We start from the raw sequence: 57,671 nt of genomic DNA, 5'->3' as shown, positions 1-57,671 counted from the left end.
ACGATTTTCTGCACATGCGCCTCAACTGTCGGCTTGTCAGAACCGCCGTCCGGCTCGCCCCAAATCAAGCTCAGCTCTTGCCCTTCGATCGCAAGCTCCGCTGGGATCGAGCCCAGCGAGATGCAGGACCGGTCAGCTTCGGAATAGATCGGGGCAAAGGAGACACCCACGTCCTTGCCATCCAGCTGCACACGATCACAAGGCGCGGTCGCATAGCTGCCGACTGGCATTTCGATTTTCTTGTATTTATCGCCTGATTTCAAAGCGCTGGCGTAGATATCGACAACGTCGTCGCTATTCCAGATCAGCCGGACCTTCTTGAGCCGCTTTTCGGGTGCCAACTTCTCCAAGGCTTCGCGGCCCACAAACTCATGGTCGAACTTTGCCATAAAACCATACCCAAGATCATAGGGTGTTCGGTAGTAGTCCTCGACATTCTTCGACATGCCCACCGATCCGCCAATGGAATGCCGCGCCTCGAACCCGCCGGCGGGCAACCATTCGCGGTAAGCGCGCATGTCGTCACCGGTGAAGACGGCAGGCAGAATCGAGCCGACCCAGCCCGACACCGCCGCAGTGACCGGATAGGTGCGCCCGCCGATCGGGGTGAGGTCGTATTTCTTACCGGCTTCAAGGATCAGATCGCGCACCTCTACAGCCACGTCTGACGGCCCCCAGAACTCATACCCCGGAGCGCCTGACATACGGTGGTTCAGCGCCAAAACCTCATGGGGGCCGATGTTGAACTTGCCCATCTTGAAGAAGGGAATGTCGGGCAGCGGCCCGCCGTTCAGCTCTTCCAACAGCTTGTCGGCATTGGGCCCCTGCACCTGATACCGAAACCGCACCCGGTCGCTAAGGTTGGGCGACGGCGGGTCGATCTTGGTGACCGTGACATCATAATCGCCGATTTCCGCTTGATAGCGCAGCCAGTTGGCCGCACCGGGCTTGCCGACGACACTGACCTTGTTTTCCTCTTCGCAGAACAGAACCGCGTCACCAATGATATAGCCATCGGCATTGCACGCCACATACTGCTTTGCCTGCATCGCCCCAAACCCGGCGAAAGAGTTGATCCCGAAATCAGAGAGCAGCCGCACCACATCCGGCCCTTCAAAGAAAACATCGGTCATATGATGGGACATGTTTTGAAAGATGCACGCATTGCGCCATGCAATCTGCTCGTCTACCCAGTTCGAAAACTCGGGCTGGACGGGAAACTGGAACTTGTGCTCTTGCGCGTTATAGAGCATCGCCCAGACGTCGCCGGCCTTGTCGATCTTGTCCTGAAGGGTTTTGGTGCTGGTCGTCATGTTGGTCCTCCCACTGAATGAGAGCACCTTATTTGCCCGTCACACGTCGATATGTAGGCCGAACGGATGACGTTTGCTCATGCCCGCGGCTGTGACCGAATGAACAGGGCCATCAACTCGGTCGCCGAGGTGACGTTCAATTTGCGATAGGCACGGGCGCGCAGGGTTTTGACCGTGGCTTCGGACACCGAAAGATCCAGCGCGGTGGCGGCAACCGACTTGCCCTCGATCAGCGAATCGCAGACCGCCGCCTCGCGCCGTGACAGGTCAGCGAATGCCGGCACATTGAAGTTGCGCAGTCGCGTCACCTCCCCGTCAAAGCGCATTTGATGCCGCTCGGCCCCCACGACTTTTTGCCGAAGCCCGATCAACCCATGCACAATGGGCAGGATTTCACAGATCCCGGTAAACTCTGCGTCACTCAACCAGCCATCTTTGATACTGCGCAGAAAGAACGAGCGCAGGCCCGAGCGCCCCTCACGCGACGACAGTGCAACCCGCTCGACGATCCCGTTTCGAAGATAAATGTCGTTGCGCGCATCGCCCGCCTCGGGATGCCATCTTTCGATGTTCACACCACGGTCGGGGGCCTCGTTCACTTGCCTCAGGATGACCAGCTGCGCCTCGCGGGTGGCCAGAATCAGGTCGGCATCATGTTGAAACCAGTAGTCGCTGATCCGGCCAGACCAAAAAGACAGGGTCGGCTTGGGCCGCGCAAGATCAGGGATGTAATAGGCACCGAAATTCTCGAACCGCGCGACCGATGACAAGAAATGCAATGCTGCACTGCCGAAGTTGGCCGATGCCGTCTGTGTGATCAGCGATGCGACGGTGTTCGTCGCCATAAGCTCCTGCTGACGGTCGTTTCCCATTGGTCCACCTCGACCTTCCTGATCACTGGCATCATCGGTCTCTTGGTGCTTGGCACCTATCTGGATCAGCTTGTTTTCGATGTCACAATTCAGCAAGTCAAGTGCTCCCAACGCGGCAATGGCAAAGGGAAAACGGCAACAGATCGCGGCCTGATACCCGAACGCCACCGCGCGAGAGCCTCTATTGCAGCATGTGTTGCGCCGAACTGGCGGCATCGCCAAGGCATCTTATTCGGGACCAGGGCGCATGGCACTCGCAACAATATAGTTGACAACGCATCATTCAATATTCTAGCCAAGCGAGATCACGCATGCCAGCCACTGCCTTCGGACCCGAGCGCAGTTGACGCGATCTGCTGGCATTCGCCCGCCAGCCCAGCCTGTCGCACGCCGGTGTGATTGGGACGCGAAACCTACACAAAAATGTCCCGTGCCGGACGATAGGAACGACAATGACCGAGAGATTTTTCCTGACCTTCACCTGTCCCGCGCAGCCCGGGATCGTTGCGCTCATCTCCACAACGCTCGCCGAAAATGGCTGCAACATCGCCGACAGCTCGCAGTATGAAGACCTTGAAACCGGACGTTTCTTCATGAGAATTAGCTTCTCGGTCGAGGCAAACGGCAATCGCGACAAGCTAAAGAAAGAATTCGCCGCCGCGGTCAAAAAGCTCGATGCCACTTATGCGATTCATAACCAGTCAAAAAAGATGAAACTTGTGGTGATGGTGTCGCGGTTTGGCCATTGCTTGAACGACCTGCTGTATCGCGCCCGCATTGGTGCGCTTCCGGTTGAAATCGTCGCCGTTATTTCAAACCACATGACCTATCAGAAGGTCGTCGTGAACCAAGATATTCCGTTCCACCACATCCCGGAGACAAAAGAAAACAAGCCCCATGCCGAAGCCCAGATCATGCAGATCGTCAACGACACCGGCGCCGATCTGATTGTTCTGGCACGCTATATGCAGATTCTCTCGGATGAGATGTGCCAGAAGATGTCGGGCAGAATTATCAACATCCATCATTCATTCCTGCCCAGTTTCAAAGGTGCCAACCCTTACAAACAGGCCCATCTGCGCGGTGTAAAACTCATCGGCGCGACGTCGCATTACGTCACCGCTGATCTTGATGAAGGGCCGATCATTGAGCAAGATATCGTCCGTGTGACGCATGCCCAATCACCCTCAGATTACGTGGCCTTGGGGCGAGATGTTGAGGCTATCGTGCTTGCACGCGCCATCCACGCGCATGCCCATCACCGGAGTTTCATCAATGGCAGCAAAACAGTGGTATTCCCCGCCTCTCCCGGCAGCTTCTCCTCTGAACTCATGGGCTAAGCGGACGCAAGCTGGCTGATGTTGCGAACGCCCCCGCAAATACACAGCCGCTGGCCAAGAGCAACGACGCCCAACCCCACTGAACAGAAAGCGCAACCATGACGGCCCGTGCCAGGCCCTTTCCGGGCCCCTTTGCCAAGGCCATCACCGCTGCCCCGTCACGTCCCCGATCGTTCTAGCGCCCATCTGTATCATGTTGGTTTCGAGATCCTGCTTCAGGACCGAATAGGCATGGTTGCCACCCTCCGCCCCGAGCGCGGCCACCGCATATAGAAACCCTCGGCCCAGCAGGCAGAAATCCGCGCCGCGCGACAACGCCCGCAGGATGTCCAGCCCCCAGAGCACACCACTATCAAACAACACCGGCACGCGCCCGGCCACTTTCTCCGCCACCGCAGGCAATGCGTCGATTGACGCAGGCGCGGCATCGAACTGCCGTCCGCCATGATTGGACACAACCACCGCATCCGCCCCGCAATCAATGGCTTGCTCGGCTTCATCTGCACTCAATATGCCCTTGATCACCAGATTGCCCTGCCATTGCTGCCGCAGCCGGGTGACGGTCGCCCAATCGGGGCGCCCATCGACAATGGTGCCGACCATCTTGGCGCTGTCCGCCATCGCCGAAGACGGGAAATAGGTCTCCAGCGTTCGAAACCTCGGCTGACCGTGTCGCAGGGTGGCCAGAGCCCAATGTGGTCGTTGCGCCACGCGCCACAGGGTCAATGGCGTAATCTTGGGCGGCACCGTCAGGCCCGCCGCCAGTTGGCGCTCTCGGCGGCTTCCCACCGGCACATCCAGCGTGACCACCAGCGTGCGAATTCCGGCGGCGGCGGCACGGCCCAGCAGATCGTCTTCGATCTCGCGTTCTTTGAGCGGATAAAGCTGGAACCAGGCGTTTTTGCCACCGGTTTCGGCAACCGCTTCGGGCGTTTCATTGGCCACCATACTGAGTGTATAGGGAAAGCCGTTCGCGCGCGCGGCCTTGGCAAGGATCAACTCGGCACCGGGCCAGATCAGACCCGACATGCCAACGGGTCCTGCGCCGAAGGGCACGCTGAAGCTCTGGCCAAACAGGCGGGTGCTGGTGTCCGGCTGAAACCGCCCCTGCGCCACTTTCGGGGCCAGCGAAATCCGGTCAAGCGCCGCGCGGTTGTCACCGATCAGGCGTTCCGCACCCGTGCCACTGGCCAGATATTCCCAGGCAAAATACGGCACGCGGCGTCGGGCGCGGTCGATCATATAGGCCAGCGCGGGATAGTGCGTTTCGGGACCTGCCATTCAACCCTGCTCCAATAGCTTGCCGGAATTGAGCTTCGCCGCCGCATCTGCCCCCGCTCGCACATCTGGCGCGCCGATACCGTCGCAAAGCTGGCCTGTCGGGACTGTCATCCTGGCCCCACTGCTGTTCTATTGGGTCCGATGTCATTCGCACGCGCGTGCAAATAGGCGGTCAGCGCCTCCTGCATGTCTGCGTGATCAGGATGGTCAAACAGGTTCGTCATCTCGTGCGGGTCGGCAGCCAGATCATACATCTCCCCCGCACCGGAACGCAGTTCGACGGTCAGTTTGGCGTCCTTGGTGCGCACTGTGCGCAACGACAGGGCCACGCCGACACGGTTGGGCAAAAGCTCCCACTCCATCATCGCAAAATCGCGCGCCGCATCGCTTTCAAACTGCGGGCGCAGGGACTGACCGTGCTGCGGTAGGCCGGGCGTGACCCCGGCATAGTCGTAAAGCGTCGCTGCAATATCGAGTGTTGATACCGGCTCGCCCACCACCGCGCCCGCACGGACACCGGGCCCCTTGGCCAGAAACGGCACACGCAACAGCCCCTCATAGGGCATCGGGCCTTTGAGTATATGCCCGTGATCGCCAAGCCAGTCGCCGTGATCCGAGGTATAGATGACGATGGTATTCTCGGCCAATCCGGCCTCGTCCAGCAAGGTCAGGATGCGGCCCACTTGTTCGTCGATAAAGGCGATCTGGCCATAGGTATTGGCGATGATCTCACGCAGCTGGTCGTCGGTCTGTGGCTCGATCCGTGAGTAATTGGACCTGACCGCAACCTCGGCGGCATCGCCCTTAGGAGAGTTCTCAATTGCGGCGCGGTGCCACCACGGACGCTTGTCGAGATCTCGGGTCCGGTGTGCGGGCAAATCGACCTCGGCCGGGTCGTGCAATCGCGACCAAGGTTCGGGGCAGTCGAAAGGGTGATGTGGATCAACGAAACTGACCCAAGCGCAGAACGGGCGGTCAGTGTCGCGGGCTTGGCGCAGCCAGTCCATCGCCCGATCGGCCGTCCATGGCGTATAATGCCAGTTTGTCGGCAGTTGCGAATGCCATGTCTGGGCCGCATTTTTGGTATCACCGCGGCCCTCGTGATACAGCCGCGTTTTCTCGGCGCCATGGCCGTCGGCATAAAAGAAATGCTCGTAATGCAACCCCTGAGGCGGCGCCAGCGGGGGATGGTTGGTCGGGCCCGAGAGCATGAGTTCAACATGGCCAAACCCCATATAGGGACCTGTCCATTCCGGGCCAAAATCTACCGATGACAGAACCGACTCGGGCCGCCCGGTAGGGTCGCGCGCATCATAGCTGGAGAAATGCGCCTTGCCGAAAAACCCGGTGTCATATCCGGCGCGGGCCAAGGTTCCGGCAAACCCCATATCGCCGGTATCCGCGTCAAGGTCGATGCCGTTGTCATGGACACCGTGGGTCCGGCACAGCTGACCGGTCAGGATCGAGGCCCGCGCTGGCTGACAGACCGGCGACGGGCAGATCGCCGCCGTAAAGCGGGTCCCGTCCCGCGCCAAGCGGTCGAGATTGGGCGTGCGGACCTTGCGACCTTCGACACCGAGACAATCGCCGCGATGCTGGTCGGCACTAATGATCAGGAAATTGGGCCGGGTCATCGGGGCCTCCTCAGTAGGAAATCATCACGGGAATGGTGGCATTGGCGAGCACATGGCGGGTTGCACCGCCCAGCAGTTCCTCGCGGAAAATACCTTGGTCATATACGCCCATGAACAGCACGCCGGCATCGACCTTGTCGCAATAGGCCAGCAGTTCTTCGCCGAAATGGCGGCTACCGCCCGGAAGACGAATCCGGTCGGCCTTGACGCCGTGACGTGCCAAGAGATCGACCGCGCTGATGCTATTGGCGGGTTTGTACATCTTGTCACCGGCGCTGACGATATCCACCTGCGACTTGGTCTCGAGGTAGAGCATCGCATCGTGGATCACCCGCGACGCCGCCTTGCGTCCGTCAAAACCGACAACCGCGCGCTTGTTCAGGCTGGCAGGATCGAAGGGCGTCGGCACCACAAGGATCGGGCGGCCACTTTTGAGCGCCACGCGTTCGGGATGCAGGTCAATGGCCGGATGCGACTTGCGGGCATTCGGCCCCATCACCGCCACATCATACATCACCACGTATTTTGCTAGCGTATCATCCGGCTCACCGCTCAGCGCCAACCAGTGCAGTTTCTCCGCAGGCACGCGATCCTCGGCAGCGGCCCGAAAGTCTCGTTCGACCACCGCTTCCTTCTGCCGGATGCCGTCGCTCATGATCATGCGCACGTTGTCTGGCACCCAGTTCTCTTCGGTAAACCGGTCGCGATGCCCGTAGTGCACGAGAATCCCGGTCAGATGCGCGTCATATTTGGCCTGCATCTGGATCGCCGCCTCAACCGCGCTGCGCGAGCCCGTGCTGCCGTTTACCGCCACGAGTATGTTCTTGATCGCCATCACAGATCCCTTTCTGTTGCGGCGCGTCTGCCGGCCTCAGGGGTTTTCGAGCGGGAGAAGAAAATCACCACCGCCGCCGACAAAAGCAGGAAGACCAGCGACAGCGGGCTCTTGAACAGGAACCACGGATCGCCGCCCGAGACTGCGAAAGCCTGCCGGAACGAATGCTCAAGGTTTCCGGCCAGAATGAAAGCAATCACGAACGGCAGCGTCGGTATTCTCAGCTTACGCAGAAGATACCCGAGCACCGCGAAGGCCAAGGCAAAGTAGATTGCGGTGAAACTGGTTTCCTGCGCATAGATCGCCGTCAGGGTCAGCAACAACACCATCGGCAGCAGCACATGGCTGGGTATTTTCGACATGATACCGCAGGCGGCCATGATCCGGCCGCCGATCACCCAGTTGAAGATATTGGCAATCATCATCGCGGTAAACAGGCCGAAGGCGATCACCAGCTCTGGGTTCACCTCGGATGCGGTGAACCGAAACACGGTCGGTCCCGGGTTGAAGCCGCCGATGGATTCGGCTGCCAGGATGATGAACACCGCGCCCACATTGCCCGGAATGCCGAGCGACAGCACCGGTATCAGATTGGAGCCGGAGACCGCGCTATTGGCGGCTTCGGTTGCGGCGATGCCTTCGGGCGTGCCCTGACCGAATTTCACCGGCCCCTTGTGCATTTTGTCACCCGTGGCATAGCCAAGTGTCGCCGCCAAAGTCGATCCGATGCCCGGCAAGGCGCCAATGATCGTGCCGACGACAGCCGAGATGCCGATGAAGGGCATCAAAGCCTTTCGCTCTGTCCAGGACAGGCGATTGTCACCGGACTGCGCCGGTTCTTTGACCACAGCATTGCTGCGCCGCTGGCGCCACATGTTCTCAAATGCGACCAGCACTTCTCCGAGTATCAAAACGCCCATAACGGCAGTGATCATCGGCACGCCATCTGCCAGAGCATCGGTGCCGAAAGAGAGGCGCGCGTAAAAATCCTCGCCCGTGCCAATGGAGGCGATCAACAGCCCGAGAAAGGCGGCAATCATACCTTTCAACGGCGATGCACCGACCACGGCAGCGATGAATGCCATCGACAAAACGATCAGCGCCGCCTTTTCGCCAAAGCCCAGATAGGCTTCGACAATCACCGCGAGGAACGGAGCGCAGGTAAACAGCACAAGGTCGGAAAACGTGTCGCCAGACACCGATGCGAAATGCGCGGTCCTCAGAGCCTTGCCCGCCTGCCCCTTTTGCGCCATCGGGTAGCCGTCGAGCGTGGTCATCATCGCATCAGGCGTGCCCGGCGTGTTGAACAGGATCGCGGGCACCGCGCCGCCGACCGTTGCGCCCTTCATCACGCCGACAAGAAAGCCCATCACCGGCAGCAGGGCATCTGGCGTAAAGCCAAAGATCGACAGCAGGATCGGCAGCGACACCGCCATCAGAAAGGGACCGGCCAACCCCGGTGTCGCGCCGCCGACGACGCCAAGCAGGAAACCGCCAAACACCATCAGGACAGTAAGCGGAATGCCGATCCCGAAGATCTCGAACGCAGCAGGCCCGGCGATGACGGCCATGACACCGGCCCAGATATATTCAAGCGGGGACATCAAAAATCTCCATTCGGAGGCAGGAGAATCGTGTCGAATGGCACATCAAAAATGAGGATGAGACCCAGCACGGCGAGGATCGAACTGACCGCCCGCAGCCATCGCACCCGGCCTTCGATAAGCGAGGTCAGTCCAAAGACCAGCGTGAAGCCGCCGAGCACGAACCCGATGTATTTCCAAGGTAAGCTCGACCGCATCTGTCGATAGGTCGCGGCGTCGTCACCCGATGGTCCGAACAGGGCCAGCGCCAGCGGACCTGCCCAGAACATCAGGATCAAAGACAGCGCCAATACGCCGCCGAAGGTCACAAAGAAGAACAGCGTGGTGCGATCAAACAGCGGGTCTTCATCCGCATCCCGCCGACGGCGTAGTTGCAAAAACAGATGCGCCACCGAAAACAGCAGAATCCCGCCCCCGGCGACCATCGGCAGCATCGCGTCACCGATGCTGATCTGCCTGCGAAATTCATAGATCGCGGCGGTTTCACTGTCGAGCGGCGCCCAGACAAAGGCGGTCAGCCCGGCAAGGACGGCAAAGAATATGGCAAGCCAGATTTCGATACGTCGAGACAGCATGGCAAGGCTCCCGATGGTTGGGGATGGACCGGCAGTGGTAGACCGGGCCACAGGGTCAGGGTTATTCGGCGACGGCGTCGGGCAGCGGGGTGTCGGCGGCATGGCATTCCAGACTGAACGCCTCCGCACCCTGCCCCGCGACCGGCATAGCAAAGGCCCGCTGTGCGCTTCGGACCAGTTTTCCTTCTGCGTTATTCAGGGTCTTCACCTTGTGCCGCTGAGGGATTGCGCGCGCCCGCGCCGCTTCTGTCTGGGCATCCCTGAGCGCCACCGCCATGATCTGACTGCCCTTGCCCGCAGCGTGTTCGGACGTGGTCTTGTCTGCGCTAACCTCCTCGGCCAGCCTGCAGCCCAGCGTCTCCGTCACTCCACCGCCTGACAGGGCAAACAGCACCTCGTCAGGGCCTCTCGGCGCCGAAACCTGCGCCTGAACGCCAGTCGCCGCGGTAATCATGGCAGACGCAGCGGCCCTGCGTTTGGACGTTTCGGAATTCATCGTCTCCTCCTCCTCGCTCGCGTTCGCATCTCAGGGTCCGGGGGCCGGCGTGGCGCCGGATGGCCCGATGCGAAAGGCTTTTTCCGGCCCGCCAAAACCTGCCACCAACCTGTCTTGATCGGCCTTGGCGCTGGCATCGACACGCGCGGGATCACAGATCGCATGCAGGGCCTTGCGCATCCGCGCCTCTTGCGCCGCATATGCCGGATCACCGGCAAGATTGTGCCGTTCCAACGGGTCGCTCTCCAAGTCGAAAAGCTCGGGCGCGTAGCCGATATATTCGTGATACTTCCAGCCCGCATCCGCGACCATAAAGCCGCCGCTTGGCGAATTGACCGCGTGATATTCGGCGAACACCACGCGCCTGGGGTCCGCGGGCTCGGCGGCAATGTCCGTCAGCGACCGCCCCGCCCAATCAGGGTCTGGCGGCAGTCCGAAGGCATCTGTGATTGTCGGCGGGATATCGACCAGCGACACCGGCGTGGTCACCTGCGCGCCCGCGGCAATGCCCGGCCCGGCCATGATCAACGGCACCTGAGTCGCTTCACGGTAGAGCAGCGATTTGCCCCAGCGCCCGCGCATCCCGAGGTTCTCGCCATGATCCGATGTATAGATGATCAGCGTGTCATCGCCCTGCCCCGAGGCGTCGAGTGCATCGAGAACCTTGCCGATCTGCTGATCGACAAAACTGCACAGCGCATAATAGGCCGCGATCGCCTCGCGCCGGCGTTGATCGCTGCCCAACTCGGCATCGCTGTCTTCGATATCGTTCATCCGCGCGACCCAAGGATGCGCTTCATAGCCATCAATTCCCGGCCTTACTGCGGGCAGCGGCATGTCTTGGGCCGGGTATTTGTCCAGATATTCCTCGGGCACAATCAGCGGGAAATGCGGCGCCACGAAACTGACGAATGCCGCCCAAGGCGCCTCGGTCCGGGCCGGCATGTTGAGCCAGTCCACCGCCGCATTGGCGACCTCCATGTCATAGAGGTTGTATTTCGACACGCCGGCGCCAATGCCGCCCAGCATGCTGCCGCCCTTGCTTTTTGTTGGCAGAGGATTGCGCACCGAGCCCCATATTTGGCCAATGCCGTTCAGAATATGGATCGGCAGGATCTGCTGGTCGAAACCGGTGCGATCTTCGGAATTGCGGTAGTGCAACTTGCCGATACTGGTCACCGAAACACCGCCCGCCTGCAGAATATGGCCCCAGCTTGGAAAGCGCCCGTCATAGGCCAGCGCATTGTCCCAATAGCCGGTTTCATGCGGATACCGGCCGGTCGCCACGGCCGCACGGGCGGGGACGCAGATCGGGCTGGCGGTATAGGCATTGAGAAAAACGCTGCCGCGCGCGGCGAGTCGGTCAAGGTTTGGCGTTTGCACATGAGGATGGTGAAGGACCGACAACGCACCGGCTTGATGCTCGTCCGCCATCAGAAACAGTATGTTTTTCGGGGTTTTCACCACTTAACCGCCATCCCTGCCTTGGTGCTTTCGCTTCAACTGTGTAAGTGATATCATCTAGATCAAGCTCAAGCAACATTGATGATGATAAATCAACAAGGATAATAGTGGTGCATTTTTCCGCCAAGACCCTCGAAGACCAACTCGAACGCGTGCGCGCGCTGGAATCCAGATTGACCTTCCGCCTTTCGATACTCAGCAAATTTCTGGATCAGCAGGCGCAAGCGATGCTGGAAGGAAGCGGAGTCAACCTGACCGGCTACCGGATTCTCAACGTGATCAACACGCTTGGCGGCACGTCCATTTCCGATATCAGCCGCTTTTGCGCCATGGACAGGGCGCAGGTCAGCCGCAGCGCCACCGAACTTGAGCGGCAGGGACTGGTGACATTCAAGGAAGACGCGGTCAGCAAACGCAAGAAACTCGTCGAGATTTCGAGTGCAGGGAACGCACTGCTTGAAACGATCAAACCTGCCTTCTTGGAGAGAAACGAAAAGCTCGACGAATTGCTCGGCCCCGAGAGAAAGGCTGCATTGACCGAAGCCATCAACCTGATGACAGAGCATGTGACCCGCTGACCCGTCAGCGGATCCCTCGCAGATCCAGACGCGCAACACCGCCGCCGCCAACAGCCGCTCCGGTCTTCGCAACTGCCAGAAGTCCAGAACTGCCGGCGGTCGGCTTGGCCCCTCGCCTCTTCGCTCGGATTGATGTGCATGTGAACCAAGAACATCCGCGTTTTCGGCAACCGGCGTCAGCGCGCCACAGGGTCCAGTGACACCTAAACAGCCAAAAACTCTTTCAGGTCGCCGATTTCGGCCCTCCGTCCATCAACTGGAAGCGGCCTGATCATCCCCTCCTCATGTTTGCTGCGCGGTTTCTGTGCCCTCGCAGGCGTCAGAAAACCCGACCCATCGGGCATCCGGAGCCACCTCTCGGCACCTTGCGCCCCATTATTGTTGCGACATCATCATTATTATTGACCAAAATAGGTGCATCTGGGATAACTCGAACCTCCACACCCGGAAGTAGCTTGATGTCACCATTGCTCCAAAAATCGCTTCGCCGCCTGTCACCGCTGCGCCCTTGGTTTAGGGATGTGTCGGCTGACAGTCTTCGCGATGATGCGCTGGCCGGGCTGACCAACGCGGCAATTGTGCTGCCGCAAGGCGTCGCCTTTGCGATTATCGCCGGATTGCCGCCGGAATACGGGCTCTTCACCGCCATCGCCGTCTGTGCCGTCGCAGCGGTTTGGGGGGCGTCCATGGTCATGGTATCCGGCCCCACCACGGCAATCTCGGCTGTGGTCTTTACCACCCTGTCGCAATTTGCTCCGGCTGGCACCGAGGAATTTATCGCTCTGGCTCTGGTCCTGACGTTGATGGTCGGCGCGTTGCAACTTATGGCCGGGCTGGCCGGTATGGGCGGATTGATTGCCTTTGTTTCGCATTCGGTGGTCATCGGCTTCACCGCGGCGGCGGCATTGCTGATCGCGACGTCGCAGCTATCCGGCGCCCTTGGCCTGACAATCGCAGGCGGTGGCGGCGCGTTCGAGAGGTTTGAACGGGTGGTGGCCCATAGCGGCGAGGCCAATCTCTCTGCTGTGGTGGTTTCGCTCGTGACCTTGGCGACGATTTTGCTTGTTGTCAGGATCGACAAACGGATTCCGGCCTATATTCTGGCTCTTTTCACCGGAAGTCTGGCCGCTTGGCTGCTGGGCGGCGATGCCTCGGACCTGAAATTCTTCCAGCCGCTTGCAAGCGTTGTCCCGGCGGTCGCTGTCCCCGATCTGTCGCTATCCATCATGGGCGAGCTATTCCCCGGCGCTGTCGCCGTTGCCTTTGTCGGCCTGCTCGAGGCGATTTCCATCGGCAAGTCTTTTGCCCTGCGCCGCGGTGAGCGCTACGATTCCAATCAGGAAATTGTCGGCCAAGGCCTGTCCAACATGGCCGGGTCGTTCCTTCAGTCCTATGCGGGCTCAGGGTCTTTCACCCGCTCGGGCCTGAATGCGGAAAGCGGCGCGCGAACCCCGATGGCGGCGCTATTCGCAGCGGCCATGCTTCTGGCGGGCCTGTTTCTTGTGGCGCCGCTGGTTCGCTTCGTGCCCGTCGCCGCCATGGCTTCGATCATTCTCTATGTCGCGTTCAAACTGGTGAACATCGCCGAGATCCGACACATCGTGACCACCAGCCGCAGCGAAACACTGATCCTGCTGGCCACATTTCTCACCGGCGTGCTATCCGAGCTTGATTTCGCGATCCTGGTCGGCGTGTTGGTGTCGCTTGCGGTCTTCATCAACAAAAGCGCCCGTCCCTCGATAGGTGTTGGCGCGCCGATGGAAAAGGATGGCCGCAGGGTCTTTCGCAACGTCTTTACCTACAATCTTACAGAGTGTCCGCAGATCGCAAATCTCAGGATCGAGGGACCGCTGTTCTTTGGCTCGGTCGAACATGTGGAGGAAAAATTTCGCGAGATCGAAGATCATTTCGGGCGGAAACGCGGCACCGTCTTGAACCTGAAAGGCGTCGGCAAAATCGATTTGACCGGTGCTGATTTCATCATCACCGAATGCCGCACAGCACGCCGGCGGGGACAGGATTATCACCTCATCGCGTCGCATAAATCGGCCCGCGATGCCTTGCGTCGGTTGCATGTATTCGAAGCCGTCGGCGCGGATCACGTGCATTTCACCAAGTCGGATGCGATCCGGCACGCCGTTGACAAAGTCGATGACGAGATCTGTCGCAGCTGCACGGCCCGTATCTTCCACGAATGCGCCGGAAAGCCGGGCCCGAGGGTGCAAGAGCCAGCGCATGATGAGCCGCGAGCGCCGGAGGACGCACCATTCGACGCGCGCTAGATCTTTGCATCACACGCGCCCGTTTTGGTGCATGATCTTCTTTATAGTTGCATATGCATCATTTTCGTGACATCTTTTAATCTGCGATATCGAGCGAATCGAGGGGGGAAGATGACAGGCAGCAATGCGCAGCAACCGCAGTGCCCGATGCATGGGCTCGGCGACAATCACCAGCCTTTCACACAGGAAGGCATGTATGATTTCTTCGCCTCCATGCGCCCCGAGGCGCGCGTGTTCTACTCTCCTGAAATCGACTACTGGGTTGTCACGCACCAAAGCGACATCAAGCCCATTTTGCAGGATTCCGAAAAATACTCTGCCACCATCGCGACCAAACCGGTCTGTCCTTGGCCGCAGAGCGTGAGGGATTATCTGGATGACCGGAACTTTCGCAACGAATCCGTTCAAGTGGCCTGCGATCCCCCGAAACACACCCGCATTCGCCATATTGCGGCGCGTTTCCTGAACATCCGGCAGTTTTCCTTCTACGAGAACCAGCTCAGAGATCTGGTTCGTGGCTATATCAATCAGATGGCCGACAAGGAAGACGCGGACCTCGTCGAAGAGATTTTCTACGAATTCCCCGCCCAGGCCGTCTTTCTGCTTCTTGGTGTCACGGATTTTGACCCACGCAAAATCAAGGAGTGGGGCGATCTGAGAATCCGCACGATCTTTGGCCGTCCCAGCAACGAGGAACTACAAGAGGCAGCGGTGGATATCGCCGATTTCTGGGACTTCAGCTCTGCCCTCGTCGACGCCCGGGTCCAAGACCCCGGCGACGACTATCCGAGTGTTTTACTGAAGCTCCGGGATGGTGATGACGAAAAGCTCACCATGAACGAGCTTCGCAATCTGGTTTTCGGCCTGCAACTGGCGGGGCATGAAACCACGACAAACGCCGCAGGAAACCTGTTCCACGCGCTAATGCAGCATCCCGATCAATGGCGCAAACTGGTCGAAGACCCCTCGCTCATTCCGAATGCCGTCGAAGAAGGATTGCGCTATGCTTCCTCGGTCGTTGCTTGGCGGCGGATCGCCAAGCAAGAGGTTGACGTGGCTGGAAAAACCTTCCCTGCCGGCACCAAGTTCCTGCTGTCTTTGGCATCCGGCAACCGCGATGAAGAGGTCTTTAACCAGCCTGAAACCTTTGACGTGACCCGCGAAAACCCGCGCCGTCACATCGCTTTCGGCAATGGTTTGCATGCCTGTCTCGGCGCGCCCCTCGCACGTCTGGAACTGCGTATTCTGCTTGAGGAACTGACCCAGCGGTTTCCGCGGATGGAGCTTATTCCCGATCAGGACATTTCATGGACCGAGACGCTATCATTCCGCGGGCCCTCGGCTCTGCGCGTTCGCCTAAACGCCTGAATACCTGAACAGAAATCCCGCGCGTAAGGAGCCTGTATCATGACCAGCATCATACTTAACGAGGCTAACGGACCCCGTCCCGATGTCCAGTTTTGAACCGCTCGTCTGCAATCGGTCACGGTATTGAAACCGGTTTTGGAACAGTCATCAGCAAAACCGGCCAAACGGCGTTGACCGCTTTCGATCACCTTCGGCAAAGAGCCTATGACGCAGCGGGGGCGCCAGAACCCGATATGGCCGACAGACGCCTACAGGACACACACGAAGCCCCTCAAGGCCGGATATTGCAAACCCCGATGCCAGTTTGAAGGATATGATGTAAATCTCACGACAAATACCAAAAGCTTGAAAACCAATGGGAGGAGAAACTAATGGGATTTCGCTTTATGAAGGCAGCCACCGCAGGGTTGATGCTTGCGCTCATCGGCCAGAGCGCCATGGCCGATGACTGGACCCCTTCCGGTCCGATCGACCTGATGATTGCGTTCCGCGCGGGCGGCGGCGCGGATACGCTCGGGCGGGCGCTGGCCGAGGATCTTGCCTCATCCCGGGGGTGGGAGTTCATTCCCCAGAACTTGCCCGGCCGCGGTGGCGCCGCAATGGCAAGCGAGCTTCTCACCAAACCCGCCGATGGTTTGACCATCGGGATAACCGTTCAACCGTCGGTCGCCTACGTGCCGCTTGTGGCCCAGACCCCACCCTATTCGGTGGATGATTTCACCTATCTGTCGACCTTGGCTGGCAGCCAGACGGGGTTGATCGCCCGAGCGGATCGCGGCTGGGAAAGCCTTGCAGACGTCATCGCCGCAGCCAGAGCCGGTGAGCGGATTTCCGTCGGTGCCATGGCGCCGAACCTTGCCGACGGAACCTATGTGATCGCCAGAAACAACGACATCGAGCTGACCTCGGTCACGGTGCAAGGCGGACGCGGCGGCTTGAACGGCGTTGTGGCGGGCGATCTCGACGTTGCATGGGCCGCTGGCATTCAGGCGCAGGGCGTCGAAGCAGGGTCTCTCGTTAGCCTCGCTTCAGCCGAAACCGTCCCGCTCCCCTTCTCGCCTGACGCCCCCTTGCTGTCTGAATTCGGGGTGCCCTTCACCTTCGGCTCCCGCTTCTTGGTGATTGCGCCGGCAAATCTTCCGCAAGACGCGCATACGGCCTTGGCAGCGGCAATCGAGGACGTGCTGAACGATCCCGAAAGCCGGACAGCGCAATTTGCACAACGCGCCTTTGGCGGGACGCTGGTGGTGCAGGGCGAAGACCTCGCCACGCTGATGCGTGCCGCGACCGAGGAAGCCCAAGCTCTGATTGAGGCCACCTCCGAATAGTCCCAGCGCGGCTGATACCAGGCAGCCGAGGCTCCGCGGGCTTTTCGGCACGGTCAAAGCCTCTGCTCGCTTTCGCCACGAATATCACAAAAGCCTGCGTCCCCCAGCGGCGCAGGCTTTTTCAATCCCAAACTCAGTGCCACTCGCATTTATCGTCGCATAAGCCATATTTTGGGGCAGCCGCGTTCGTCCTAAAGATAATCGCGCCCTCGGCTCATAAATCGCACGGCCCTTGAAATCCGGCCCGCCGCCTTTGATTACCCCGCCCAGCACCTGAAACAGACTGGTGCAATGCCTGCGCAATGTTATACTTGCAGGGACAAAGCCATTTCAGGAGAGATCGTCATGGCCATGACCGCCAAGCAACTGGAACTGCAACTCGAACGGGTGAAGAAGCTGGAAAGCAATGTCACCTTCCAGTTTGGAAATGTCGCCAAACTGATGGAGCTGGATGCCATCGAGCATTTGCAAGGCAGCGACCTGAATTTGACGGCGTTTCGGGTGTTGCGCACCGTCGAAACCTTTGAGCGGATCTCGATGGCCGATCTCGCCCGCCATATGGTGACTGACAATGCCCAGATCAGCCGAACGGCCAGCAATCTTCGCAGCCGGGGGTTGGTGGAATTCGAGTCCGATCCCGGCAACCAAAGACGCAAGATGGTGGTTCTGACCGAGGCCGGTCGTGTCAAACTGGGCGAAGTGGACATACGCTTCAAAGCCCGTCAAGACGCGGTGCGCGCGTGTTTGGGGGATGACCTGTGTAATGCCCTGACCGAGTGTTTTGAACGTCTTCGCGTCCATTTTGCCCGCTAACACCCGGCGCGCCGCGTCAGCCTGCAAAAAACGACGCGGGTCACCCCGTTAAGGTCTAAAGATCAACTTCGATGGTCCCGCCGGGTTTCGCCGCCCGGCTTTGGCACAGGATGATCGCCGTTTCGCGCTGCGCATTCGACAGCACGAAATCACGATGTTCGACCTCGCCGGCCAGCAATCCGCATTTGCACACGCCGCAGATCCCGTCGGAACATTTCACGTCGATCTGCACGCCGTTTTCCAGCAGCACCTCGGTCGCCGCCTTATCCGCAGGGATTTTAAGCTCCTTGCCACTGCGCGCCAGTTTCACCGTGAACTCATGGTTCTCATACTCGGGCAGCTCCGGCACCGAGAAATACTCCAGATGCCGCCCCTCTTCCGGAAAGCCCTGCCGTTCCGCCGCATCCATCACCGAGGTCATGAATCGGTCCGGCCCGCAGGTATAGACATGCCATCCGGATTCATACCCCGACAACACCGCATCCAGATCGGCCCGCGAGCCTTCGTCAGAGAAATGCAGATGCACCTTATCTGCCCAGGGAAACCCGGCGAGATCATCAAGAAACCCGGCGCTGGCGCGGCTTGACGCCGAATAGTGCAATTCAAAGTCCAGCCCCTCGCGGTGGCATTCATGGGCAAAGGCGATCATCGGCGTGATACCGATCCCGCCCCCCATCAAAAAATGTTTGCTGCCGTCTTTGGACAGCGGGAAATGGTTGATCGGCTTCGAGATAAAGAGCTTGCGCCCCTCGGCAAAAATGCGGTGCAACAGTTTCGAGCCGCCACGGCCTTCGTCCTCGCGCAGCACACCGATCTGGTATTTCGAACGGTCCGCCGGATCGCCAGACATCGAATACTGACGGAAATATTCAGGCGCGACCACGACATCCAGATGCGCGCCCGCCGTCCATTCCGGCAGCGGCTCACCACCCAGCGCGGTGAACTCGTATTTGGTGACCCCCGGCGTCATCTGGTCAACCTTGGAGACCTGCACCCGGATCACCGGCGCCTCGCCACTCAACTTGTATTCATGCGCTAGCCCCTCGGTGTCGCCCCGGTCCAGCCGCGCCTGATATTCCTCGGCGGTGATCATCGCCTGATAGGCCTCGATGCCCTTTTCACGGTCCATCGGAAAGGGGAATGGCCAGGGATGCGGGGCAAGATTGGCCGGATAAACCGCCAGCGTCTGATCCTCGAAATCCAGCTTCAGGTCGGTCTGCAACTCACGGTAATTCGACGGCTGCACCGTCTGATCGACCATCTCGCAAGAGCCATCGCGGTTCCAGCGCAGATCCCACCACCAGCGCTTTTTGGGGTTGATCCGGCCATTGCCGACAAGGTCATCGGCCTTGGCCAAAACACCGGCCATCGCGGGCACATTCATCGCAATCCACCGAAGCGGCTTTTCATGTTCCAGCCCCTCCATGTTCCACGGGCAGGTCTTCATGCAGCGCCCGCACATTGCCCCGCCCTTCTGGGTAATGCGGTAGGTGGTGCATTTCTGGCTGTCGCTCTTCCAGGTCTCATAGCCGTTGAACATCAACTTGGGACCGGCAGTGATCGCGCCCGAGGGGCATTCGCGCGCGCATTTGTTGCAGCTTTCGCAGAACGCCTGCATGCCGAAATCCACCGGCTTGTCGTGGGTCAGTGGCATATCTGTGGTGATGATGCCGGATTTCAGCCGCGGCCCCAGAAACGGGTTCACGATCACCTCGCCAATGCGACTGACCTCGCCCAACCCGGCCAGCAACAGCAGCGGTGGATGCAGCACTTCGCTGCTCTGGTTGGTATGCGCCTTTGCGGTATAGCCAAGGTTGCGGATCTGTGCGGCGATCACGCCACCGAGCAGGGAAAACCGCAGGTAGGCGCGCATCGATTGCGCCACGGCAATCCAGTCATCACCAGACGAGCCTTCGGTGGTGTCGAACCCCTGATCAATGATCAGGCAGATGGCGCTGTCTTGGGTTGGCACAATCGGCTCACCCAAGGCATCATGCGAATACCATGCCCATTCAGGGCAGCGCGCAACCCCCACGGCATCCGCCCCGAGGAAATAGCCGATCGCCTTGATCGCCTCGTGGTTTGCGCGGCGGTCGCGCGCACTTTCGTCAACCGTATCGGCGACAGGGCTATCCAATAGCAGGTTAAAGGCGCCCATCGGGCGTTTCGATGCCTGACTGATCGGCGATTTTCGTGTGAAGTATCCTCCGGTCGCAGCGTCTTGGTTTATCTTGCCCATATCGCCAAACTGCGAGCGGACGAACATATCGGCGCGCTTGGGCACCCGCGCAACCCGTTCTTCATCAATAAAGGTCGTCGGCTTGTCGACGCGGCGGAGCTTTTCAAAAGGATGCAGCCCGTCAGTGTAGCGCCGCTTGGCATAGGGATCGAGCGTGCGGCCATTCTTGGCAGAGCCCTTTCCCAGCTTCCACGCCCACCCGCGCATCAGGTCCTTCGGCTGTTCGGCCATCGGGGCCAGCGGCTTGTCGGTTGCCATGTTGAAATTCGTCGTTATCGCCACCAGTTGGAACCGCTCACCAACAAAGGGATTTACCAGCTTGCCATTCTCGACGACGGCCAGACCCGCCGCGACAGCCAGCTTGTTCAGATCGACTTCGCTGGAGGCGCCGCTATGCGCCTTGGCATCATAGCCAAGAATGCGCAAATAGCTGGCGATAACCACCGCGGCTTCGGTCCCGAGCAGACAGGCTCTCTGGGCCTGGGCATCACCTATCCAGGAATATCCGGGTTCATCCGGCGCCGGATCGCGATTGTAGTTATAGAGAAAGACAATGGCGTGCGTGTGGCCATCCACCGGCTGCGGCGGCGCCGACACGCTTTCCTTGAGATCGGCCATGATCACGTCAATACCGGACGCCAGCGACTTGACCTGCTTGGTCTTCAGGTCCTCGGCCAGCCGGTCGATTTCTGGATTGGCGAAGGGCTGTTCAAGCTTCAAACTACTGTCAAACCGGCCAATTCCCACCATCGGAACGTTTTGAAAATAGCCATAAGACTTAATGTGGCGCGCGCGTTCTTGCGGATCATCGGGGCAGCCCGCTTTTTGCGCGGACGGCAGTCCACCACGCAGAACATCCAGCATCGCCTGATAGTCCCGCATCGCATTGACCAGCGATCGCGGGGTCGTTGTGTGATCGAAGGAAACGGGATCGAATGGCGGCGTGCCCGAGAGGTCGGCGGCCTGATCGCGCCGCGCAAGCCGCTCCAACGGAAACGAACCAAGGTGGAAGGGCCTGCCACGGGTGGAGAAAATCTGAGACGTCATTCTGCCCTCTGTCTTGGTGCTGCCGTGACGGGGGCATCTGGAACCTGTTCACGCCAAGACGCACCCCCGTCTCGATGTCCGTCCACCCTAAGGAACCACCACATCGCCGTCAATAATTTTATTGAATTAGCATTGTTAATGATGCCGAAGCATCATTGAGGCCGATCTCGGACTGCGCCAATAAATGCAGGGTGCATAGATGGTGAAAGACCCTCCCGCCTCAGACCTGCATCAGAGCGGGCACCTCCGGTAAAGCGGGTTGGAATACCAACCGCCCGCCGCAGCAACCTTTGCGAGCGGGGCGTTAGCGATTGTGCCATCTCTCTGCAGAACATGGGAAAATAATGCCCGATCCCCGAACCAAGTTAAACCGCGCCCTTGGTTTGCTTTGAGGCTGGATTGGTGCTTAGCCCACCATTTGCAGTTCGCAGAAACGGCATAGGCGCAGCGTCGAAACCATCGCCGGTTTGATCTCACAACCCACCGACCACAGAACCGCCGCTGGTCGCCCTGAACAGCGCTGCGTCAGGCCAGCGGCGACCGGTATGCCCCGGTCGCCGCCCCTGTCAGTCTTTCCCCTGCGCGATCACATCCGCTGTCACGATCTTCTTTTGATAGAGGAACAGCGTGACCGCCACCGCCAGCCCGATCAGATCGGTCAGCAACCCCGCATCCAGCATACCCAGCGCGGCGAGGATCAGCATCGCGCGCGGGACCCATCCGATCCGGCCGAAAAACCATCCGATGATCCCCGACGACAGCAGATAGATACCCAAAAGCGCCGATCCGAACACATGCACTGTGTCCACCCATCCGCCCTGCAACAACAGCGAATCCGAGAAGAAGAACATATAGGGCACCACAAAGGCCGCCAGACCAATGCGGAAACTCTCGACGCTGGTCTTCATCGGATCGGATTGCGCCAAAGCGGCTCCGGCATAGGCAGCCAGCGCCACCGGCGGTGTGATCGCCGACATCACCGCGAAATAGAAGATGAAGAAATGCGCGGTGAGCGGCTCGATGCCTAGATTGATCAGGCCGGGCGCGATCACCGATGCGGCCACCGCATAGGCCGCCGTGGTCGGCATGCCCATGCCAAGGATCACCGCCACCACCATCGAGAACATCATTGCCAAAAGCTGCGACTGATCAGCGATCCCCAACAGCAGCGCCGAGAACCGCGAGCCGATGCCGGTCAGGGCGATGACACCGACGATGATCCCGGCAGCGGCGCAGACAGCGACCAGCTGCAGCGACATCCGCGCGCCGATATCGAGCGCCCGAAACAGACGCTGCGGCCCCATCCGGTGCGGCGTCAGCCACGAAACCACCGCCGCGGTCATCATCGCCAGCGTGCCGCAGCGAATGACCGAGTAGCCGACGAACAGCGCCCAGATCAGCACCAGAATCGGCGCAAAAAGATAGGCCTGCCGCATCAGCGCACCGAGCTTCGGCAGCAGCGCGCGGGGCAGCCCGACCATGCTGAACTTCTGCGCCATCAGATCCACCATAAAGAAGATCGATGCGAAATAGAGCACCGCGGGGATCAGCGCCGCCCAGATGATATCGGTATAGGGAATGCCGGTGATCTCGGCCATGATGAAGGCGCCCGCCCCCATAATCGGCGGCATGATCTGCCCGCCCGAGGAGGCTGCGGCCTCGATCGCAGCCGCGGTTTGCGGGCGATAGCCGACCTTTTTCATCAGCGGAATGGTCAGGCTTCCGGTCGCCACAACATTGCCCGCCGAGGTGCCGTTGATCATCCCCATCAGCCCCGAGGCGAACACCGCAACCTTCGCCGGACCGCCGCGTTTATGCCCCGCCGCGGCAAAGGCCACATTGACGAAATAGGCGCCTACGCGGGTTTCCTGCAAAAACGCCGCGAACACCACAAACAGGATGATATAGGTCGATGAAATCGCAATCGGCGCGCTGAGAATACCGTTGTCGGTGACGATATAGGAAAAGAACCGCTTGGGCGTATAGCCGTTGTGGTTCAGGATCCCCGGCAGCCATGGTCCGGCGAAAGCATAGGCGACGAACACACCGGCGATCACCACCAGCGCCAGCCCGGCCATGCGCCGCACCGCTTCGAGGATCAGGATCACAATCGCAATCGCCGCCCACATATCCGCGGGCTGGGCCATCGGCATTCCGGCGCGCATCTGCAGGGCGCGGGCGAAATAGATCACATAGCCGACCGCAGCGATGGTTGCCACGGCCAGCAAAATATCCGCAGCGCCAAAGCGGTCATTGCGGTATTCGGCGAAAACCCAGCCATGCAGCACCGCCAGACCGGTGCCGACAACCAAAGGAATGCCGAAACTTGTCAGCACCCAATGCGGCGGCATGGCGGCGCCGAACAGCCACCAGTTGCCCCAAAGCACCGCCATCGCGACTGCCGCATAGAGCACCGCGCCCGCCGCGACCAGCAGCAAGCCAAGATTGCCCGCGCTGCGCTGCGGCTTGGGCTGGCCGGGCACGATACCATGCGCCCCGAACAGCAAGAACCCGAGCGCCAGCCCGCCGCCGACATGCAGCAGCCGGTAGGTCCATGTCTCAAGCGGATAGAGGTTCATCACCAGCAGGTGGAACAGCGTATAGGCCGCGCAGGCGGTGGCAAACGCATAGCCCCTGCCCCCCAGAAAGACGCGCTGGTTGCTGGCGGGATGCTCTTCATCGACGGCATCCGTCACTTCGATCGGGTCTGCGAGTTCGGCGACCAATTCCGATGAGGAAATGTCACCGCGAGCGGATTGGGTCATGGGTCACCGGACGGCTGGAGGTTAAGCGAGCGTCACGGACCTATCTTGGCGATGCTGCGTGGACCGGGATTCGCGCCGCTGCCGGTTGGGCCGCAGCCGCCTCTGCCAAGCAAAGACCGCCAAGCAAAGACTGCCACGCCAACCGCAGGGTTCAAATCAACGCAACTCGCCGGAATAGGCCCGTGAGCAATGGTGGTATCGCGCGGTGATCAGCGCAATTCGGCGGGAATGGTGATGCCGATTTCCTCGAAGTAACGCACCGCGCCGGGATGGAAGGGCATGAAGGTGTTCTTCTCCCAGTTCTCGCTCAGGGTCTCGACCGCCGAGGCGTGGATCTGCCGCATCCGCGGGTTGTTCTCCAGCACCAGTTTGGTGATCTCGTAAGCAAGGCTCTCGGGCATCGCCGCATTGGCAATAGCAAAGTTCCACATCGCCACTGAGGGCACATCTACGTCCTGGCCATTATAGGTGCCGGCGGGAATGGTGAACCGCTGCATCGTCGGAACGGCGCTGGTAAAGGCCGAGATATTCTCATCCGACAGCGGCAGGAAGGTCACGTCATTCTCGATCGCAAGCTGGCTGAAGGCGCCGGTGGGCAGACCCGCGGCATAGACGAACGCGTCGATAAGACCATCGCCCAGCTGACCGGCACCATCCGAGGCACCTGCGAAACTGGCGTTGATCTCCATTCCGGCGCTGTCAAAATAGCGCTGCCAATAGGTCGCCGAGGTGCCCGAAGCCGGCCCCATATTGACCCGCCGGCCCTCCAGATCCTCGATCGAAGAGATCCCCGAGTCGGCCAGCACCACCGCCTGTAGCGGCGTTTGATACATCGGGAAGAGCGCGCGCAGATTGGCGGCCTCCATCCCCGGCATCAACTCGCTCTCACCGGCCATGACCTCCTGCGCCGGACCCATGGTGGTGAACCCCAGCAGGGTTTCCCCGACTTCGACCAAGACGACGTTCTGCACCGGCCCGCCGGTCACTTCGACGCTGGTGCCCAGATCGAGGGTTTCGCCGATCATTGTCGCAAGGCCGGACCCCCAGACGAAATAGGCACCGCCCTGCGATCCGGTGGAAATGCTCAGGCTCGATGGCCAGTCCGTGCGGTCCTGGGCCACGGCAGGCAGCGTCAATGCAGCGCCTGCAAGAATAGATGCGATAGCGGTCAGTTTCATGTGTATTTCCTCCCACGTGCTTATCTGGCAGCGAACCTGAACGGCACGATACCGATGAAGCAGATCATGAGAGCGAGGTCGGCGCGACTCAATGTCCGAAAGATTATATTCTATTTCGTTATTATCACGCGCTATCCTCGATCGCCTTCAGATTGTTGTCCAAAGTATCCAGCAAGGCATCGCGCTGGCTGTCGCGGGTGCCTCTGGTCCAGGCCGCCGCAAGGATCAGTTTCGAGCGCCGTGCCCCGCCACGCATCGACAGCGGCACAAAGGTGACATTCGGCACCGATATCCGCGCGGTCCAGCGCGGAACAATCGCCAGTCCCGAACCCGTGGCCACCAGATTGACGATGGTATGCTTTTCTTCCGCAACCTGCGCGATACGCGCGGTCAGCCCGGCATCGAGAAACAGCTTGATGGTCAGGTCATGCGAATGCGGCCGCGACCGGCGATCCGGCACGATCAGCGGCGCATCGGCGATATCCTCGATTGAGATCTCGTCGCGCTGCGCCAATTCATGATCGGTGGGCAGCGCGACCACCGCGGTCTCATAGAACAGGGTCTGAAAATCAATCCGCGGATCGCGCGTGTCCGGCGGGCGGCAAAAGGCGATATCCAGACTGCCGCTCAGCAATCGCGGCAACAGATGGATGGTTTTCTGTTCGAAAAGCTGCACCTCGATCTCGGGATGTTCGACGCGCAGAAACCGCAGCAATTGCGGCATCAGCCCCGCGGCGGCACTGTCAATCGCGCCGACCTTTAGCACCGGAGTCCCCGATTTGCGGATCGAACGCACCTTCTCGTCCAGATACTCGGCCTGCGCGACCAAGGCGCGGGCGTCCTCAAGGATCGCCGCACCCGCCTCGGTCAGGGCGACATTGCGGGTGGTGCGCAAAAACAGCTTGGTATCAAGACGGGTTTCCAGAATCCTGATCTGCCGTCCCAGCGAGGCCGGCAGCATATCCAGCGCCCGCGCCGCCCGTCCGAAATGCAGCGTATCGGCCACCATCAGAAAGCTTTTCAATTGATTGATATCCAAGCGCCACCTCCCAACCCGCACTATATCGCGATTGTATATAATTCTAGGCCCATTGAGTGATCAGGTCCACCGGCTTTAGTGTCCGGTGAAATCGCCGGTCAGGCGCTGCTCGGTGAGGCATGTTTGGCGCCGCAAGGTCACCGCCAATCCGCCCTCACCGGCACGCCCGACCAGATCGCTGCATCCGGGTTGCTCCGGCTCGACACCGATGTCATCAGGAATGGATATCTGCCATGAACACCTACAAAATCGCCGCCATCCCCGCCGACGGCATCGGCCCCGAGGTCATCGCCGCCGGTCTGCAAGCGCTTGAGGCGCTGGCCCGTCGCGACGGAGGTTTCGCGCTGGATGTGACCCATTTTGACTGGGGCTCCGAGCGCTATAAACAAACCGGCGCATTGATGCCCGAGGACGGGGCGCAGCAGCTGCGCGACTTTGACGCGATCTTTTTTGGCGCGGTCGGCGCGCCGGATGTGCCCGACCATATCACGCTGTGGGGGCTGCGGCTGCCGATCTGTCAGGGCTTCGACCAATACGCCAATGTGCGCCCGACGAAAATCCTGCCCGGCATCACCTCGCCGCTGGCCAATGTCAAAACCGGTGATCTTGACTGGGTGATCGTGCGCGAGAATTCCGAGGGCGAATATTCCGGCATCGGCGGTCGCGCCCATAAAGGCATGCCCGAAGAGGTCGCTACCGAGGTCTCGATCTTCACCCGAGTCGGCGTGCTGCGGATCATGCGCTATGCCTTCCAACTGGCGCAATCGCGGCCGCGCAAACTGCTGACCGTGGTCACCAAATCGAACGCGCAGCGCTACGGAATGGTGATGTGGGACGAGATCGCCGCCGAGGTCTCCAAAGAGTTCCCCGATGTCACCTGGGACAAGGTGCTGGTCGATGCGATGACCGTGCGGATGGTCAAGGACCCGCAGAGCCTCGACACCATCGTGGCGACCAATCTCCACGCCGATATTCTCTCCGATCTTGCCGGTGCGCTGGCCGGCAGCCTCGGGGTTGCGCCGACCGGCAATATCGACCCCGAGCGCCGCTTTCCGTCGATGTTTGAACCGATCCACGGCTCGGCCTTCGACATCACCGGCAAGGGGATCGCCAACCCCGTCGCCACCTTCTGGACCGCCGCGCAGATGCTCGACCATCTGGGCGAGACCGCTGCCGCCACGCGGCTGATGCGGGCGGTGGAAAAGGTCTGCGCGGAGGGCACGCTGACGCCGGATGTGGGCGGTTCTGCCACCACCCAGCAGGTGACCGATGCGGTCTGCGACGCCATTCGCGGCGAGAACATCTGACAATGACGCCCGCGGACGCCCAAGGCCTTTTGCGGCGGATGTTCGACGCCGCCATCGCCGCCGCCGATCCCTCCACGGTTCTGGCGCGGCATTTGCCCGAGAAACCCGCCGGTCGCTGCATCGTCGTCGGCGCGGGCAAATCCGCCGCCGCGATGGCCCGCGCTCTCGAGCAAGCCTGGCCGGATGTCGATCTCTCGGGCGTTGTTGTCACCCGCTACGGCCACATGGTGCCGACCGAACGCATCACCGTGCGCGAGGCCGCACATCCGGTGCCCGATGCCGCCGGAGAACAGGCCGCGCGGGAGATCCTGCAACTGGCCCGCTCGGCCACTGAGGACGACCTGATCCTCGCCCTGATATCGGGCGGCGGCTCGGCGCTGATGTCCCTGCCGCTGCCGCCCCTGACCGCAACCGAGAAAGCCGAGGTCAATCGGCTGCTCTTGGCCTCGGGACTGGCCATAGACGACATGAACAGGCTGCGCCGCAGGCTCTCGCTGATCAAAGGCGGCGGTCTGGCGCGGGCGGCGGGCAAGGCGCGACTGGTCAGTTTGGCGATCTCGGATGTGCCCGGCGATGACCCCGCAGCCATCGCTTCCGGCCCGACCGTGCCCGATCCGACCGCGCAACAGGATCTCTCGCAACTCGTCACGCGGCTTGGCCCCTCTCTGCCTCAGGCGGCACGCGATCTCTTGCTGGCCCCCGCCGAGCCCGCTCCCGAGTTTGCCGTGGATTACCGGCTGATCGCCACCCCGCAAATGTCACTCGAAGCCGCCGCCGACGTCGCGCGCGCCGCTGGTGTCACGCCCCTTTTGTTGGGTGACGCGCTTGAGGGCGAGGCGCGCGAAATGGGCAAAGTCATGGGCGGTATCGCCCGCGCCGTGGCCGGTCGCGGCACGCCGGTCGCCGCCCCCGCTGTGCTGCTGTCGGGCGGCGAAACCACCGTCACCATCGGCGAGGCCAAACCCGGTCGCGGGGGCCGCAACACCGAATTCCTGCTCTCGCTCGCGCTATCCCTCGCCGCACACCCGCAGATCTATGCGCTGGCCGGTGACACCGACGGGATCGACGGCACCGAAGACGCCGCCGGCGCGATACTCACCCCCGACACATTGGCGCGCGCCGCTGCCGCCGAGCTTACCCCCAGCGCCGCCCTCGCCGCGCATGACAGCTACAACGTCTTCGACGCGCTCGGCGACCTGATCCGCACCGGCCCGACCCTGACCAACGTCAACGACTTCCGCGCGCTACTGGTGCTCTGAGCCGCCATCGGCCCTGCCCTGACACCGCGGTGATGCCCGATCAAAGGGCAAACCTATCGCCCTATCACCCCCAAACAGCACCGCGCCCGCCTTACACTTCTGCAAGGCGGGCGCGGCTGTTTTCGTCCAGCAATACCCGATCAGGCGGTCAGGAAGCGTTCCGTCAGCCGCGCCCAGAGCGCCGCGCCGGTGGTCAGGCTGGCATCGTCAAAATCATAGGCCGGATTATGCAGCGGCGCCGAGGTTTCGCCATTGCCAAGCCGGATGAAACAGCCGGGTTTATGCTGCAGGAAATGGGCGAAATCCTCACTTCCCGGGATCAGCGCGCATTCCGGCACATTGCCGGCACCGGTCAACTCTTCTGCGACTTCGGTGGCAAACGCGGTTTCATCGGGGGCATTCGTCACCACCGGATGACCGTCGTCATATTCGATCTCGGCGGTCGCCCCCCAAGACGCGGCCTGCGCTTCGACAATACTGTAGATGCGCTTTTTGATCAAAGCACGCGCCTCGGGGGTGAAGGTGCGGACGCTCAACTCCAGCGTTGCCTCTTGCGCGATGACATTACTCGCCGCGCCGCCGTGAAACGTGCCGACGGTGACCACGGCTGTGTCGGTGGAATCCATGCTGCGCGAGACAATCGTCTGCAACGCCATGACCAGCGCCGAACCAACCACGATGGGGTCGATACACAGATGCGGCCGCGCCGCATGTCCGCCCTTGCCGTGCAGGGTGATCTTGACGCTATCCGCCGCCGCCATCAACGGGCCCGCGCGCATCAGGATCTGGCCTGCGGGGGCGCCGGGATGGTTGTGCAGCCCGAAAATCGCATCACAGGGAAAGCGCTCGAACAACCCGTCTTTGATCATCGCGACCGCCCCGCTGTCGCGACCGGCTTCTTCGGCGGGCTGAAAGATCAGGTTCACCGTGCCCGAGAAATTCCGCGTCCGCGCAAGATATTCCGCTGCCCCCAACAGCATCGTGGTGTGACCGTCATGGCCACAGGCATGCATCACCCCCGGCACAGTGCTGGCATGGGCATGATCGCCCGCCTCATGGATCGGCAAAGCGTCCATATCGGCACGGATCGCAAGCGAGCGGTTCCCGTCCCCGACGCGCAACTGCCCAACGACACCGTGGCCCCCGACATTGCGCGTCACCTCATAGCCCCAGCCTTCCAGCTTATCGGCCACAAGCGCCGCGGTCTTCACCTCTTCAAGCGAAAGCTCGGGATGCGCATGCAGGTGATGGCGGATGCCGACAAGCTCGGCCTCGGCATGTTTGAAGTCATCAATCGTGGCAAATTTGGTCATCTGCAAACAGACCGCATACTGCGATCCGCCTTTCTTAAAGATCTGAGAGGAGGTTACAGGACGCGGCGCAGGAACTCGCGGGTGCGTTCGCGCTGCGGGTTCACCAAGATATCCTCGGGTTTGCCCTGCTCGACGATATGCCCGCCGTCCATAAAGATCACCCGGTCGGCGGCCTCACGGGCGAAGCCGATCTCATGGGTGACGACAATCATCGTCAGCCCCTGTTTGGCCAATCCGCGCATGGTCTCCAGGACTTCGCCCACCAGTTCCGGGTCCAGAGCCGAGGTCGGCTCGTCGAACAGCAGGATCTTCGGCTTCACCGCCAGCGCACGGGCAATCGCCACCCGCTGCTGCTGCCCGCCGGACAATTGCCGCGGATAGGCGTTCAGCTTGTCGGCCAAGCCGACTTTGGCGATCAGATCGGTGGCCAGCTCGATCGCCTCGCGGCGTTTGACCCCATGCACCCCGACCGGCGCCTCGATGACATTTTGCAAGACCGTCATATGGGGAAACAGGTTGAAGCTCTGGAACACCATACCCATCTTGCTGCGCTGGCGGGCAATCGCGCCTGAACTCAGCGCCACCAGACGGTCGCCCTGCAGCTTGTAGCCGATCTGCTCGCCGTCAACCTCGATGAAACCCTTGTTGATCTCTTCCAGCCGGTTGATGCAGCGCAGCAGGGTCGATTTGCCCGAGCCCGACGGGCCCAGAATGGCGACCACCTCGCTCGGCGCGATATCCATATCAATGCCCTTGAGCACCTCGTTATTGCCAAAGGCCTTATGGACATTGCGCGCCCGCAGGATCGGGGCCTGAGCCGTGGTTGCAGTCATAGCGGGGCCTCTTCCTGAGTGGTTACGGTTTCGGGGGCATCGAACACGACACGCTGCTGGTCTCCGCGGGCATAGTAGCGCTCGATCCGCGACTGGATCGCGCTCAGCACCGAGACAATCAGAAGATACCAGATCACGGCAACCATCAGCAGCGGGATGACCTCGAAGTTGCGGTTATAGATCGATTGCACCGAATACAGCAGGTCCGCCATCGCGATCACCGAGACCAGCGAAGTGGCCTTGATCATGCTGATGAACTGGTTGCCCGAGGGCGGCACGATGCTGCGCATCGCCTGCGGGATCACCACCCGCCACAGCGCGCGCATCGGCTTCATCCCGAAGGCCTCGGCGGTTTCCCTCTGGCCGCGTTCCACCGACAGCAGACCACCGCGGATGATCTCGGCCATATAGGCGGCCTCATTCAGCGCCAGTCCGATAATCGCGGCGGTAATCGGCGTGATCAGATCATTGGCATTCCACGCCGCAAGACTGGGCCCAAAGGGGATCGACAGCGAGATCTGCGGAAACAGGAACGACAGGTTATACCACAGGATCAACTGCACCAGCAGCGGGGTGCCGCGGAAAAACCACACGAACAGCCCCGAGATGGATTTGGCCAGCGGGTCGTTCGACATCCGCGCGATCGCCAAGGGCAGCCCGAGCATGACACCAAGTATCATGCTCACCACCGCCAGCCAGATGGTCACCCATAGACCCTCCAGCACGGTTGTGTTGAAAAAGAATTCGGCCACCACCGGCCAGCCGAAATTGTCATTGGTAGCCACCGCGCGCGCGAAATCCGCAGCAAACAGAAGCACCACGACCCACAAAAGCACCTTGCCTTTGGGAATAGGTCGATGTGCCCCCGCGACATCGCGCAGGTCGTCGGATTGACGATCCGGCAAAGCCTCAGGACGCGAAAGCGGCTGGGTTGAGGACACATCGACCATGATCAGAGTGCCTCGCCGAGATTGATGCCGGGTGCTTCGATCATGTTGTTCTCAAGACCCCATTCGGTCATGATCTCCTCATAAGTGCCATTGTCCATCAGGATCTGGAAGGCATCGCGCAGAACCGGGCCAAGCGGCGATCCCTGCGGCACCACCGCGCCCTGCATCAGGCTGGGGAAGCCGTTGGACTGGCCAACCGCGGTCAGTTCCAGCGCGCCTTCGGACTGCTGGACGAAATAGGTCAGCGGCGCCTGCGACGAGAAGAACGCATCCGCACGGTCCGAACGCACCGAGAGGATCGAGCTCGGCTGGTCGGTATAGGACTGAACCTCGATCGCCGGCTGGCCATCGGCTTCACATTGCTCCGACTGGGCAAGAATAACCCGCTCGGCCGAACCGCCCGACATCACCGCAATCCGCTTGCCGCAGGTAGTGCCAAGGCTGACGATGCCTTCGGGGTTGCCGGCCTGAACGGCAAAGACAACGTATTCCTGAACCCAGTCCACAAAGTCATTCGCTTCGCGGCGGTTCGGGAAGTCACCCACCGGCCCCATGGCGAACTGATACCGGTTTGCGCCGATCCCGGTCAGCAGCGCAGGCAAGCCCGCAACCGTTGCATGGGTGATCTCGACGCCGAGGATCTGGGCGATTTCCTGCGCCAGATCGGCGGTGGCGCCGGTATGCGTGCGCCCCTCGACGAATTCATAGGGAGGGAATGATCCGTTGGTCACCGCGATCATCGAGCCGGCCTCGCGGATGGCCTCCGGCAGACGGGCGTTCAATTCGGCATTATAGGTCTGCTCGGCCTGCGCTACGGCAGGGGCGATCAGTGCGGCAAGCGCCAGACTTAGGATAGGTTTGGTGGTCATAGTCTTCTCCCTCAGGTTAAAAAACTTCATGCAATCTTCCGTGCCTCTTCTGCCGCACCGAAGACGTCCTCCACGCTCAGCAGCTTCGGCAGGATTGCCTGGTCGTACATCTGACCGATAAAGTCAGAGGTCATCTTGCGGTTCGCCTCGATACCGCTGGCGTCCCATGACGCGGGCAGCGACCGTGCGGTATGCAACATCTCATCCAGCATGAACGGCGTTGTGTCGGCATACCTGCGCCGTTTCGCGGTCCACATCTCGCGCGAACAGTCGATCAGATCGCTCAATACCTGTGGCACCCAGGGCTCCGCTTCCACCAATTCCTGATCCACCGTCAATATGTGAATGCCGGGGACATATCCGACCGAATAGAAATAGGCGACCTGCGCGGCGCGGCAATCGGGTAGCAATTGCCGGAACTGCGACTCGGGTTCGAAAAATCCGCTCGGCATGAAGGGGGTAAAGACCGCGTCCAGCCAGCCGCGCGACAGGCTGTCCATCATCGGCTCTTCGTCCGGCATCGCCTCGATCCGGCCCGGTTGATGGAATGCGCCAAGCCGGTCCTGAATCGGATGCTCCGCCGTCAGCCGTCCAGCGTACCATGACACATCATCGGTCATGATACCCGCATGCCGCAGGATCGCCCGCGTCCATGTGTTACCCGAATCCTGCCAGCCGGTCACGCCGATACGCTTGCCGGCCAAATCCTCGATCGTGGTCAACGGGCTGTCTTTGCGGGTGATGATACAGCCGTGGCGAAACCCGCGCATCAGGAAATTCGGCACCGCGACGGTGCCGGTCTCGCCCTGCGCCAACCCGGTCAGATGGCGGCTGAACGAGGCCTCACCGGCGTTATAGGGCGACGATCCGCCAATGGTGACCGGCATCGTCGACACGCGATCCACCTCGACCGACAGCGCACCAGAGCTAACATCACCAAGGATCAGCGGCGTAAGATAGTCCCAATCCCTCACCGCAAGGCGTATCTTCAATGTCATGCCCAACTCCCATTTGCGCAACTTGTTGACGTGATAGGAGGCTTGGCACGGCGTTGACAAATGCTATTAAGCTACCGAACATTTAAATTATTGCCCCGAACATTAAGGACGATCCATGACCACAATCGACGCAAGGGAGTTGGCGGCTCATCTGACGGATCGCTCCACCCAAGGGCTTGCGCGGGACACGGCGCGGCTGGTGCGGACCGGCGTGCTGCCGGTCGGTGCGCGGTTGCCCTCGCTGCGTGACCTTGCCTTTGTCATGGAGATCAGTCCCAGCACCCTCTCCGAAGCCTGGAAAGAACTGCGCCGCCTGCGCGTGCTGACCGGGCGCGGGCGCAATGGCACCTATGTCAGCGCATCCAATCTCTCGCCGCGCCCCCTGAGGGTATCGGCGCAGGGGCATTTTTCCCCCAGCACCCGCAACCTCACGCTTGCGGTGCCGGACCTCTCGCTCCTGCCGCAGTTGGATCAGGCGTTGCTGCACGGCGCCCGCGCGGAAAAGCTCAACAGCTACGAACGGGTGCGGATCCTGCCCGAACTCGAGCAGGTCTTGCGCCCCGATTGGCCATTCCGGTCTGCGGCGATGCTGGCGACCAATGGCGGCTACAACGCAGTTTACCTCTCGCTCCATGCCCTCGTGCAGCCGGGCTCGGCGGTGGCGCTGGAAATGCCCGCCTCGATGCGCATCCTTGATATCCTCGAAGACCTCGGCGCGCGGATTTTGCCGGTGGAAAGCGACGGTTTCGGCCCCAAGCCGGACGCCCTGAAGGCGGTGCTCGAACAAAAGCCCGATGCGTTTGTGTTCCAGCCAGTGATCAGTTCTGTCACCGGCTTGCATTGCACCGCGCAACGTCTCTCCGAACTGGGCGACGTGCTGTCCGAAAGCGAGACCCTGATCATCGAAGACGACGGCATCGGCGAGATCGCCATGGCACCCTCGCAATCCTTGGGCGACCGCCTGCCCGACCGGGTGATCCATATTCGCTCTTTCTCGAAATCCTTCGGGCCGGATCTGCGCATGGCGGTGCTCTCGGCCTCCGAAGACCTCGTTGGCCGGGTCCAATCCTTCCGCGCCTTCAGCGCCGGCTGGACCAGCCGCATCCTGCAATCCGCCGTCGCATGGCTGCAGGCCGACGAGGAGACACGCGCGGGCATCCAATCCGCCGGAGCAACCTACCGCGAGCGCCGCAACGCCTTGGCCCGGGCCTTGCGCGAACGCGGCATCGACGTGCCCGACGGCGCCGGTCTCAGCCTCTATCTGCCCGTGCATTCCGAGACTTTTGCCTTGATCACCCTCGCCGCCCACGGGATCTCTGCCCTTGCCGGCGAGAGTTTTTCGCTGGCGCCCACCGGCCATATTCGCCTTGGCACCGGACGTCTCGACCTCGGCGAAATCCCGGCCCTCGCCGATATCGCCAAACTCGCCGCCGCGACGCCCTTCGAGCACAGGGCCGATCCGTAAAGCCGGACCTACGCAAACGCGGCGCGGGCATATCCCGCCCGCCTTCCCGCGCGGGTTTTTCCCTCGGCAACCAAACCCGGACTCGCTCGACGCGCGAAATATTGGTATATTTGTCCAACACCCGCGCCGCGCGGCGACCGCCCGTGACGCGGGTGCAGGCCCGCACCGATATCACCCATGTCACCCAACTGCCCCGAAGAACACAGCCGCAAAGGCGTCCTATGAGACCAATCTTCGCAGCGCTTTTCGCCGCCGCCTCGGGCGCCATCTCACCCGCGCCAATCGCCGCGCAGACGCATTGGCAACCCCTTGGGCAGTTGGAGACCGCGCCCGGCGAGCACCTGGGGCCGCTCACCGTCTCGCCCGGCGGTGACTTGGTCGCGGGCTCGCTCTGGAGCCCCGAGGGCGGCTTTCGCGCACGGGTCTGGAGCCTGCGCGACGGGCTCGCCATGGCGACATTGGACGGGGTCTTCCCCAGCCTGCTGCCGATCCGTTTCGCCCAGCCCGCCAACACGCCGGGGCTGATCTCGGCGCAGGTCTACGCGCATTCCCGCCGCCACCTGCGCAGCTGGACATTATCCGGCGCCGCGCCGGTGCTTGAACTGGCTTTCGAAGAGGATTTCCTCGCCGACGATGTGCTATATGACCCCTTCCGGCAGACGTTTATCGTCGCTGGCACCTTCGGCCCGCTCTGGGTCTATGGCCAATCGGGCGCACAAATCGCCACCATCGAGACCGACGCCATGCGCCCGCACGGGGCGATGACCCTCTCGCAGGACGGCAGCGAGCTGGTCGTGGACTCCTCGGGGTTTACCCTGACCTACCAGATGAGTGGCGCGCCCTACCAATGCACGGATGGCAGCTGCGCCGAGATCTATGCGCAATTGCCGGGCTCCTATGGCCCCTATGAGGCCCTGCTGGCGGTGGACCCGCTGCGCCAGCGCCTTGCCAGCCTCCCGCCTATTGACGCGGAGCGGCTGCATCTTGGCGGCGGAAACTTCCACCCCGTGGCCACGCCGACGGTCCGGCTGTGGGAGGCGCTGGAGGGTTGGAATTCCGACACCGCGCCCGTGCTGACGCTTGAGGGATTCGCCACGCCCCTGCGCTACGGCGCGTTCTCGGCAGATGGCGCGCGGCTACTGACGCTGGACGAGAGCAACAATCTGGCGGTCTGGAATGCCGAAACCGGCGCGCAAACCATGACCGCGCAGGGCATCATCGCGGCGCAATTCATCCCCGGTGGCAAAACCATAGTCGTGCATGCGGCGGACGGGAGCAGCGCGATCATCGACATCGGCGGCGGAGACCTGTTGCAGCCCCTCCCGCCCCCGTCCGAAAACACCGTCATCGCCCCCGACGGGCAGACCTTGATCACCTATTCCGCAGGCCGCGCGGGACCCGCCCGAGTGTGGCGTCGGCGATAATGGGCGCGCGGTGATCCTCGGCCTGATGCTCGGTTAGAAACACTTGCTGATGAGCGTCACGCCAAAGCCCTCATCCGCGCCCCTCCCCGCCGGAACCTCCCAAACCAAACCCGCCCGCATCCACCAGCGCAGATAGCGGCGGGCGGATCACCACACCCATAAAACCCTTGGTCTTTGCCCCCGGTGTACCTACCATCACCGCAGGCAGATCGGGCAGACTGACATGCAAAAAGCCATTGTTCTGGGCGGATACGGGCTGATCGGGGCGGCATCTATGCGGGCCCTGCGCCGCGCCGGTTTTACGGTGACCGGCATCGGGCGCTCAACCTCTGCCGCGCTGCAATCCGACCCTTCCGCCGATTGGCTGATCCGCGATATTCCCGCGATCACCATTGACGAGTGGCGCATCCACCTCGCCGGTGTCGATGTCGTGGTCAACGCCTCCGGTGCGCTGCAGGACGGCGCGCGCGATGACCTCACCGCGATCCATGTGACCGCCCTCTCCCGCCTGACCCAAGCCGCCGCCGAATTGCCCCTGCGGATCGTGCAGATCTCGGCGGCGGGGGTATCGGCTGAGGCCTCAACGGCGTTTTTTCGCAGCAAAGCGCAGGGTGACGCGATCCTCTGCGCCAGCGCGCTCGATTGGGTGGTGTTGCGGCCGACCCTCGTCCTCGCGCCCGATGCCTATGGCGGCACCGCCTTGCTGCGCGGCGCAAGCGCCCTGCCCCTGCTCATGCCCCGCATCATGCCCGAGGCACAGGTCCAGACCGTCTATATCGGCGATCTCGCCGAGGCGGTGGTCGCCGCGGCACAGGGCGAGCTGCCGTCACGATTGATCTGCGATCTTACCGAGCGGGAGGCGCGCCCCTTTCCCGAATTGCTGCAAATTATTCGGTGCTGGCAAGGCTGGCCCGCGCCCCGCCTGCACCTGCGCCTGCCCACCCCGCTGATCACGGCATTGGGCAAAGCCGCGGATGTCCTCGGACTTCTTGGCTGGCGCTCGCCCCTGCGCAGCACCGCCCTGCGGGCCTTGCAGGACGGTATTACCGGCAATCCCGACGCATGGGAGGATGCGGGCGGCCGCCCCTGCCGGTCACTGGCGCAGACGCTGGCGCTCTTGCCCGCCACACGTCAGGAACGGCTCTTTGCCCGCAGCTATTTCGCCCTGCCGCTGGCCATTGCGACGCTGGCGCTATTCTGGGTCTTCTCGGGCCTGATCACCCTGTTCAACCCCGCGCGCGCCATGGCGATCCTGAGCGTGCGCGACGTGCCGAACTGGACCACCAATCTGAGCGTGTTCGGCGGGGCCGTCGCCGATCTCGGGCTCGGGTTCGCGATCCTCTGGCGGCGCTGGACCAGAGCCGCCGCGCTGGGAATGCTGGCCCTCTCGGGCGCCTATCTGACCGGCAGCCTGATTGTCGCACCCGACCTCTGGGCCGATCCGCTGGGGCCGATGCTCAAGGTCTTTCCCGGCATGACCCTCGCGCTGATGGTCTGGCTGATGATGGAGGGGCGATGATCTACGAGACCCTGCGTTTCCTTCATGTCCTCGGCGCGACGGTCTTGCTGGGAACCGGCGCCGGTATCGCGTTTTTCATGGTGATCTCGCACCAAAGCCGCGACCCGCGACTGATCGCCCATGTCGGCGGGATCGTGGTGCTGGCCGACACCGTATTCACCGCCAGTGCCGCCATCGCGCAGCCGCTGACCGGATATCTGCTGGCGCGCGCGGCGGGCTGGCCGCTTCTCAGCGGTTGGGTCGCATGGTCACTGGCGCTCTATGCCATCGTCGGGATTTTCTGGCTGCCGGTGCTCTGGATGCAGATCCAGATGCGCAATCTGGCGATCGAGGCCCGCGACAGGGGCGCCGCTTTGCCCGCACGCTATCATCGGCTCTACCATCTTTGGTTCACCTGCGGCTTTCCCGCCTTTGCCGCCGTGCTGGCGATCCTCTGGCTGATGCTGACCAGACCCGCGCTGTAAAGCCCCCGCTGGATCGCAAGAGGTCGAATGCTCCCGACGCTCCCTTGGACGGACCGACGCAAGCACCCACCGGCAAACCCAACCGGTGCCCCAATCCGGTTTCAACGCATCTGGCGGATCGCCTTGGCACAGACCAACCGGTTCCCGCATCCAATCCGCTTGCCCCTAATTTTGCGCGGGTGGTGCCGGATAGGCAAGGCCGAGACGCAAAACCCAATACACCCGCCGCCTACCCGTCAAGCTAACAATGCCGCAGGGGCAATCGGCCCACGGATCAATCCTCCTGCGGGACTTCGCTGGGCGGTGGCTCGGGCACCTCACCGGGATCGCTCTCGGGGGCCTCAACGGGGATATTGTCCGGCGCCTCTTTGGGCGGCAAGGGCGGTGTTTCCTCGGGCACGCGGACGGGGGCTTCTGGCGGAGTTGGCTCGGGCTGCGGGCCGGTTGGCGGGGTGGTCATCGGTGTTACTCCTATCTGTGCAGCTTCTCCGTGAGAAACCGCGCCCCAGCACAAGGAGTTCCGCCGCTGCCCTGTCGCTCGCCGGAACGTGAGCGCCCCCCCACCAGCAACGCAGCATCTACCAAACCTCGGAACCAATCCCCCGGCCTCCGGTTCTTCCGGCAACACAAACGCCACAGACCCCGCATCTCTGGCGCCTTCACCGGCCACCCATCAGGCCGCAATGACGCAGGCTCCCAAGCCGCGCGTCCCTCCAAAACGCGGCCTCGGCGGGTGATCCCCCCTGCCCCATTTCAGCAAACCGCCGAGGGTCGGCACATCACCAGACCCGCAGCGACGAGAGGAGTTCACCGTGTTCACCGACGCCCCGATGATCGACGCCCTGATCACCGGCATCCTGCTCAGCGCGGTGACCATCGCATGGGTGGTGTTGCTGGTGCGTATCGTCGGGCTGCGGTCGTTCTCGAAAATGACCAATTTCGACTTTGTCACCACCGTCGCCATGGGCTCTTTGCTGGCCGGCGCCTCGCAGTCGCAGGACTGGGTCGCATTCGTGCAAACGCTGGCGGCGATGGCCAGTCTTTTCGCCGTGCAATATATCGTCTCGCGCCTGCGCTACCGCAGCCCGCGGCTGAACGCGGTGGTGCAAAACACGCCGGTGTTTTTGATGAAAGACGGCCGGATCCTTGAGGACGCCCTGCGCCGCACCCGCGTGTCCAAAGAAGACCTGATCGCCAAACTGCGCGAGGCGAATGTGCAGGAGATGGCGGCGGTGCATGCGGTGGTGCTGGAGACCACCGGCAATATCTCGGTGCTCCACGGCGGCGATGTCGATGCCGAACTGCTGACGGGGATCGCACCGGTCGAGACTGTCACGCGTGGCTAAGGGGTTGCGAAGAAAAGACTATTTACCCCGAACCACCAACCCGTGACGCAGAAACCGGTAAGCACAGGACAGCCTGCGACACCACGCCACGACGCGCCGATCTGCTCCGGTCTCGCAACTGGCGACGCGCGGCGGACGGGATTTATTGGGAACCTCTAGCATTCTCAGCCGTTTGGTCAGTCGGAGGTTGAAACCATGCCAGAACTTTCGCGCCGGGATTTTTCGCGGACAGCGCCATCCAAAGCGGTGGCGCCTCACGTCATCCCCCCGCGCGACGCTCCGGCGGTTTTGCACCGCACGCTGCAACTCCCGCCGCCGAACCGGCTCCGCGACCGCAGGATCAGGTTTCGCCAGCACAGCCTGACCAACATCGCTGCCAACAATACCTCCACCATCGACACCCGCCCCCGCGATATGCGTGACTGCCCAGACCGCCCGTCGCATGCGCTCAAGCTGCACGCCAACAACCTCCCGCCCGATGATCTGCGCGACACCGATCTACGGCGCCACGGCAACAATCCCCTATGACCGGCAGCACCGCCAGAGTGGACCACATCGCCCCTTCGCGCCGCTTGCTCCGGTCCAGCGCGCTATTGGCCACACTCGCCCTGTCCGGCTGCGACGGGCGGCAATCGGTGCTGGCCCCGGGCGGCGCCGATGCACGGGTTTTGGGCGATCTGTTCTGGGTCATGCTCGGTGGCGCGATCATCCTCTGGCTGCTGGTCAACGGGCTGTTCTTCTATGTCACACGGATTAACCGCGCGGCCCTCTCGCGGCGTTTTGCCAACGGCTTGATCATTGTCGGCGGGGTGATCTTTCCCACCGTTATTCTCGGCGCGCTTCTGGCCTACGGCCTGTCGATCATGCCCGACCAGCGCGCGCCGGGCGACGGGCTGACCCTGCGCGTCACCGGCGAGCAATGGTGGTGGCGGGTCGAATACTGGCCCGAGGGCGCCGAGGCGCCGATCATCTCCGCCAATGAAATCCGCCTGCCCGCGGGTCAACGCAGCGAGATCATCCTCGATGCGGGGCGGGTGATCCATTCCTTCTGGATACCGGCGTTGGGCGGCAAGATGGATATGTTTCCGGGCCGCGAAACCCGCATGTCGCTGCACCCCGAGGCGCCCGGCCATTGGCGCGGGCAATGCGCCGAGTTTTGCGGTGCCAGCCATGCGCTGATGGCCTTCGAGGTGGTGGCGATGGCGCCCGATGACTTCGCGCTCTGGCTCGCGGCGCAGGAGGCCCCCGCCGCACCCCCCGCTGATCCGGCGGGCATACGCGGCGCCGAGGTCTTCACCCGCGAGGGCTGCGGCGCCTGCCATACGGTGCGCGGCCCCGAGGGGCGGGACAGTCAACCACGCGGCGCGGTGGGGCCGGACCTGACCCATGTCGGCAGCCGCCTCAGCCTCGGCGCCGGCACGCTGGGCACCACGCTTGAGGATTTCGAGACCTGGATCGCCCATACCGGCGCGATCAAACCCGAGGTGGAAATGCCCGCCTATGACCATCTGAGCGCAGGCGATCTGTCGGATCTGGCGCAATATCTCAAGGGGTTGGAATGAGCGAACCGCAAAACACCGGCCCCCAAGGCCCCTATCCGCCCAGCGCCGAGATGCTGGCCACACCCGTCCCGCAGGCGCAGCAGGAGCGCAGCGCCGCCGAATTGCGCGCGGCATGGGCGCCGCCCAAGGGCTGGCGCTATGTCACCGCGGTCAACAACTCCGAGATCGGGCTCTGGTATGCGCTCAGCGCCTTTGGTTTCATGCTTCTCGCCGGTGTCCTCGGACTGCTCATCCGCCTGCAACTGGCCCTACCCGAGAATGATCTGATCTCTGCCGACCGCTTCAACCAGTTCTTCACCATGCATGGCTCGGCAATGATGTTTCTCTTTGCGGTGCCGATGTTCGAGGCGATCGCGATCCTGATCCTGCCTGCACTTCTGGGCGGGCGCGACATGCCGTTTCCGCGGCTTTCCGCCTTTGGCTTCTGGTGCTTTGTCATCGGCGGCGTATTCGTCATGGGCTCGCTTTTGTTCAATGCCGCGCCCACCGCCGGCTGGTTCATGTATCCGCCGCTGGCCACGCAGGACGAGGGGCCGGGCAGCGATATCTGGCTGTTGGGCCTATCGTTTATCGAGATCGCCTCCATTGCCGCCGCCGTCGAGCTGATCGTCGGCGCGCTGAAATGCCGCCCGCCCGGGATGCGGGTCAATATCATGCCGCTTTATGCGTGGTATGTGCTGGTGGTCGGCGGGATGATCCTCTTTGCCTTTCCGCCGCTGATCGCCGGAGACTTCCTGTTCGAGCTAGAGCGCAGCTTTGACTGGCCGTTTTTCGACCCCACACGCGGCGGCGATCCGATGCTCTGGCAGCATCTGTTCTGGATCTTCGGCCACCCCGAGGTCTACATCGTGTTCCTGCCCTCGATTGCCATTGCCGCGATGGTCGTGCCCACCGTGGCGCGGCGCCCCATCGTTGGCTACTCGTGGATCGTGCTCAGCGCGGTCGGCACCGGCTTTCTGTCTTTCGGCCTCTGGGTGCATCATATGTTCACCACCGGATTGCCGAATATCTCGCTGGGGTTCTTCTCGGCGGCCTCCGAGGCGGTGGTGATCCCCACCGGCATCCAGCTCTTTGCCTTTGCCGCAACGCTGATCGCAGGGCGGGTGAAGATGAGCCTGCCGATGCTCTGGATCGCCGGTGCGCTGGCGATATTCACCGCCGGTGGCCTCACCGGCGTGATGCTGGCCATCGCGCCGTTCAACTGGCAAGTCCATGACACCTATTTCATCGTCGCCCATCTGCATTACACGCTCTTCGGCGGCATGGTGTTTCCGGTGATCGCAGGCATCTATTACTTCTTTCCCTTCATCCGCAAAAAGATGCTCTCCGAGCGTCTCGGGCGTTGGGCCTTCTGGCTGATCTTCACCGGCTTCAATGTCACCTTCCTGCCGATGCATCTGACCGGGCTTCTGGGCATGCCGCGGCGGGTCTTCACCTATCCCGAGGCGGCGGGCTGGGGCTGGCTGAATATGATCTCGACCCTTGGTGCCTTTGTCATTGCCGCGGGCTTTGCGGTGTTTGTCTGGGATCTCCTGCGTCCCAAGGGCGCGCAACAACAGATGCCGCGCAATCCATGGGCGGCGGGCACGCTGGAGTGGAGCCACAATATCCCCGCCGAATACTGGGGCGCGCGCTCGATCCCGCATATCACCTCGCGCTATCCGCTCTGGGATGACCCTGATCTGGTCGCGCGGATGGATGCCGGTCGCTATTACCTTGCCGACAGCCCCCATGGGCACCGCGAAACCATGGTCACCAGCGTCATCGACGCCAGCCCCGAACTGGTGCAGCGCGTCACCGGCCCGACATGGATCACCCTACTGGCGGCGCTATTCACCGGCGGGGCGTTTATCTTTCCGACCTTTCATATGTATGCACCCGCGCTGGTCTCCGGCGCATTTGCGCTGGTCTGTATCCTCTACTGGCTCTGGACCTCCACCGCGCGCCCGCCCGCGCATGAGATGCGTGACGCCGGATTGGGCCTCTCACTCCCGACCTATGCCTCGGGGCCAAAGGCGGTCGGCTGGTGGGCGGTCTGGATCACCATGCTCGGCGATGCCACCGCCTTCGCCAGCATCGTCTTTGGCTTCTTCTTTTACTGGACCTCCAAACCCGATTTCCCGCCCGAGGATGCCCCCCATGCCGCCCCCGAACTGGTCGCGCTTGCGGTGCTCGCGCTCACCGCATCATGGGCGCTGACGCTGGCCGCGCGGCAGTGGAACGCGGCGGGACGCATCGGCAGGGCGCGCGCAGCGCTGATCACCGCGCCCCTCCTCACCGCAGGCGGTGCCTCGGCGCTGACCCTCTCGGTGCAAGCGCTCGAGCCTACAACCCATGTCTACCCCGCAATCATCTGGGCGCTGATGATCTGGGTCGTCGCCCATGCGCTGGTCGGCCTGATCATGCAGCTCTATTGCCTCGCCGGCAGCCTCACCGGCAAGCTGACCCCGCGCTATGACGCCGACCTGTGGAATATCACGCTATTTTGGCATTTCCTCTGCCTGACGGTGCTGGTCGCGGGTGCGGTGATCGGCCTGGCTCCGGGGGTCTTGTGATGCGCAGAGACCCACCGCCACAGAGCGACCCGGACCGCCGCGAGTTCCGCGAAGAGGCCGAGAGCCTCTGGCGCATCAACCTCGCTCCGGCCACTTGGGCCGCCCATTTCGTCACCAGCTACGCAATCGCCGCTGTGGTCTGCGCCAAAGCCCCCGCGCTGCTGCCCCACGCCCGCTTGGCGCTACTGCTGGCCACAGGTCTGGCGCTCGCGGTGATCCTCTGGCTCGGCTGGCGCGCATGGCGGCAATGGGATTACCGCACCACCGGCGACTACACCAATGCGCTGGGTGAGGCCGAGGACAGGCATCAATTCCTCGGTCATGCCGCGGTGCTGCTGGCGCTGATCTCGGCGATCGGGGTGGTCTATGGCACGCTGCCGGTGCTGCTCTTGGAGAGCTGCCGATGAAACGCGTCTTGCTGATCACCGCGCTGGCGCTGGCCGCGCTCATCTGGCTCGCCCCGCTTGAGGCGTGGTTCGGCGCCGCATTCCCCGCCCATATGCTGCGCCATATGCTGCTGGTCGCGGTGATCCCGCCACTACTGGTGCTGGGCGCGCCGCAATGGGCCGAGCCTATGGCGCTGCCGCCGATGATCGCCGCCACCCTCGAGTTCGCGCTGGTCTGGGGCTGGCACCTGCCCGGCGCCCATGGTTTGGCCTTCCACAGCCCGCTGGGGTTTGCCGTCGAGCAACTCAGCTTCCTGATCGCCGGTATCCTCGTCTGGGCCGGTTGCCTGCGCGCACGACAACCCCTGATCGGCGCCGGAGGCTTGCTGGTCACCTCCATGCATATGACGCTTCTCGGCGCGCTGATCGTGCTGGCCCCGCGCGATCTTTATGCCGAGATCTGCGGCCTCGCGCCGAATCTCACCGCGCAGCAACTCGGCGGGCTGTTGATGCTGGGGATCGGCACGCCGGTCTATCTACTCGCGGGGCTGATCCTGACCGGACGCGCGCTGGCCAGAGCGGAGGTGCAGACATGAGATACCTCTGGCAGATGCTGGCCGCCCTCGCGGTGCTGGCGGCGCTGAGCGGCGGCGCGGTGGTGACACTGGGACTCTATAATGTCTCGGCGCGGGTCGGCCATCTGCCCGGCGTCTCATGGGTGCTGCATACGGCCTTTCGCAACTCGGTGCGCCTGCGCGCCGAGCGCCCACCCCAATTGCCCGACCTCAACGACCCCGCGCTGATCGAACTCGGCGCGCGCCATTACGACTGGGCCTGCCGCGCCTGTCACGCCGCCCCCGGCGTGGCGCAAAGCCCGACGATGGCGGCGATGGTGCCGCCGCCGCCGCATATCGAGACCGCCGTGCAGGGCTGGCAACCGCATCATCTGCATTGGATCACCGCCAATGGCATCAAGATGACCGGCATGCCGCAATGGCCCGCCGCGCGCGATGACGAAGTCTGGCCGGTGGTCGCCTTCCTGACCGCGGTGCAGGACGGGATGACCGGCGCCGCCTATGCAGCCCTCACCCGCCTGCCCGACGGCCCTGCGCCGCAAGCCTATTGCCGCGGCTGCCACACACCAGCGCTCGGCACCCATGTGCCGCCACTGGCTGGGCAAGGCGCCGCCTATCTGCGGATGTCACTGCGCGCCTATCTCGACGGCAGCCGCGCCAGCGGGATCATGGCGCAGGCGGTAAGCAGGCCGTCGCCCGCAGAACTCGACGCGCTCGCCACATGGTTCGCGCAGCAACCCGCGCCGACCCACGCCCCGCCGCCGACGCCCGCCCCCCTGATCGCGCAGGGCCGCGCGCTCGCCCATGCCGCGACCGCCGACCCCGATGTCCCCGCCTGCGCCGCCTGCCACGGCCCCAACGCCAGCGAATCTGCCGCCGAGACCCCGACCCTCGTCGGCCTGCCCCCCGCCTATATACGCCAGCAATTGCTCCTCTGGCGCGACGGCGCCCGCGGCGGCGGCAGCCGCGCCCACTTAATGCGCGTCGCAGCCCAGAACCTGAGCGACGCGGATATCACCGCGCTCACCGCCTATTACACGACCCTGGAAACCAACGGGACCGGCCCAGAAAATGAATGACAATCACTCCCTTACCGGCATCCTTGACCGGCTCGAAACCGCCATCGACGGCGACAGTATCACCGTGCAGGACGTGATCGAGGCCCTCGGCGACAGGGCTTTTGCCTCGGTGATGCTGATCTTCTCGCTGATCTCCACATCACCCGCCAGCGCGATCCCCGGCCTCACCGCTTTGGTTGCGGTCATCGCCTTCCTGCTGGCCGCGCAAATGGCGCTCGGGCGCGACCACCTCTGGCTCCCCGGCATCCTCACCCGCAGGCAACTCTCCACCGCCAAGCTTTGCACCGGCATCGACTGGCTTCGCAAACCGCTGGCAGTGATCGAGCGGGTGCTAAAAGCGCGGCTCACCTTTCTGTTTCATCGCCCGTGGCTCTATGTCTCGCTCACGCTGATCATCTGCCTGACGCTGTTCATGCCGTTCATGGAACTGGTGCCGACCTCGGGCTCCTTTGCCTCGGCGGTGCTCGCTCTATTCGCCGCCAGCCTGCTGACCCGCGACGGTATCCTGCATCTCGCGACCTTGGTGTTCCTGCTCGGCGTCCTCGTCGCGGTCTGGCAGGTCGGCATCGGCTGATCCGCGCTGGCCCCGCTCAACGCCCATCGCCTGCGGCACCGAAAACGGAACCAATAAACGCCCCGTGGGTTGTGCCCCTATACCCAGAAAGGAGTGAAGGATGACTCCCCCTGACACAAATCTACAGACCCAACAGCGCCGCCACCGTGGCCCGCTGATCGGCATGGCCGTGGTCGCGATCTTTGCCATCGGCCTCACCCTTTATTGGCTTGGCGAGAGCATGGTGACACCGACCGAAGACGGCTCCGACAATGAGATCACCCCCGCCGAAATCCGCGAGGGCGATGTCGATGTGCCCGAAGGCGCGCCCACCCGCAGCGTTGCCCCCGAGGATCCCGAAGTCCGCGTCGATCCCTAAGCGCAATTGATCCACAGACCGGCAAGCGAGGGGGCAGCACACCCCCTCGCTTTGTTCGAAGATGAGAACCGCCTCGTCATAGCTTAGCCCTTGTTAAGTCGGGCTAATTCCATCGACAACTTCAGGCAGGTGGCACGTTTAATGCCCGCGCAATCACCGCCCTGAGCATATCTCAGCTTGCAACGCTACTCTGCCGAACGCGCGGCCCGCGAAACAAAAGCCATAGCGCAAACCCCACCTCGGCCAAGGTGACGATCAACAGCAGCGCCACCTTAACCCCCGCCAGCAACGTCGCCTCCGGCAGCGCGAACATCTGCACGCTATCGACCAGATAGCCGGTGCCGCCAAGGATCAGTCCGGCGCCGAGAAGCCGCGGATAGAGGCCCGAGCGGATCACCAGCGTGCCGAGCAAGAGCAGATGCAGGCAAAAGAAAATCTGCCAGATCCAGACACCGCTATCATGGATATAGCGCATCAGACCGGCCAGTTCGAGCCGCTGCACCTGAGAGAAACTGCCCAGCGGCACCGCGCCATCCGCCAGCGCCAATGCACCGGCATGGAAAAACAGCATCGCCGCCATCACCGCGACCATCATCAGCCGCGCATAAGAGGCGGCCAGCGACAGGGTCGCGCTGACCGGACGAAAGATGAAATACAACATCACCGAGAGCAGAACCTCGGCAGTGATCATCACCAGATCGCCCAGCAGCCCGGCATGAAACAGCCCGCGTCGCTGCGCGATATTGGCGAAAGTTGCCGCCGGATCGCCCGGCACATTCAGGGCGCTTGGCACATAGAGGATGGCAAAACCACCGGCAAAAGCGATGATCAGATATAGGGCGCCTGCCACTCGGGCATAGGCGCGCGAGGTCGGGTCATCAAAGATACGCATGGGGGGCCTTTCGGTTAATGGGCGTTATGCCCCGCAGTATATTCGCGCCGGGGTCACAGCGGAATTGACCGGTTTCGCTGGTTTCATATGCAAATTTGCATGGATCACTACCGCGACCACCCCTGCAACTCCCCGCCTCCGCCAGACGAACCCACATCAAACGGCGCAGCTGAAAGGCCTGTAAACATTGGCCTCAACGCGCCTCCGCCCACGCTCCCCCACGCCAGCTAGACACCAACCGCTTGACAGGGGAAACGCGACATGCTGTCATTCAATCAACTGATTAATTAAGAATCGAACTTCCAGATGTCCCGAAATACCGCCACCAAACCCGAACCCTCTTCGACGCAGGACAATATCCTCGACGCCGCCGAGGAGGTGTTTGCCGAGAACGGGTTTCACGGCGCCACCACCCGCGTGATCGCCGATAAGGCGCAGGCGAATTCGGCCTTGATCCACTATTATTTCGGCAACAAGGAAAAGCTCTTCGAGGCGGTGTTCGCGCGGCGCTCGGAGGCGATCAACGAAGAGCGGCGCCAACAACTCACCCGCTTGCGCCAAGCCAATCGCGTCACGCTCGAGGCCATTCTCGATGCGCTTTTGCGCCCCACGGTCACGCTGGGCCGCGACCCCTCGCGCGGCGGGGCGCATTATGCGCGGCTCTTGGTGCATGTCGCCTCGGGCACCGATGAACGCTCACAGCGCCTGACCAAAGAGCGTTACAACGCCATCGCGACCCTGTTCATCGACCAGATCGCGGCGATCACCCCCGGGTTGACCCGCGACGATGCCGTGCTTTGCTATTTGAATGCAATCGCGATCGGCATGTCCTTGATGGCGCCGACCGGACGCGCCGAGGATCTCTCGCAGGGGGATCTGCGCGACGACGATATCGACGCGATCATCGCGGGCGCGGTGCGGTTTATCAGCGCCGGTATCCGCGCGATTGCCGCAGCGACCGAGCGCGAGCAACCGACATAGGCACGCCCCGACCCACGGCGGCGGCCACCAAAGTTTCAACAGGAGGAGACGACAATGAGGAAACCACTTCAACATATTTGGGCACTTCCGGTGCTGGCTGCCGGTCTTGCCGTGCCCGCCACCGCGCCGGCCCAGAGCATCGACGTCACGCTGGTCAACGGGCATCCGTCGATCTTTTTGTGGGTCAAACACCTGACCGAGACCTTCATTCCGGCGGTGAATACGGCGCTTGAGGGCACCGATTATGCGATCAACTGGTCCGAAGCCTACGGCGGCAGCCTTGCGGCGGTCGGCGGCGAATTGGAAGCGGTCGAGGTCGGTCTGGCCGAAGTCGCCGCGATCCCAACGGTGTTCATGCCCACGCAACTGCCCTTGCAGAACGTCAGCTATAACACCCCCTTCGGCCCCTCGGACCCGCGTTTGGTGATGGAGTCGGTGGCGATGCTGCATGACACCGTGCCGGGCGTCGAGGAAAGCTGGCACGAGTATGATGCCGAATATCTCGGCGGCGGGTTTGCGCTGGATAACTATGTTCTGATGACCAATTTTCCGGTCACCAGCATCGAGGATCTGGAGGGCCGCCGCATCGCCGCCCCGGGACCGGCGGTAAACTGGCTTGAGGGCACCGGCGCGGTCGGCGTCTCGGGCAATCTGACCACCTATTACAACGACATTCAGACCGGTGTGTTTGACGGCGTCATCGTCTTTCCGACCGCCGCCGCCCCTGCCCGCCTGCATGAGGTTGCGCCCTATGTGACGATCACCGATTTCGGCGCCCAATATGCCGGAACTCTGGTCGCCAACCGCACATGGTTCGCCGACCAGCCCGAGGCGGTGCAAAACGCCCTGCGCGATGCCGCCGCCGCCTATACCGAGGCTTATCTGGTTGAACAAACCGACCGCGTGGCCGCCGCCATGGCCACCATCGCCTCGGATGACGACCACCTGCATGTGCTGGCGCCGGAAGAGCGCACCCGCTGGGCCTCGGCGCTGCCCGATATCGCTGGTGTCTGGGCCGAGAACGCCAATGGCATGGGGCTGCCCGGCTCGGAGGTTCTGACCGCCTATATCGACGCGCTCAAAGCTGCGGGCGCCGATCTCGGGCGCGACTGGTCGCAGCGCTAAACGCTTTGCGTTGAACAGGCTCCGTGCCGCTGACCGGCGGCACGGACAGGCAATCTGCCGCAACCTCCTCCGGCCAAACGGAACATGATTATGGCAACAACCGAAGACCTCCGCACGGGGCTGGCGGTGCTGGACCTGACCGCCCTTGTGCTCGACCGCGCCACTGCGGTGCTCTCGGCGCTTGGCACCGCCCTGATCCTCGGCATCATGCTGTTGATCGGCGTCGATGTGACCAGCCGGTTTTTCTTGGGCAAACCCATCGCGGGCGTGCCGGAAATGGTGGCGATGTCGATCCTCGCCATCGTCTTCCTGCAACTTTCCAACACTCTGGCGCGCGGCAAGCTGACCCGTTCGGACGCTTTCCTGCAGATGCTCACCAAACGCTCGCAACGTGCTGGCGATGCGCTCGATGCTGTCCTGCACGGCGCCGGAGCGGTGCTGATCTGGGTGCTGCTCAGCGCCTTTTACCCGCTGTTCATGCGCTCTTACGGGCGCGGCCAGATGATCGGCACGGTCGGCCAGTTTCTGGCGCCGATCTGGCCGGTTCACGGCATCGTCGTCATCGGCTCGGCGCTGCTGTTCGCGGTCTTCGTCACCCGCACCTTGGCCTTAACCATTCACGCTACTCGGGGGCGCCCATGACCGGAATTGAAATCGGCCTTTGGTCACTGGTCGGCATTCTCGGGCTGATCTGGCTCGGCATGCATGTCTCGATTGCTCTGGCGCTGGTCAGCTTTCTCGGCGTCTGGGCGCTGCGCGACAATGCCGAACTGGCCGCACGCTTGCTGTCACTGGCCGCACGCGAAAGCATCTCGTCCTATCTCTTTGGCGTGGTCCCGCTGTTTGTGCTGATGGGACTGGTGGTCAGCCGCGCGGATATCGGGCGCGATACATTTGACGTCGCCAACCGCGCCTTCCAGCGCCTCAAGGGCGGCCTCGGCATGGCCACGGTCGGCGCCAATGCGATCTTTGCCGCGATCACCGGCATTTCCATCGCCTCCGCCGCCGTCTTCGCCAAGGTCGCGGTGCCCGAGATGACCCGCATCGGCTATACCGGACGTTTTGCCAGCGGCGTTGTCGCCGGTTCCTCGGTGCTGGGGATGATGATCCCGCCGTCGCTCTTGCTGATCCTTTACGGCATCATCGCCGAGCAATCCGTCGGCCATCTGTTCATCGCCGGCATCGGGCCCGGTCTGGCGCTGGCGCTGGCATTCTGCATCGGCATCGGCGTCATGGTTCGCTATTTCCCGCGTTTCACCGGTGTCGCCACGCCGATAGCCCCCACCAGCCTCGCGCCGGTCTCGCTGCTGCGCGATACCAGCAGCAAATTGCTGCCCATCGCACTGCTCATTGTGCTGGTGCTGGGCGGGATTTACGGCGGGATTTTCACCCCCACCGAGGCCGGAGCCATCGGCGCTTTGGGCGCGATTGTCATTGCCCTCGCCAAACGCCGCATCGGGCCGCGCACGCTCTGGCAGGTCACCCTTGAGACCGGCCATATCACCGCCTCGATCTGCTTTTTGATCATCGCCGCAACGATGTATTCGCGGTTTCTCTCGCTTTCCGGCCTGCCCGCCTTTCTCACCGATTGGGTGGCGACGCGGGATGTCGGTGTCTACGGCTTTATCCTGCTCTACTGTCTGATCCTTGTGGTGCTGGGCACGATCCTCGACTCCTCGTCGATCATGCTGATCGCCCTGCCCTTGGTGCTGCCGATCGCGCAGGCGATGCAGATCGACATGATCTGGTTCGGCATAATCACCGTGCTGGCGGTCGAGATCGGGCTGTTGACGCCGCCGCTTGGCCTCTCGGTCTATGTGATCAAAGGCGCGATTGACGACCAGCGTATCAGCCTCGGCGATGTCTTTGCCGGCGCTGCCCCCTTTGCCTTGATCATGGTTATGGTCCTCGGCCTCGTGATCCTTTTCCCCGCTATTGCCACCGGCCTGCTCTAGGAGTCTCCCATGAAAATCATCGACCTCTCCGTGCCTTTGGAAACCGGCATCGCCTCGGACCCTGCCGGTTTCGAACCCAAGATCACCTATCTCGACCACAGCCAGACGCCTGAGCAAATCACCCAGTTCTTTCCCGGCATGACCAAAGACGACCTGCCCGGCGGCGAGGGTTGGGCGATCGAGATCCTGCAGTGCATCACTCATAACGGCACCCATCTGGACGCGCCCTATCACCATCATTCCACCATGGATGGCGGCAAACGCGCGATCACCATTGACGAGGTGCCGCTGGAGTGGTGCTTCCAGCCCGGCGTCAAACTGGATTTCCGCCATTTCCCCGATGGCTATGTCGTGCAACCCGCGGATGTCGAGGCTGAGCTAAAGCGCATCGGCCATACGCTCAGCCCGCTGGAAATCGTGGTGATCAACACCGCCGCGGGCGCCGCCTACGGCCAGCCCGACTATCTGGACAAAGGCTGCGGCATGGGCCGCGATGCGACGCTCTGGCTGCTTGAGCGCGGCGTGCGCGTCACCGGCACCGATGGCTGGTCATGGGACGCGCCCTTCTCCGCCACGCGCGAGCGCTATATCGCCAATCCCGACCCCTCGATTGTCTGGGAGGGCCACCGCGCCAGCATCGACATCGGCTATTGCCATATCGAGAAACTCACCAACCTTGATCAATTGCCGCCGACCGGTTTCCGCCTCTCCTGCTTTCCGTTCAAGATCAAAGCCGCCTCTGCCGGTTTCATCCGCGCAGTCGCAATCCTTGAGGAATGACCTGATGCGCGGCGCCAATCCGATCGACGACTTCACCGTCACAGCCGCCGATCTCAGCTATATCGGCGAGGATCTGCAGCGGCCCGAGTGTATTCTGGCCGAGCGCGACGGCAGCCTGTGGAGCGCCGACGCGCGGGGCGGCGTCGTCCATATCCGCCCCGATGGCCCCCAAAAGCTGATCGCCCAGGCCCATGACGACAGGTTCAGCGCCACCGAGGATGAGGCGCAGCGGTTCACCTCGGGCACCCTGCCCAACGGTCTGGCCTTTGCTGCCGACGGCTCGATCCTGATCTCCAACTTCGGCACCGACCGGCTGGAACGGATGACCCGCGACGGCCAAAGCGAGGTGCTGCTCGACCAAATCGACGGGCAGCCCATCGGCAAGGTCAATTTCGTCCTGCGCGACAGCAAGGGGCGGATCTGGCTGACGATTTCCACGCGGATCACCGACTGGATGGCCGCGATCAGCCCCAATATCACCGATGGCTATGTCGCGGTAATCGACGAGAAAGGCGCGCGGATCGTCGCCGACGGCTTCGCCTTCACCAATGAAATCCGCTTTGATGCCGCTGAAGACTGGCTCTATGTCGTCGAAACCACCGGCCGCCGCATCACACGGTTGCGCATTGGTGCAGACGCTGAGGTTCTGGCGCGTGAGGTCTTCGGCCCCTCGGATACCGGCGGCTTCATTGATGGCATCGCCTTTGACGCCTACGGCAACCTTTGGGGCACCCATGTGATGACCGACCGCATCTTCGCCCTCACGCCTAAGGGCGATATGCGGATCATCCTAGATGATACCGACCCCGCAAAGACCGCCGAACTCGATGCCGCGTTCAAGGCCGATAAGATCACGCCCGATCTGCTGCTGGCGCATGGCGGCACAATTGCGCCGTGGTTTGCCTCACTGACCTTTGGCGGGCCGGATTTGCGCAATGTCTATATCGGCTCGCTGCGCGGCACCCGCATTCCGGTCTTCCGCAGCCCGGTCCCCGGATTGCCGATGGTGCATTGGCACGACTAGCCAGCGCTGCCCGCCCAAAACCCACAGTCAGATCGCAGCGCTCTCCACAGCGATGCGATCACCCCGCATATTGATTAACCAAAGGAGCCTGACAGATGGCGCGCAAACCCAAAACCATCATCACCTGCGCGGTCACCGGCGCGATCCACACGCCGACGATGTCCGACGCCCTGCCCTACACCTATGAGCAGATCACCGAACAGGCGATTGCCGCCGCCGAGGCGGGCGCTTCGATCCTGCATCTGCACGCGCGTGATCCCGAAACCGGTGCCCCCTCGATCAACCCCGATGATTTCGCGCCCTTCCTCGCGCGGATCAAACAGGCGACCGACGCGGTGGTGAATATCTCGACCGGCGGCTCGCTGACCGCGTCGATCCAAGACCGCATTGCCCCCGCGAAACAGTTCAAGCCCGAGATGTGCTCAATGAATATGGGCTCGCTGAACTTCAGCTTTCACGGGCTGGCCGCGCGCTACAAGGAGTGGAAGTTCGACTGGGAGAAAGCCTATGTCGAAGGCTCCGAGGGCAATATTTTCCGCAATACATTCAAGGACATCAAGGAGGCCGCCGAAACCCTCGCGCCCGATCAGATCAAATTCGAGCATGAGATCTACGACGTCGGGCATCTTTATAACCTCAAGGCGATGGCCGATGCGGGGCATTTCAAAGCACCGATCTTCCTGCAGTTTGTGATGGGGATCATGGGCGGCATCGGCGCGGATGTGGAAAATCTGGTGTTCATGAAGCGCACCGCCGACAAGCTCTTTGGCGATGATTACCGCTGGTCGGTTCTGGCCGCTGGTGCAGTGCAAATCCCCATGGCAGTCACCGCCAGCCAGATGGGCGGGCATGTGCGCGTCGGGCTCGAAGACAGCCTGTTCATCAGCCGTGGCGAGCTGGCCGAATCCAACGCCGCGCAGGTCAGCAAGGTCCGCCGGATCATCGAAGACCTCGGCAACACCGTTGCCACCCCCGATGACGCTCGCGAGCTCTTGGGCCTTAAAGGCGGCGATAAGGTTAATTTCTAAGCCCCAAGGCACGGCTGGTTAACCAAGACACCCCGCCCCCCTGACATACACTAACCGAGACCAGCCCATGGTCTCGGTTTCCCCATTCCGATCCGGCGCACATCGCCGACACTCTCGCGACACCTCGGCAAGCTGCCGCACCCGCCTTTGACCGCAGGCATCCAAAGCAAGCCTCAGCGCCGGCCCAGATCAAAACGCAGCGACAACCCGCTGCGGCGCTCGTCAAACATGCTCAGCGTGGATTGCGTCACCTGATGCATAACCTCGACGGTCACTCCCGGGCGCGCCTGCACCGACAGGCTGACCCCGCTCACACGGTCCACCCGCGCCACGCCCAGCAACATGCCGCCATCCGCCAGTTGATGCCACGCGCCCAGCCGAACCGCACGGCCCCGCGCGTCCCAACTGACCGAGCCCTGAAGCCGCTGCCGCATCACCGTCTCGCCCGCGACAGGCGCGGCCAAAGTCACCTCAAGCCCGGTAACCGCCCGGTTCCACACCGCCTGCCAGCCCATCGAAACCGCATTCTGCGCCGTGGCGCCAAACAGCGAGCGCGACACACCAGCGGTGAATTCATGCGCGCTGTTACCGCCCGCATGTAGCTGCGCAAAGGACAGCGAGACACTGCCCGACGTATCCTGCGACAGCGCCCGCCAGCTGCTGGCGCCGGTGACGCAAAGATCGGCAAAACTCCACCCGCGCAGATGGTTGCGGGCGCAGGCCTCGAACCCGGCCTGCGCGCGGCCAATGTCATGCTGCGGCGCATAGACCGCCTCGACCGAGCCGCGCAGATCCAGATAGCGCCCTTCACCGTAGGCCAGACGCATCTGCCCATTGGCCCGCGCGCCGCCGATCATCCCGGCAAGCGCAAGGCGGCTTGGATCGATGTCAAAAGACAGGCCGAAAATCTCGAACCGGTCATTCAGAAAGCCGCCGTTGATATTGGCGTCATAGGCCAGCACCGGATCAATCTGCGCCGAGCGCGACAGGATACCGGGCCGCGCTCCGCTATGGTAAAACCCGCTTTGCTGCAGACTGGCCCGCATCGCCTGCGCGACCCCGGGATCACCGCGGTGCTCCAGTATCGCCTGCCCAACTGCGAACTGCCGCAGTCTTTCCGAGCCGCTCAGCCCCGCCAGATTGGCGCGCCGCAACGCATCCGCTTGGCCGGTGACCGGCAGCAAAACCGCCATCACAGATAGGATAAGGGCACGAAACATCATCGGGAACATACTCATGTTACAACCGCAGTCAGCGCGGCTTTCACCATTAGTTAACCAATCAACTGAGGTGGAAACGTGGTGAATTATGGGTCATGCCGTGAACAATAACGCCATTCAGCGCCATTGCTCACGGTTTCCGCAACAATCAATTCGACGCCGAGAACACCCCGTCCACCCGCACATCCAGCATCTGCCCCATCGCCATGTCGCTGCCTGTGGCTTCGAACACACCGCCCGCGACCAGATCATCCCGCGCCGATCCGCCAACCTGCCCCAGCAAAGTGCCGCTGACCGGCACCACAACCGTGCCCAATCGGACGTAAAGCTGCGTCACCTCGCCCGAGATTTCACCGCCAAAAAGCCCGGTCTGGATATTGAACGGCAGATCCTCGCCCAGCAGGTCAATGACCCGCGAATCGATCCCCGGATCGCCGGTGTAATGGTGGTAAAGTTCACGATTGAGAATATGGATTGTCGCGGTTTCGGTGTCGAAATTCAGCGCCAGATAGAGCGATCCGCTGTCGCTTTGCTGGCCGTAGCTATAGGATCCATTGCCCAGACGCACGAGGCTGTAATCGCTGCCCGAAAGCACGATCTCGCCCCCCGCCGCGGCAATCTGCGCGGGGTTATAGGCCTCGACATCGGTGGTCAGCCGCAACACCCGGTCGATCACCTCCGCGGTCGCGCCCTCGACAATGATCTCGGCGTTCACCCTGTTCGGGATCTCGACGCTTTGATCCTCAAGCAGGCTGCGAAACCCGGCCGGAGACGCCGGATCGGCATCTTCGAACTGGGCCAAAACCGCCGCATCCCCCGGCTCGGGGTCGGCGCGGCGGATACGGGTGAAGCCATTGTGCCGGGTGACATAGGTTTCATAGCCATCGGTCGAGACAATGGCGCCCGGCGGCATGGCGCCACCGCCGGTCTCCGCGCTCATACAGGCTGACAGGGCGAGGGTGGCAAACAAAGAACTGACTGGAAATCGCATGACGGACCCTAAAGGTTGCTATGCGAGAAACCCTAGGCCCCAAGGCAGGCACCAATTAGACCGAATTGCGCCGCGCTTCGGACAAGAGCGGGGCATCGGTTTGACGTATCGCGGGGGGCTGGGGGCGCTTGGGTAGAGGTGAGCTTCGGCTCTGGGCGAACGTCGGCTCCGGTCCGAACGTGCCAAAGAACCGCTGCTCCTCTACTAGACCGCCCCATTCGCCAGCCAGATCGCCCCCCTTACGGGCCGCCCCCCGACCCGCCCGCCACTCGCCCACCCGCCGAAGCTTATTCGCTCGCAGACAGACACTTGTCGGACCAATGAAATAGTGACCTTTGCGCCAAAACGAGAGCGCGTAAGTGATTGATTTTAATTTACTTTATTCCTATCAATTTTCAGCACCCATTCAATGGTTGCCAAATACAACCTTATCATGACCATCGAAAATGACGAAGAAATTGCCGCTCGAAGGAGACCATTCTCAGATAATTTCACTCAATCAATCGTCGAATACGTCTCGGAAATCGGAGCTCCGGTAGATATCAATGCCGACCCCTGTGCTCTGCGCCGCGATTGACGCCTGTGTGGATTGACCTGCCCCCCATGGGTCCCTCACTCATAACGAGAGTTTGCAGGTTTGGTTTTGATAGTTTGGGGTTCTGGATTGGGCAAGCGCGGTGGGCGCGGAGCCCTCAAATTGCTCAAGCGCCTGCCGCGCTTGCTTTGGCGTTTGGTTTCCGAGCGATGAGTGTGGCCTGATGGTGTTGTAGTCGTAGCGCCAGAGGGCC

General features: G+C 62.2%; 51 protein-coding genes (1 of these 51 running past the window's edge). 28 read left to right on the top strand and 23 right to left on the bottom strand.

Annotated elements, in window-relative coordinates; all coding sequences use genetic code 11:
* Together DDE20_RS16775 and DDE20_RS16770 are read right to left on the bottom strand one after the other, a co-directional pair.
* Positions 1-1,313 carry the 5' portion of an aminomethyltransferase family protein gene (locus DDE20_RS16775; protein WP_116559689.1) on the bottom strand. Its footprint begins 40 nt before the window's first position, so the window shows 1,313 of its 1,353 coding nt (coding positions 1-1,313); it begins with the start codon at positions 1,311-1,313; its stop codon lies off the left edge, out of view.
* Between the two features lie 77 nt (positions 1,314-1,390).
* Positions 1,391-2,281: a helix-turn-helix transcriptional regulator gene (locus DDE20_RS16770; protein WP_165814548.1), complete on the bottom strand. Its 891-nt coding sequence runs from the start codon at positions 2,279-2,281 to the stop codon at positions 1,391-1,393.
* 356 nt (positions 2,282-2,637) lie between these two features.
* Here DDE20_RS16770 and purU point away from each other — a divergent pair, with 356 nt between their 5' ends.
* Positions 2,638-3,525: a formyltetrahydrofolate deformylase gene (gene purU / locus DDE20_RS16765; RefSeq protein ID WP_116559687.1), complete on the top strand. Its 888-nt coding sequence runs from the start codon at positions 2,638-2,640 to the stop codon at positions 3,523-3,525.
* 144 nt (positions 3,526-3,669) lie between these two features.
* On the opposite strand, the gene DDE20_RS16760 is transcribed toward purU, so the two are convergent.
* From DDE20_RS16760 to DDE20_RS16730, 7 genes are all read right to left on the bottom strand, one after another.
* Positions 3,670-4,806, bottom strand: a complete 1,137-nt coding sequence (locus DDE20_RS16760) for an alpha-hydroxy acid oxidase (RefSeq protein ID WP_116559686.1) — start codon at positions 4,804-4,806, stop codon at positions 3,670-3,672.
* 107 nt (positions 4,807-4,913) lie between these two features.
* The gene (locus DDE20_RS16755) at positions 4,914-6,440 is read right to left on the bottom strand and encodes a sulfatase family protein (RefSeq protein ID WP_116559685.1); all 1,527 of its coding nucleotides are present in this window, start codon (positions 6,438-6,440) and stop codon (positions 4,914-4,916) included.
* 10 nt (positions 6,441-6,450) lie between these two features.
* Positions 6,451-7,275 carry a universal stress protein gene (locus DDE20_RS16750; protein ID WP_116559684.1) on the bottom strand — a complete coding sequence of 275 codons (825 nt, stop codon included), beginning with the start codon at positions 7,273-7,275 and terminating at the stop codon, positions 6,451-6,453.
* Entirely contained in the window at positions 7,275-8,879 is a 1,605-nt protein-coding gene (locus DDE20_RS16745; protein WP_240608153.1) for a tripartite tricarboxylate transporter permease, read from the bottom strand. The genes DDE20_RS16750 and DDE20_RS16745 overlap by 1 nt, the downstream gene beginning before the upstream one ends.
* A complete protein-coding gene (locus tag DDE20_RS16740; protein ID WP_133240364.1) occupies positions 8,879-9,556 on the bottom strand; it encodes a hypothetical protein in 678 nt (225 codons plus the stop codon). The genes DDE20_RS16745 and DDE20_RS16740 overlap by 1 nt, the downstream gene beginning before the upstream one ends.
* Positions 9,516-9,950: a hypothetical protein gene (locus tag DDE20_RS16735; protein ID WP_116559681.1), complete on the bottom strand. Its 435-nt coding sequence runs from the start codon at positions 9,948-9,950 to the stop codon at positions 9,516-9,518. The genes DDE20_RS16740 and DDE20_RS16735 overlap by 41 nt, the downstream gene beginning before the upstream one ends.
* A gap of 30 nt (positions 9,951-9,980) precedes the next feature.
* Positions 9,981-11,414: a sulfatase-like hydrolase/transferase gene (locus tag DDE20_RS16730; protein WP_116559680.1), complete on the bottom strand. Its 1,434-nt coding sequence runs from the start codon at positions 11,412-11,414 to the stop codon at positions 9,981-9,983.
* A 110-nt stretch (positions 11,415-11,524) separates the two neighbouring features.
* Between DDE20_RS16730 and DDE20_RS16725 the strand changes: the two genes are divergently transcribed.
* From DDE20_RS16725 to DDE20_RS16705, 5 genes are all read left to right on the top strand, one after another.
* Positions 11,525-11,992 carry a MarR family winged helix-turn-helix transcriptional regulator gene (locus DDE20_RS16725; protein ID WP_116559679.1) on the top strand — a complete coding sequence of 156 codons (468 nt, stop codon included), beginning with the start codon at positions 11,525-11,527 and terminating at the stop codon, positions 11,990-11,992.
* A gap of 458 nt (positions 11,993-12,450) precedes the next feature.
* Positions 12,451-14,274, top strand: coding sequence for a SulP family inorganic anion transporter (locus DDE20_RS16720; RefSeq protein ID WP_116559678.1), 1,824 nt, complete (start codon positions 12,451-12,453; stop codon positions 14,272-14,274).
* Positions 14,275-14,385: 111 nt separating this feature from the next.
* Positions 14,386-15,642 (top strand): cytochrome P450, encoded by a 1,257-nt coding sequence (locus tag DDE20_RS16715; RefSeq protein WP_116559677.1) that lies wholly within the window; start codon positions 14,386-14,388, stop codon positions 15,640-15,642.
* 386 nt (positions 15,643-16,028) lie between these two features.
* Positions 16,029-16,970 (top strand): tripartite tricarboxylate transporter substrate-binding protein, encoded by a 942-nt coding sequence (locus DDE20_RS16710; protein WP_165814547.1) that lies wholly within the window; start codon positions 16,029-16,031, stop codon positions 16,968-16,970.
* Between the two features lie 345 nt (positions 16,971-17,315).
* Positions 17,316-17,783 carry a MarR family winged helix-turn-helix transcriptional regulator gene (locus DDE20_RS16705; RefSeq protein WP_165814546.1) on the top strand — a complete coding sequence of 156 codons (468 nt, stop codon included), beginning with the start codon at positions 17,316-17,318 and terminating at the stop codon, positions 17,781-17,783.
* A gap of 55 nt (positions 17,784-17,838) precedes the next feature.
* Here DDE20_RS16705 and DDE20_RS16700 read toward each other — a convergent pair whose 3' ends face one another.
* From DDE20_RS16700 to DDE20_RS16685, 4 genes are all read right to left on the bottom strand, one after another.
* On the bottom strand, positions 17,839-21,069 hold the full coding sequence (locus tag DDE20_RS16700) for a reductive dehalogenase (protein WP_116559674.1): 3,231 nt from the start codon (positions 21,067-21,069) through the stop codon (positions 17,839-17,841).
* A 566-nt stretch (positions 21,070-21,635) separates the two neighbouring features.
* Positions 21,636-23,834, bottom strand: a complete 2,199-nt coding sequence (locus DDE20_RS16695; protein WP_116559673.1) for a TRAP transporter permease — start codon at positions 23,832-23,834, stop codon at positions 21,636-21,638.
* A 209-nt stretch (positions 23,835-24,043) separates the two neighbouring features.
* Positions 24,044-25,012 carry a TAXI family TRAP transporter solute-binding subunit gene (locus DDE20_RS16690; protein ID WP_116559672.1) on the bottom strand — a complete coding sequence of 323 codons (969 nt, stop codon included), beginning with the start codon at positions 25,010-25,012 and terminating at the stop codon, positions 24,044-24,046.
* 124 nt (positions 25,013-25,136) lie between these two features.
* On the bottom strand, positions 25,137-26,051 hold the full coding sequence (locus DDE20_RS16685; protein WP_116559671.1) for a LysR family transcriptional regulator: 915 nt from the start codon (positions 26,049-26,051) through the stop codon (positions 25,137-25,139).
* A gap of 233 nt (positions 26,052-26,284) precedes the next feature.
* On the opposite strand from DDE20_RS16685, the gene DDE20_RS16680 reads away from it, so the two are divergent.
* Both DDE20_RS16680 and DDE20_RS16675 read left to right on the top strand, forming a co-directional pair.
* The gene (locus tag DDE20_RS16680; protein WP_116559670.1) at positions 26,285-27,358 is read left to right on the top strand and encodes a tartrate dehydrogenase; all 1,074 of its coding nucleotides are present in this window, start codon (positions 26,285-26,287) and stop codon (positions 27,356-27,358) included.
* Between the two features lie 2 nt (positions 27,359-27,360).
* Complete coding sequence (locus tag DDE20_RS16675) at positions 27,361-28,617, top strand: glycerate kinase type-2 family protein (RefSeq protein WP_116559669.1); 1,257 nt, start codon at positions 27,361-27,363, stop codon at positions 28,615-28,617.
* A gap of 140 nt (positions 28,618-28,757) precedes the next feature.
* Here DDE20_RS16675 and DDE20_RS16670 read toward each other — a convergent pair whose 3' ends face one another.
* The 5 genes from DDE20_RS16670 to DDE20_RS16650 are packed head-to-tail and all read right to left on the bottom strand — an operon-like array spanning position 28,758 to position 33,580.
* Positions 28,758-29,930, bottom strand: coding sequence for a M20 aminoacylase family protein (locus DDE20_RS16670; RefSeq protein ID WP_116559668.1), 1,173 nt, complete (start codon positions 29,928-29,930; stop codon positions 28,758-28,760).
* A gap of 53 nt (positions 29,931-29,983) precedes the next feature.
* On the bottom strand, positions 29,984-30,763 hold the full coding sequence (locus tag DDE20_RS16665; RefSeq protein ID WP_116559667.1) for an amino acid ABC transporter ATP-binding protein: 780 nt from the start codon (positions 30,761-30,763) through the stop codon (positions 29,984-29,986).
* Positions 30,760-31,713, bottom strand: a complete 954-nt coding sequence (locus DDE20_RS16660; RefSeq protein WP_116559666.1) for an amino acid ABC transporter permease — start codon at positions 31,711-31,713, stop codon at positions 30,760-30,762. The genes DDE20_RS16665 and DDE20_RS16660 overlap by 4 nt, the downstream gene beginning before the upstream one ends.
* Positions 31,714-31,715: 2 nt before the next feature.
* Positions 31,716-32,582, bottom strand: a complete 867-nt coding sequence (locus DDE20_RS16655) for an ABC transporter substrate-binding protein (protein WP_116559665.1) — start codon at positions 32,580-32,582, stop codon at positions 31,716-31,718.
* 26 nt (positions 32,583-32,608) lie between these two features.
* Positions 32,609-33,580 carry an ABC transporter substrate-binding protein gene (locus DDE20_RS16650; protein WP_116559664.1) on the bottom strand — a complete coding sequence of 324 codons (972 nt, stop codon included), beginning with the start codon at positions 33,578-33,580 and terminating at the stop codon, positions 32,609-32,611.
* Positions 33,581-33,695: 115 nt separating this feature from the next.
* Between DDE20_RS16650 and DDE20_RS16645 the strand changes: the two genes are divergently transcribed.
* The 4 genes from DDE20_RS16645 (at position 33,696) to DDE20_RS16630 (ending at position 38,452) form a co-directional block, all read left to right on the top strand.
* Positions 33,696-35,045, top strand: coding sequence for an aminotransferase-like domain-containing protein (locus tag DDE20_RS16645; RefSeq protein WP_116559663.1), 1,350 nt, complete (start codon positions 33,696-33,698; stop codon positions 35,043-35,045).
* Positions 35,046-35,266: 221 nt separating this feature from the next.
* Positions 35,267-36,469: a WD40 repeat domain-containing protein gene (locus tag DDE20_RS16640; protein WP_116559662.1), complete on the top strand. Its 1,203-nt coding sequence runs from the start codon at positions 35,267-35,269 to the stop codon at positions 36,467-36,469.
* A gap of 223 nt (positions 36,470-36,692) precedes the next feature.
* Positions 36,693-37,988 carry an SDR family oxidoreductase gene (locus tag DDE20_RS16635; RefSeq protein ID WP_116559661.1) on the top strand — a complete coding sequence of 432 codons (1,296 nt, stop codon included), beginning with the start codon at positions 36,693-36,695 and terminating at the stop codon, positions 37,986-37,988.
* Positions 37,985-38,452 (top strand): DUF2269 family protein, encoded by a 468-nt coding sequence (locus DDE20_RS16630; protein WP_116559660.1) that lies wholly within the window; start codon positions 37,985-37,987, stop codon positions 38,450-38,452. Before DDE20_RS16635 ends, DDE20_RS16630 begins: the two co-directional genes overlap by 4 nt.
* Positions 38,453-38,726: 274 nt before the next feature.
* Here DDE20_RS16630 and DDE20_RS16625 read toward each other — a convergent pair whose 3' ends face one another.
* A complete protein-coding gene (locus DDE20_RS16625; protein WP_116559659.1) occupies positions 38,727-38,912 on the bottom strand; it encodes a hypothetical protein in 186 nt (61 codons plus the stop codon).
* Between the two features lie 352 nt (positions 38,913-39,264).
* Here DDE20_RS16625 and DDE20_RS16620 point away from each other — a divergent pair, with 352 nt between their 5' ends.
* The 9 genes from DDE20_RS16620 (at position 39,265) to DDE20_RS16580 (ending at position 46,887) form a co-directional block, all read left to right on the top strand.
* Positions 39,265-39,798 (top strand): DUF421 domain-containing protein, encoded by a 534-nt coding sequence (locus DDE20_RS16620; protein ID WP_116559658.1) that lies wholly within the window; start codon positions 39,265-39,267, stop codon positions 39,796-39,798.
* A gap of 195 nt (positions 39,799-39,993) precedes the next feature.
* On the top strand, positions 39,994-40,326 hold the full coding sequence (locus DDE20_RS16615; RefSeq protein ID WP_116559657.1) for a hypothetical protein: 333 nt from the start codon (positions 39,994-39,996) through the stop codon (positions 40,324-40,326).
* A 65-nt stretch (positions 40,327-40,391) separates the two neighbouring features.
* Positions 40,392-41,360: a cytochrome c oxidase subunit II gene (locus DDE20_RS16610; RefSeq protein ID WP_338066519.1), complete on the top strand. Its 969-nt coding sequence runs from the start codon at positions 40,392-40,394 to the stop codon at positions 41,358-41,360.
* Complete coding sequence (ctaD, locus tag DDE20_RS16605; protein WP_116559655.1) at positions 41,357-43,915, top strand: cytochrome c oxidase subunit I; 2,559 nt, start codon at positions 41,357-41,359, stop codon at positions 43,913-43,915. The genes DDE20_RS16610 and ctaD overlap by 4 nt, the downstream gene beginning before the upstream one ends.
* A complete protein-coding gene (locus DDE20_RS16600) occupies positions 43,915-44,322 on the top strand; it encodes a hypothetical protein (protein WP_116559654.1) in 408 nt (135 codons plus the stop codon). The genes ctaD and DDE20_RS16600 overlap by 1 nt, the downstream gene beginning before the upstream one ends.
* The gene (locus DDE20_RS16595) at positions 44,319-44,897 is read left to right on the top strand and encodes a cytochrome c oxidase assembly protein (RefSeq protein WP_116559653.1); all 579 of its coding nucleotides are present in this window, start codon (positions 44,319-44,321) and stop codon (positions 44,895-44,897) included. Before DDE20_RS16600 ends, DDE20_RS16595 begins: the two co-directional genes overlap by 4 nt.
* On the top strand, positions 44,894-45,955 hold the full coding sequence (locus tag DDE20_RS16590) for a c-type cytochrome (protein WP_116559652.1): 1,062 nt from the start codon (positions 44,894-44,896) through the stop codon (positions 45,953-45,955). Before DDE20_RS16595 ends, DDE20_RS16590 begins: the two co-directional genes overlap by 4 nt.
* A complete protein-coding gene (locus tag DDE20_RS16585) occupies positions 45,948-46,529 on the top strand; it encodes an exopolysaccharide biosynthesis protein (RefSeq protein WP_116559651.1) in 582 nt (193 codons plus the stop codon). The genes DDE20_RS16590 and DDE20_RS16585 overlap by 8 nt, the downstream gene beginning before the upstream one ends.
* Positions 46,530-46,629: 100 nt before the next feature.
* Entirely contained in the window at positions 46,630-46,887 is a 258-nt protein-coding gene (locus tag DDE20_RS16580) for a hypothetical protein (RefSeq protein WP_116559650.1), read from the top strand.
* Positions 46,888-47,059: 172 nt separating this feature from the next.
* Here DDE20_RS16580 and DDE20_RS16575 read toward each other — a convergent pair whose 3' ends face one another.
* A complete protein-coding gene (locus tag DDE20_RS16575) occupies positions 47,060-47,779 on the bottom strand; it encodes a DUF4386 domain-containing protein (RefSeq protein ID WP_116559649.1) in 720 nt (239 codons plus the stop codon).
* 306 nt (positions 47,780-48,085) lie between these two features.
* Here DDE20_RS16575 and DDE20_RS16570 point away from each other — a divergent pair, with 306 nt between their 5' ends.
* The 7 genes from DDE20_RS16570 (at position 48,086) to kce (ending at position 54,672) form a co-directional block, all read left to right on the top strand.
* On the top strand, positions 48,086-48,760 hold the full coding sequence (locus DDE20_RS16570; protein ID WP_116559648.1) for a TetR/AcrR family transcriptional regulator: 675 nt from the start codon (positions 48,086-48,088) through the stop codon (positions 48,758-48,760).
* A gap of 54 nt (positions 48,761-48,814) precedes the next feature.
* Complete coding sequence (locus DDE20_RS16565; RefSeq protein ID WP_116559647.1) at positions 48,815-49,885, top strand: C4-dicarboxylate TRAP transporter substrate-binding protein; 1,071 nt, start codon at positions 48,815-48,817, stop codon at positions 49,883-49,885.
* Positions 49,886-49,975: 90 nt separating this feature from the next.
* Complete coding sequence (locus tag DDE20_RS16560; RefSeq protein WP_165814545.1) at positions 49,976-50,527, top strand: TRAP transporter small permease subunit; 552 nt, start codon at positions 49,976-49,978, stop codon at positions 50,525-50,527.
* On the top strand, positions 50,524-51,840 hold the full coding sequence (locus DDE20_RS16555) for a TRAP transporter large permease (RefSeq protein ID WP_116559645.1): 1,317 nt from the start codon (positions 50,524-50,526) through the stop codon (positions 51,838-51,840). Before DDE20_RS16560 ends, DDE20_RS16555 begins: the two co-directional genes overlap by 4 nt.
* 9 nt (positions 51,841-51,849) lie before the next feature.
* A complete protein-coding gene (locus DDE20_RS16550) occupies positions 51,850-52,620 on the top strand; it encodes a cyclase family protein (protein WP_116559644.1) in 771 nt (256 codons plus the stop codon).
* Positions 52,621-52,624: 4 nt separating this feature from the next.
* The gene (locus tag DDE20_RS16545) at positions 52,625-53,644 is read left to right on the top strand and encodes an SMP-30/gluconolactonase/LRE family protein (protein WP_116559643.1); all 1,020 of its coding nucleotides are present in this window, start codon (positions 52,625-52,627) and stop codon (positions 53,642-53,644) included.
* Positions 53,645-53,739: 95 nt separating this feature from the next.
* Positions 53,740-54,672 (top strand): 3,5-dioxohexanoate:acetyl-CoA acetone transferase, encoded by a 933-nt coding sequence (gene kce / locus DDE20_RS16540; protein ID WP_116559642.1) that lies wholly within the window; start codon positions 53,740-53,742, stop codon positions 54,670-54,672.
* 173 nt (positions 54,673-54,845) lie between these two features.
* On the opposite strand, the gene DDE20_RS16535 is transcribed toward kce, so the two are convergent.
* From DDE20_RS16535 to DDE20_RS16525, 3 genes are all read right to left on the bottom strand, one after another.
* On the bottom strand, positions 54,846-55,895 hold the full coding sequence (locus DDE20_RS16535) for a hypothetical protein (protein WP_116559641.1): 1,050 nt from the start codon (positions 55,893-55,895) through the stop codon (positions 54,846-54,848).
* A 145-nt stretch (positions 55,896-56,040) separates the two neighbouring features.
* Positions 56,041-56,883 (bottom strand): hypothetical protein, encoded by an 843-nt coding sequence (locus DDE20_RS16530; protein WP_133240363.1) that lies wholly within the window; start codon positions 56,881-56,883, stop codon positions 56,041-56,043.
* Between the two features lie 616 nt (positions 56,884-57,499).
* Positions 57,500-57,671, bottom strand: a 172-nt coding sequence (locus DDE20_RS16525; protein WP_165814544.1) for an integrase core domain-containing protein, incomplete at its 5' end; no start/stop codon positions are given.

The sequence above is a fragment of the Pararhodobacter oceanensis genome, from assembly GCF_003076755.1.
Classification (GTDB): domain Bacteria; phylum Pseudomonadota; class Alphaproteobacteria; order Rhodobacterales; family Rhodobacteraceae; genus Pararhodobacter; species Pararhodobacter oceanensis.
The sequence above is the reverse complement of the archived record's forward strand: the minus strand, read 5'-3'. Positions and strand labels throughout refer to the sequence as shown.

Bases quoted from the DNA above. Each gene is read 5' to 3' on its own strand.
- DDE20_RS16745 (WP_240608153.1), bottom strand. From the start codon at position 8,879: ATGTCCCCGCTTGAATATATCTGGGCCGGTGTCATGGCCGTCATCGCC.
- DDE20_RS16575 (WP_116559649.1), bottom strand. From the start codon at position 47,779: ATGCGTATCTTTGATGACCCGACCTCGCGCGCCTATGCCCGAGTGGCA.
- DDE20_RS16700 (WP_116559674.1), bottom strand. From the start codon at position 21,069: ATGACGTCTCAGATTTTCTCCACCCGTGGCAGGCCCTTCCACCTTGGT.
- DDE20_RS16560 (WP_165814545.1), top strand. From the start codon at position 49,976: ATGGCAACAACCGAAGACCTCCGCACGGGGCTGGCGGTGCTGGACCTG.
- DDE20_RS16670 (WP_116559668.1), bottom strand. From the start codon at position 29,930: ATGACCAAATTTGCCACGATTGATGACTTCAAACATGCCGAGGCCGAG.
- DDE20_RS16590 (WP_116559652.1), top strand. From the start codon at position 44,894: ATGAGATACCTCTGGCAGATGCTGGCCGCCCTCGCGGTGCTGGCGGCG.
- DDE20_RS16580 (WP_116559650.1), top strand. From the start codon at position 46,630: ATGACTCCCCCTGACACAAATCTACAGACCCAACAGCGCCGCCACCGT.
- DDE20_RS16600 (WP_116559654.1), top strand. From the start codon at position 43,915: ATGCGCAGAGACCCACCGCCACAGAGCGACCCGGACCGCCGCGAGTTC.
- DDE20_RS16570 (WP_116559648.1), top strand. From the start codon at position 48,086: ATGTCCCGAAATACCGCCACCAAACCCGAACCCTCTTCGACGCAGGAC.
- DDE20_RS16595 (WP_116559653.1), top strand. From the start codon at position 44,319: ATGAAACGCGTCTTGCTGATCACCGCGCTGGCGCTGGCCGCGCTCATC.
- DDE20_RS16630 (WP_116559660.1), top strand. From the start codon at position 37,985: ATGATCTACGAGACCCTGCGTTTCCTTCATGTCCTCGGCGCGACGGTC.
- DDE20_RS16710 (WP_165814547.1), top strand. From the start codon at position 16,029: ATGAAGGCAGCCACCGCAGGGTTGATGCTTGCGCTCATCGGCCAGAGC.
- DDE20_RS16645 (WP_116559663.1), top strand. From the start codon at position 33,696: ATGACCACAATCGACGCAAGGGAGTTGGCGGCTCATCTGACGGATCGC.
- DDE20_RS16755 (WP_116559685.1), bottom strand. From the start codon at position 6,440: ATGACCCGGCCCAATTTCCTGATCATTAGTGCCGACCAGCATCGCGGC.
- DDE20_RS16680 (WP_116559670.1), top strand. From the start codon at position 26,285: ATGAACACCTACAAAATCGCCGCCATCCCCGCCGACGGCATCGGCCCC.
- DDE20_RS16555 (WP_116559645.1), top strand. From the start codon at position 50,524: ATGACCGGAATTGAAATCGGCCTTTGGTCACTGGTCGGCATTCTCGGG.
- DDE20_RS16705 (WP_165814546.1), top strand. From the start codon at position 17,316: ATGGCCATGACCGCCAAGCAACTGGAACTGCAACTCGAACGGGTGAAG.
- DDE20_RS16655 (WP_116559665.1), bottom strand. From the start codon at position 32,582: ATGACCACCAAACCTATCCTAAGTCTGGCGCTTGCCGCACTGATCGCC.
- DDE20_RS16615 (WP_116559657.1), top strand. From the start codon at position 39,994: ATGCCAGAACTTTCGCGCCGGGATTTTTCGCGGACAGCGCCATCCAAA.
- DDE20_RS16695 (WP_116559673.1), bottom strand. From the start codon at position 23,834: ATGACCCAATCCGCTCGCGGTGACATTTCCTCATCGGAATTGGTCGCC.
- DDE20_RS16635 (WP_116559661.1), top strand. From the start codon at position 36,693: ATGCAAAAAGCCATTGTTCTGGGCGGATACGGGCTGATCGGGGCGGCA.
- DDE20_RS16530 (WP_133240363.1), bottom strand. From the start codon at position 56,883: ATGCGATTTCCAGTCAGTTCTTTGTTTGCCACCCTCGCCCTGTCAGCC.
- DDE20_RS16715 (WP_116559677.1), top strand. From the start codon at position 14,386: ATGACAGGCAGCAATGCGCAGCAACCGCAGTGCCCGATGCATGGGCTC.
- kce (WP_116559642.1), top strand. From the start codon at position 53,740: ATGGCGCGCAAACCCAAAACCATCATCACCTGCGCGGTCACCGGCGCG.
- DDE20_RS16760 (WP_116559686.1), bottom strand. From the start codon at position 4,806: ATGGCAGGTCCCGAAACGCACTATCCCGCGCTGGCCTATATGATCGAC.
- DDE20_RS16660 (WP_116559666.1), bottom strand. From the start codon at position 31,713: ATGGTCGATGTGTCCTCAACCCAGCCGCTTTCGCGTCCTGAGGCTTTG.
- DDE20_RS16550 (WP_116559644.1), top strand. From the start codon at position 51,850: ATGAAAATCATCGACCTCTCCGTGCCTTTGGAAACCGGCATCGCCTCG.
- DDE20_RS16750 (WP_116559684.1), bottom strand. From the start codon at position 7,275: ATGGCGATCAAGAACATACTCGTGGCGGTAAACGGCAGCACGGGCTCG.
- ctaD (WP_116559655.1), top strand. From the start codon at position 41,357: ATGAGCGAACCGCAAAACACCGGCCCCCAAGGCCCCTATCCGCCCAGC.
- DDE20_RS16720 (WP_116559678.1), top strand. From the start codon at position 12,451: ATGTCACCATTGCTCCAAAAATCGCTTCGCCGCCTGTCACCGCTGCGC.
- DDE20_RS16735 (WP_116559681.1), bottom strand. From the start codon at position 9,950: ATGAATTCCGAAACGTCCAAACGCAGGGCCGCTGCGTCTGCCATGATT.
- DDE20_RS16545 (WP_116559643.1), top strand. From the start codon at position 52,625: ATGCGCGGCGCCAATCCGATCGACGACTTCACCGTCACAGCCGCCGAT.
- DDE20_RS16625 (WP_116559659.1), bottom strand. From the start codon at position 38,912: ATGACCACCCCGCCAACCGGCCCGCAGCCCGAGCCAACTCCGCCAGAA.
- purU (WP_116559687.1), top strand. From the start codon at position 2,638: ATGACCGAGAGATTTTTCCTGACCTTCACCTGTCCCGCGCAGCCCGGG.
- DDE20_RS16740 (WP_133240364.1), bottom strand. From the start codon at position 9,556: ATGCCGCCGACACCCCGCTGCCCGACGCCGTCGCCGAATAACCCTGAC.
- DDE20_RS16535 (WP_116559641.1), bottom strand. From the start codon at position 55,895: ATGATGTTTCGTGCCCTTATCCTATCTGTGATGGCGGTTTTGCTGCCG.
- DDE20_RS16690 (WP_116559672.1), bottom strand. From the start codon at position 25,012: ATGAAACTGACCGCTATCGCATCTATTCTTGCAGGCGCTGCATTGACG.
- DDE20_RS16650 (WP_116559664.1), bottom strand. From the start codon at position 33,580: ATGACATTGAAGATACGCCTTGCGGTGAGGGATTGGGACTATCTTACG.
- DDE20_RS16585 (WP_116559651.1), top strand. From the start codon at position 45,948: ATGAATGACAATCACTCCCTTACCGGCATCCTTGACCGGCTCGAAACC.
- DDE20_RS16565 (WP_116559647.1), top strand. From the start codon at position 48,815: ATGAGGAAACCACTTCAACATATTTGGGCACTTCCGGTGCTGGCTGCC.
- DDE20_RS16675 (WP_116559669.1), top strand. From the start codon at position 27,361: ATGACGCCCGCGGACGCCCAAGGCCTTTTGCGGCGGATGTTCGACGCC.
- DDE20_RS16665 (WP_116559667.1), bottom strand. From the start codon at position 30,763: ATGACTGCAACCACGGCTCAGGCCCCGATCCTGCGGGCGCGCAATGTC.
- DDE20_RS16640 (WP_116559662.1), top strand. From the start codon at position 35,267: ATGAGACCAATCTTCGCAGCGCTTTTCGCCGCCGCCTCGGGCGCCATC.